The organism is Solimicrobium silvestre (assembly GCF_002976435.1).
Lineage (GTDB): Bacteria > Pseudomonadota > Gammaproteobacteria > Burkholderiales > Burkholderiaceae_D > Solimicrobium > Solimicrobium silvestre.
Genome location: NZ_PUGF01000016.1, coordinates 57,672 through 115,342, shown reverse-complemented (window position 1 = coordinate 115,342; position 57,671 = coordinate 57,672). Strand labels below are relative to the sequence as shown.

Genomic DNA, 57,671 nt, shown 5'->3' with positions numbered 1-57,671 from the left:
CCCTTGAAGAATTTAAAATGGGGAGTAAGAAAAGGAAATTCATTACTTTTTTTGAGGAGATGAGTTTACTGGTTCGAGCTAAATTTATATCTGAAGATTTTGCTCTGTATATGTTTGGATATTATGCAATGCAAGCCAAAGATAATAAACACTTTATGAACGATGACATGAGTGATGAGCGGGTTGACTTTGGAATATTTTTTGATTTTGCAGAATCATACCGAGCAAAAGAAAGTACATTAAATCCGTCTAAAATTTTAATTACACATCCTTCTTTGATCACAAAATTAAAAAACCGCCTCAATCCTTTTGGGAATTAAAAATGGCTGCAAAAATGAAGTTTTCCTTTAATTTGTTAGGAGCTCCAATTACTCTTGATGATGCCAAATTTGCACCAAAACAAGATTATCGCTGCGAAAAATGTACTGCAACCGTTTTGTACAACGCTGGATCAAATCCTGAACGCTTCGGAAGAAGCGTGAAGGTAGAGCATTATTTCAAACTTAAAAAAGGATTTACTCATGAGGATTTGTGCAAATTTAATATTCTCGGGCAAGTAAAAATTATTGCAAAGGAATCTGACAAGAACTTCATAAAACAGCTTAAAGATGGGCAGTATGAATTACGGCTTTTATTACCTTCTGAAGGCAATTCCTCTAACCAAGTAAACGCTGCGAGAAAAGAAAACGATCATGATAATGATACGAAAAATTCAGCGACAACATCATACGTGTCGAGTGGAAATTTAAACTCATATCTAAATACAGCCGCTGCGGTATTAAAACTTAGGGCATTTTGCGAAGAGCATTCTGAAGTTGAAAATCATCTAACATTGCGCTTCGATACAATTTCAGTTCATTGGAAAGATTTTTATTTTGAAATCGACCACTATAAACGCCTCTACCGCATTCTGAGCAAAGCAACAGTCATATATCCAATTGCGGTTTCAGGTAAGGTAAAAGAAATCAAAAAACTTGAATCTAAAACAAAACTTGGAACTTTTTTTTGGAAAATAGATTTAGATGTTCCATTTGAAAAACCAGATGAAAATGGTACTGTAAAAAAAACTCAGGTTTCAATTTCTACTTCAGAAAGCAGATTAATCGACCAAATTAAGGGAAACGAAGACATTGTTATATTTGGAAAATGGCGGGCTGAAAAAGTTAATTCTCAACCTAACCAGAATAAAGAGTCAAAGGTTAAAACTTGGGAAAACCTCCCACTTAAATTCAATCTAACTCACCAACGTCAGATCATAAAACTTTAATTTCTCAAATTACCGACTTAATTACCATTTACATGATTTGGTTTGAAAATAACTTTTTCGGTACTACCACTCACATCTGACATGACGAACGAAATTAATATTTCCCATATGTTGCCAAAGCTCCTTTACAAGTACCGCAAAGATGATGATCGATCTTGGGACGCGCTTAAAAATTGTAAAATCTATTTCTCAAATCGTAATGGCTTTAACGATCTTCTTGATTCGAGATTGGAATTGGTAACGCCGACAATTCCTGAACTTGAACTGTTAGATTTGCAAAATAGAATTACAGTATTTGGGCAGCGCTCCCAATTTCCGCAATTCGTTATCAAGAAAAAGGTGACTTTAGCAGGACAGAAAATTTTAGATACCTATCGACAGATGGTTGAAAATTTGTTGGATTCCTATCAATTTTATTGTTTATGCGCAATTGGTGACTCGATCGCAATGTGGTCTTACTACGCTGATGATCATAAAGGATTTTGCATTGAATTCAATACCACTGTCATTAGAGGAGACCAAGTTCAGTATAAGATCGGCCAGCCTAAAATTAAATTAATTGACCATCTCAAAAATCAAAATGATCAAGAGATCGGTAAAGCAGTTTGGGAGGGATTGAGAACGAAGGAGTTGAAGTGGGACCATGAAGAAGAATATCGACTTCAACCAAGCAATGAAATGAAAAAATTACACACTAAGGTTAATGCAGATACAAGTTTCGCTATCTATCAACCTGAATGGGTTGAGTCCATTATTTTTGGTTACAAAATGTCAGAAGAACGGAGACAGTTTTTCATTCAAAACTATCCACATAAAGTAAAGTTCAAACATTTCGTAAGAAATGGCATAACTCTAGCTGTTGAAGATCTTCCTCAAGTTTAACAATAGAACCTTGACTAAATTCCCACTCTAAATAACACACCTACATCAAAAGCTTTTTATGACCAAGGTGGGGCGGGAAATGTGTTGGCAGATAACTCGTTGATTATCGTGGAGAATGTGTAACCACAACATACCACCCCGGCGGAGAACCGCATGAACAGTGGTGATTTTTGATGTGGAGAGGATTGGGAAGCTTCTGCTCTACCATTGAGCTACACCCGCGAAACCGCAATTTTACGCGGGTTTCACGTATTTTGACAAACTTGAGCTATGGCCGCTGTGCCCGGAAATGGGATGGCCGCTATTTTCTTGCTGTGCTGGTATTAAACCATGAGAAAAACAAGAATTTAACAAACAAATGCCTCACAAAGGTATTTAAATAACAACTCAAACAAAGGGATTAGCTTTGTGTTTTCTTTGGTAAAACCCGCCGCCAACAGCAGGGGCTTTACTCTACATATCAACAAATCCAGCAAGATATGTTTCCTGCCAGATTATTTAATTGCGTTCGTTATCACGTTCATGGTCACGTTCATGCTCGTGATCGCGATCATGTCCATGGTCACGTTCATGATCGCGGTCGCGTTCACGTTCACGTTCTTCATATTCATGATCATGACCATGGCCGTGTTCACGTGCGTAGTGTGGCGCGTAGGAATTGTTATACCAGTCATTGGTAACGAAATAAACCTGACGATTACATGCATTGTATTCATGACAATATCTGCGCCAATCTCTGTGGTGTTCCTCAGGAACGCGCAAATACATAGGCGGGTAAGCTTCTTGAGTTGGCGCAGCCTGAACAATCACAGGCGCAGAATAAACGACCTGAGGTGGCGGCGCATTTCCAATTTCAATCTGGCCGTAAAAACCAGGTTGACCGATGTTAATCGACACCTGAGCGTGAGCCAGCAGTGGTGCGGCAATCAATGTCATTGATAGCAATAGTCTTTTCATCATAATTATTCTAAAAAAAGGGGGTTAATATTTTGTGGTTTCACAGATTGGGGTAACGATTTATCGGCCCATCATAGCGACCTTAATAAAATCATCATTTCCCGATTGATTTGCTCCACGAATTCATCGGAGACTTGGAGAGCTTCTGCTTTGAGCTACACCCGCGAAGCCCGCATTTTACGCGGGATTATAGGATGCTGGCAAACTTCAAGTGTGGATTGATTAAATCAAAACAATTTAAGAATTACATCAAAGTTTTTGCATTCGCACGTCGACTGCGCCAAATCATGTGCAGATATTGAGTGTACGAATAAAGCAGCAGGGCATCACGAGCAGTGATAGTTTATTGCTTTGCCAGGCAAGCGCAATTTTAATTTACCATTAAAAAAGCCCGATACATAATTTTACGCATCGGGCTTTTAGCGACGCAAATGTTTAAATTACTTTTTACGCATAGGCGGTAAATCAGTACAAACACCTTCAAATACTTCCGCTGCCATACCAATAGATTCACCCAAAGTTGGATGCGGGTGAATAGTTTTTCCAATGTCGACTGCATCTGCGCCCATTTCAATCGCCAGCGCAATTTCACCGATCATGTCGCCCGCGTGCGTGCCGACTATACCGCCGCCAACGATGCGATGAGTTTCCGCATCAAACAGTAATTTAGTGAAACCTTCATCACGTCCGTTAGCCACAGCCCGGCCCGAAGCCGCCCACGGAAACAAGCCTTTTTCCAGCTTGATGCCTTTGGCCTTAGCTTCGTCTTCGGTAATTCCCACCCACGCCACTTCGGGGTCGGTATATGCCACCGATGGAATTACTTTGGCATCAAAATACGCTTTGTGTCCGGCTGCGGCTTCGGCAGCCACGTGCGCTTCATGCACGGCTTTATGAGCCAGCATCGGCTGCCCGACCAAATCACCAATCGCAAAAATGTGCGGCACGTTGGTACGCATTTGTCCGTCTACATTAATGAAGCCGCGCTCGGTGACAGTAACGCCAGCCTTATCAGCTGCGATTTTTTTACCGTTCGGGCTGCGCCCAACCGCGACTAACACCATGTCATACAGTTGCGGTTCTGGTGCCGTAACACCAGCTTCGGCCGCTTCAAAACTGACTTTAATACCTTCCGGCAGAGCTTCTACTGCGACGGTTTTAGTTTTCAGCATGACCTTATCAAAGCGTTTTTCATTAAACTTTTGCCAGACCTTAACCATGTCACGGTCTGCGCCCTGCATCAATCCGTCCATCATTTCCACCACGTCAATCCGTGCGCCTAAAGTGGAATAAACGGTCGCCATTTCCAAACCAATAATACCGCCGCCGATCACCAACATGCGTTTTGGTACGCTACGCAGTTCTAATGCACCGGTTGAATCAACTATGCGTGGGTCTGGTTTAACAAACGGCAAATTCACTACCGACGAGCCGGCAGCAATAATCGCCTGTTTAAACTGAATCGTTTTTTGAGTGCCGTCGGCAGCAGTGATTTGGATATGGTACGGGCTAACGAATTGGCCGACGCCTTGCACCACGTTGACCTTACGCATTTTAGCCATGCCAGCTAAACCGCCGGTCATTTTATTGATGACTTTTTCTTTGTAGTCGCGCAGCTGATCGACGTCGATTTCCGGCTTCCCAAACGTAATACCGTGTTTGGAAATAGCCGCTATTTCATCAATTACCGCAGCAATATGCAACAAGGCTTTGGATGGAATGCAACCGACGTTTAAACACACGCCGCCCAAGGTGGAATAACGCTCGACCAACACCGTGTTCATACCTAAATCTGCCGAACGGAAAGCAGCCGAATAACCGCCAGGACCTGCGCCTAACACCATCATGTCGCATTCAATATCAACTGTGCCGCTGTAAGTACTTGCGATGGCGGGAGCTGTTGCAATTGCTGCGGCTGCAGGTGTAGCAACTGATGCGGTTGCAGCAACCGGTGCAACTGGAGCTGGAGCTGGAGTTGAGGCTGCAACACCGGCATCTGCAGTACCACTCACTTCCAATTCCAGCAGCAAAGAACCTTCCGCTATCTTGTCACCGATCTTAATATTCAACGCCTTCACCACACCCGCATGGCTAGAAGGGATTTCCATACTCGCTTTGTCTGACTCAACGGTGATTAAGGACTGATCCACTTTAACGGTGTCGCCCACCTTCACCAGCAATTCAATAATTTCGACTTCTTTAAAATCGCCAATATCAGGTACTTTTACTTGAATAGTTGTCATCTCTGGCTCCAGAATTAAAGTAAAGTCTTGCGCAGATCAGCCACGACTTCGGCTAAGTACGCGGTGAATCTGGCGGCCATGGCACCATCAATGACGCGATGATCGTAAGACAAGGAGAGTGGCAACATTAAGCGCGGTTCAAATTTGGCGCCGTCCCAAACTGGTTTGATACTCGACTTGGACAACCCCAAAATAGCGACTTCTGGCGCATTAATAATTGGCGTAAATGCCGTGCCGCCGATGCCACCCAACGATGAAATCGTAAAAGTAGCACCCTGCATATCGGCCGGCTTCAACTTACCGTCGCGCGCTTGTGCTGACAATTCACCCATTTCAACAGCAATTTGTGACAGGCTTTTTTGATCGGCATTTTTAATGACCGGAACCATTAAACCATTCGGCGTATCTGCAGCAAAACCGATGTTGTAATACTGCTTCAAAATCAGATTTTCGCCTTTGGCATCCAACGAAGAATTAAACGCGCTGAACTTTTTCAGGGCGGCGACGCTGGCTTTAATCACAAACGCCAACATCGTTAATTTAACGCCCGATTTCGCCATCGCGGTATTGCTGGATTTACGGAATTCTTCCAGGTCGGTAATGTCCGCTTCATCAAACTGCGTAACATGCGGAATCATGACCCAATTGCGATGCAAGTTAGGGCCGCTGAGTTTTTTGATGCGTGATAACGCAACTGTTTCGGTAGCACCGAATTTACTGAAATCCAAGGAAGGCCACGGCAGCAAATTCATACCAGTGCCGCTACCGGCAGCCGGTGCGCTGGCAGCAACCGGTGCTTGCATCACGCCTTTAACAAAATTTTGTACGTCTGAAGTAAGAATGCGCGACTTAGGGCCAGTACCAGCTACACGACTTAAATCCACACCTAATTCACGAGCAAATTTGCGGATGGAAGGTGACGCATGAGCTTTATTACCAGAACTCTGCGGCGCTGCTTCAGCGATGGGAGCTGGCGTTGGTGCTGGTGCTGGTGCCGGGGCTTGAGCTGCAACTGGCGCGGGAGCCGCAACTGCGGCTGGCGAAGAAGTAGGTACAGGAGTCGCTGCAGGTACGGCCGCAGTTTCGCTAACTTCCAGCATCAACACCAGCGAGTCTTTAGCAACTTTATCGCCCATTTTCACTTTGATTTCTTTAACCACGCCCGCATGGCTGGAAGGAATTTCCATGCTGGCTTTATCCGACTCAACAGTGAGTAAGGATTGATCCACTTTAATGGTGTCGCCCACTTTAACCATTAATTCAATGATTTCTACCTCTTTAAAGTCACCAATATCCGGGACTTTGATTTCAATTGTACTCATCGCTATAGCTCCATTTAGCTCTGTTATGCTCAGTTAAGCTCCGCCCGCTTTCCGGTTAGGGAAAGCGTGTGTTTGTCGTCGTAGATGGTTAGATATGTGTTGAATCTTACACAGTCACCGGATTTGGTTTTTCAGCATTAATACCGTATTTGCTAATCGCTTGCGAAACCACCGACGCAGAAATAACGCCTTCGTCCGCTAACGATTTCAACGCAGCAATCACAACAAAATAACGATTCACTTCAAAGAATTCACGCAATTTTGCACGACTATCGGAGCGGCCGAAACCATCGGTTCCCAGTACTTTATAACGACGTCCAGCTGGAATAAAGCCACGAATCTGTTCGGCAAAGGTACGCATATAATCGGTTGCGACCACGATCGGGCCTTCGGTGTTTTGCAGGCATTCAGTCACATACGCAACTTTAGGAGTATCGCTTGGATGCAACATATTCCAACGTTCCACATCTTGACCATCACGCGCCAACAAGGTGAAGGATGGTGCAGACCAAACGTCGGCTGAAATACCCCAATCCGCCTGCAACAATTCAGCGCCAAAAATCACTTCACGCAAGATTGTGCCGGAACCCATCAACTGCACACGATGTTTGCTCTGGGTCGGGTTTTTATTCAGCAAATACAAACCTTTGATAATGCCTTGTTCCTGACCTTCTTTAATACCAGGATGACTGTAGTTTTCATTCATCAGGGTGATGTAATAAAACACGTCTTCTTGATTAGTAATCATACGGCGCAGGCCGTCATGAATAATTACCGCAACTTCATGCGCAAAAGTCGGATCGTACGGTACGCAGTTAGGAATCGTAGATGCCAGCACGTGGCTGTGGCCATCTTCATGCTGCAAACCTTCACCGTTCAACGTGGTACGACCAGCTGTGCCACCGATTAAGAAACCGCGTGAGCGCATGTCGCCCGCAGCCCAAGCCAAATCACCGATGCGCTGCAAACCGAACATTGAGTAATAGGTATAAAACGGAATCATGACGCGGTTATTGGTCGAGTAAGAAGTTGCCGCAGCAATCCATGAACTCATACCACCGGCTTCGTTAATACCTTCTTGCAAAATCTGACCGGCTTTATCTTCGCGGTAGTACATGACCTGATCTTTATCAACCGGTTCATACAACTGACCAACTTGACTAAAAATACCAATTTGACGGAACAAACCTTCCATACCAAACGTGCGCGATTCATCGACCATAATCGGCACAATCCGCTGACCTAAACTAGCGTCACGCAACAAGGCCGTAAGAATCCGCACATAGGCGGCAGTGGTAGAAATTTCACGCCCTTCGGCAGTTGGTTCCAGCACCGCTTTAAAAGCGGAAAGCTCAGGTACGATTAACACTTCATCGGCTTTTTGACGACGTTGCGGCAAGTAACCGCCCAAGGCTTTACGGCGCGCTTGCAGATACTGCATTTCCGGCGTGTCGTCAGCTGGTTTATAGAACGGGATAGCTGCCAACTCTGAATCAGCGATAGGTAACTGGAAGCGGTCACGCATCGCCTTGATGGCTTCGTCATCGAGTTTTTTGGTGTTGTGCGCGGTATTGCGCGCCTCACCGGACTTACCGAAACCGTAGCCTTTAATACTTTTCACCAGCAATACAGTCGGCTGGCCTTTGTGTTCTTGCGCGACTTTAAATGCGGCGTAGATTTTGTGTGGATCGTGACCGCCGCGCGTCAGGCGCCAAATGTCATCGTCCGACATCTTACTGACCATCTCCAGCAACTTAGGATGTTTACCGAAGAAGTTAGCACGTACAAATGCGCCGTCTTTGGCTTTGTAGTTCTGATATTCACCATCCACGGTTTCCATCATCACGCGCTGCAAAATACCTTCTTTGTCTTTTGCCAGCAACTCATCCCAGCCTTCGCCCCAAATAACTTTGACGACATTCCAACCGGCACCACGGAAATCCGATTCCAGCTCTTGAATAATTTTACCGTTGCCGCGCACCGGGCCATCCAAGCGTTGCAGATTACAGTTGACCAGCATTACCAAATTATCTAATTTTTCACGGCCAGCCATGCCGATCGCGCCCATCGATTCCGGCTCATCCATTTCGCCATCGCCGCAGAATGCCCACACTTTACGGTTAGCTGTGTCAGCAATACTACGTGCGTGTAAATACTTTAAAAAACGTGCTTGATAGATCGCCATCAAAGGGCCGAGGCCCATCGAAACGGTAGGGAATTGCCAGAAATCCGGCATTAATTTTGGATGGGGATACGACGACAAACCATTGCCATCAACTTCACGACGGTAATGCAATAATTGTTCTTCAGTCAGACGGCCTTCAAGATAAGCGCGGGCATAAATGCCGGGCGATGAGTGACCTTGAATATAGAGTAAATCGCCACCGTGATCTTCGGTTGGCGCGTGCCAGAAATGGTTAAAGCCGATGCCAAGCATGTTGGCGAGTGAGGCAAAGCTGGATAAATGACCGCCTAAATCGCCGTCAACCCGATTCGCTTTAACGACCATTGCCATCGCGTTCCAGCGCATCATCGAGCGCAGTTTTTCTTCAATGATCAAATCCCCCGGGCAATGTTCGCCCATGTCGGCAGGAATAGTATTAACGTAAGCGGTGTTGCTGGAGAACGGGATATGCGCACCGCGACGGCGGGCTAAATCGACCATGCGTTCCATCAAATAATGAGCGCGTTCGGGACCTTCATTTTCAATCACGGATTCCAGAGCATCTAACCACTCTTGTGTTTCCATTTTATCGGGATCATTTACGGCTTGAGCCAGTACGTGATCTAACTGTGCGTGGTCTAACTGAGCTGACATGCTTTGGTCTCCTTAACACCCAGTCTGGAATCTACTTCGCAGGCTGGATTATTCGTCAAATACATCATTGTTGTGCCACACAATGAGCAATTAAATTGGCAAAATCGGTATGTAATAATTTTAGCAGCGCTAGTTTAGCAGGACTTTTTTACTTTTCAAATAGCGATAATTGATTTCACAATGTGAAATTATATTGCGTCGCAATATTTAAATGCTAAAATTTACTGCTTACCCATACGAAACATTGCAAAAATAATTTTTGCAATGCAGCAATATCTTAAGTATTACAACAATATTACTTAAAATAAAAATAAATGCGCGATATAAACCAAATTTTGGGCACTCAATTTCCGTCCAAATAGTTCATATTTCACTATTTATATACAGGGGCATATTCTTTGAAATATCGCCATACTAATAAACAAACACATGGATCAATTAATATACTACCTACAAATTACTTTACATGGCGTGAAAACCCATTGGATACGTTAAATATTAAAAAAAATAAAGGGGGTATGTAATTTCGCCTTAATTGCTCCATTTTTAAACCATTCCACGCCCATAAATCAAGACTTTCAATAGAGTAGCAGCAACATCAGCTTATAATTCGGCATTCCCCAATTTTTTGCACAAAAACTGCATTTCAATCAAATGCAGCATATGCGAACTATTGCAAACCATTACAAACTATTTTTAAGGCTATCATGACTGCGCAATTAATCGACGGCGTTCAACTTTCCAAACACATCCGTGCCGAAGTAACACAACGTGCCGCAGCGCTCACTAGCGCAGGCAAACAACCCGGCTTAGTAGTAATTCTGGTCGGCGAAAATCCGGCCTCACAAGTTTATGTACGTAATAAAGTTAAAGCCTGCGAAGATTGCGGCATTTATTCCGTGCTAGAAAAACATCCAGCTGAACTCAGTGAAGCGGCATTATTAGAACGGATTAGCGCACTCAATGCCGACCCAAAAATTAACGGCATCCTGGTGCAATTGCCTTTACCAGCTCATATCGATACACACAAAGTATTAGAAGCAATTGCGCTAGAAAAAGACGTGGATGGTTTCCACATCCACAATGCTGGTCTTTTAATGACCGGCCAACCGCTGTTTCGTCCTTGTACGCCGTATGGCGTCATGAAAATGCTGGAAGCGATTAGCTACCCGGTACGCGGCGCGCACGCAGTCATTGTCGGCGCATCAAACATTGTCGGCAAACCGCAAGCCATGTTGCTCTTGCAAGCCGGCGCTACCGTCACCATCTGCAACTCGAAAACCCGCGACCTTGGGTTGCATACCCGCATGGCCGATATTTTAGTGGTTGCAACCGGCAAACGTAATCTAGTTACCGCTGAGATGGTTAAACCCGGCGCTGTTGTGATTGACGTAGGCATGAATCGCGATGACGCCGGCAAACTGTGTGGCGATGTAGATTTTGCCGGAGCCAAAGAAGTCGCGGGTTATATTACCCCGGTGCCGGGCGGCGTCGGTCCGATGACGATTACGATGTTATTAGTGAATACCATCGAAGCGGCTGAACGAACTCTTTGAAAGTAATAATGACCAATCCGAACACCAATCCTTTAGTCGATTTTACCGACCTGCCGCGTTTTGATGCAATTACCGCCGACGATGTCGCACCCGCCATCACAGCGCTGTTGGAGCAATGCAAAGCGGTGGTCACCCAGATAGAAAATGACCCGGTAAGTGCAACGTGGGAAAACGTAGTTGAGCCGTTAGAAAACGCCACCGAAAAATTGAGCCGCGCTTGGGGCATCATCAGCCATTTACATGGCGTGTGCGATACGCCGGAGCTACGCGCCGCGTACAATGAAAACCAACCGCTCATCACCGAATTTTTTACTGCATTGGGACAAAATTTGGTGCTATTTAAAAAATATCAGGCCTTGCACGACGGCCCAGAATTTACGGCATATTCTGTGCCACGTAAAAAAATCATTCAAAACGCGATTCGTGATTTCAAACTTTCCGGCGCTGAATTAGCTGCTGACAAAAAACTGCGCTATGCAGAAATCCAAGAACAGGTTGCCGCACTTTCCACCAAGTTTTCCGAGAATATTTTAGACGCGACCAATCATTATTCGCTACACATAGATAACGCCGAGGCACTGGCCGGTTTACCTGAAGATGCGCTGTTGGCGGCACGTACCAAAGCCGAACAGGCGGAACAATCCGGCTATTTATTCGGATTGCAATTCCCGTCTTTTTACCCGGTTTTGCAATACGCGAATGACCGCGCCTTGCGCGCCACCATTTACCGCGCCAACACCACCAAAGCATCCGACTTGGGCGAAAACCCAGAATGGGATAATACCGAGCTGATGCAGCAAATTTTAGCGCTGCGCAATGAAGAAGCGCACCTGCTCGGTTATGCCAATTTTGCACAAGTGTCATTAGTTGCAAAAATGGCGGAAAGCACTGAACAAGTCAGCCAGTTTTTGCTAGATTTAGCTGCCCGTGCGCAACCGTTTGCGGTAAAAGATTTAGAAGAGTTACGCCACTTTGCCAAAGAAACCTTAGGCTTAGACGACTTGCAGGCACATGACATTGCCTACGCTTCAGAAAAATTACGCGAACAACGCTATGCGTTTTCCGAACAAGAAGTAAAACAATACTTCCCAGAACCGCAAGTAATTCAAGGCTTATTCAGCATTACAAATACGCTGTATGGTGTTGATATCAAACCCGACCAGGCCAGCACCTGGCACCCCGATGTCAAGTTCTTCCGCATTGAAAAAAACGGGCAACTTATTGGCCAATTCTATTTGGATTTATATGCCCGCGACGGCAAACAAGGCGGCGCATGGATGGATGACGCACGTGGTCGGCGCAGCACCGCAGACGGAATTCAAACCCCGGTAGCCTACCTAACCTGCAACTTCACCGCGCCGGCCGCCAATGCGCCCGCTTATTTCACCCACGATGAAGTCATCACCTTATTCCATGAATTCGGTCACGGCCTGCACCACATGCTGACCCAGGTTGATGAACTTGGCGTATCCGGTCTGTCCGGCGTGGAATGGGATGCAGTCGAGCTTCCTTCGCAATTTATGGAAAATTTTTGCTGGGAATGGGAAGTTTTACAACAAATGAGCGCCCATTCCGATACCGGACAACCATTACCACGCGCTTTGTATGACAAAATGCTGGCAGCGAAAAATTTCCAATCTGGACTACAAACCTTGCGCCAAGTTGAATTATCCCTGTTCGATATGCGCCTGCACGACGGCTACTTAGAACAACATCAACTGTCGGTACAAGCGTTATTAAACCAGATCAGAGCGCAAATTTCCGTCATGAAAACACCTGAATTTAACCGTTTTCAACACGCATTTAGCCATATTTTTGCAGGCGGCTATGCTGCCGGATATTTTAGCTACAAATGGGCCGAAGTTTTATCAGCAGACGCCTACGCTGCCTTCGAAGAAGCTGGTAACAATGCCGAGATAGGCATAAAATTTCAAAAAGAAATACTGGCAGTGGGCGGTTCACGTACAGCCTTGGAATCGTTTATAGCCTTCCGCGGCCGAGCACCTGAAATTGATGCATTGCTACGGCATAGTGGGATGAAGTCGTAGTTGCCCGATCTGAGCTATTTGCAGGCACGGTACTGATCGCAATTTGTATGTGTTGCAGTTGTAGTTGTTTTTGATTTACCTCCCATTCTGACGCTGCCGGTTAATTGGCTGAAAAATGGATCAGAAAGGTTCGCTGTTTGAGCGCAGCGAGTTTCGAACTTTTCCCATTTTTCAGCCAATTAACCGGGAATTCAGCGGCAGTGGGTCGCCTTTTTTGGCTTACACTTTTTTGGCGAAGCAAAAAAGGTAAGTAGCTGTCGGGCTACCCCCGACCCGCAGCCTTAAATTTGTCGTATCGGCTGATTAATTTAAAACGATCTAACATCAGTAAATATGAAAGCGAAAACTACAATGACATCCAAATTATTGTTATCCCTACTGTTGCTAACCCTCAGCCTCACAGCCCAAGCACAACTATACAAATGGGTAGGCCCCGACGGCAAAGTCAACTACAGCGATACCCCACCACCCAAATCCGTCACCAAAGTCGAAACCAAATCATTCTCAGACTCCGACTCCGGCGTAGCGTTACCATTTGAACTGGCGCAAGCAGCCAAAAATATGCCTGTCACATTGTACAGCGCAGATAAATGCATCCCCTGCGATGACAGTAGAAGCTATTTAAAACAAAGCGGCATTCCATTTTCTGAAAAAACCGTCAGTTCAAATGAAGATCTCGCCAAATTAAAACAGCTAAGTGGTGATTTTCAATTACCGTTGTTGACCATAGGCAGAAGCAAACTCAAAGGATTCAACATCGCCGTCTGGCACACCAACTTAACGCAAGCGGGCTACCCGGACTCAAACAAACTTCCGCCAGAATACCAATTCCCAACACCACAGCCACTCACATCGGTTGCAGTTACGCCTAAACAAACCGATACCAGCGTCAAACCTGGTCAACCCGAACCGCCAGCGCGTGACCCTAACGGCTTTCAATTTTAGAGTGTAAATTTTATCCATGACACGCATCGATTTTCATAGCAATGTCAGCAATCAGCTTGATTACGCTTGCCGCTTAGTTCGCAAGGCATTGGCAGCAAAATGCCATCTCGTGGTGCGGCATCAGAATAAAGAACAACTGGCTCAATTTAATCAATTACTTTGGGAATTTTCAGCCACCGATTTTTTACCACATGTCGCCATTCACGAAGGCCCTCATCCACTTACGCAGCACACACCCGTGCTGCTTAGTTTAGATGCCGAAAGTGACATCCCTGAATCCACACACATGCAAATCTTGCTGAATTTAAGCGACCAGGTACCGACAGATTTTGCGCGCTTTGAGCGCTTGATTGAAATCGTTCCACAAGCAGCGCAGGCAACTCAGGCTGGCCGCGAGCGCTACCGTTTTTATCAGCAGCAAGGCTACCAACTTAATCACATCCATGCCAAATGAACACCAAATGAATTCCGCCCCTCACCTTGACAACAGTAGCATCCCAATTCTCACCGAGGTCATTTCACTGAATGACGTACAAGAACCGTTTACTCAGGAACAGACCAACCTTGTACAAACAGTTAAAGCCGAGCTATCAGTGCAGGTTCAACACAATCAAAGCCCGGAACAGGATTGGGAACAATTAGAAAAAACCTTGCGTGAGAATGTGCTGCGCCAACTACTCACCCGCGTCGACTTTGTTTTGGAACATCGGGTTCGGGATGGTTTGGCTGATGTATTACAAACCGCGGTAGATGGTTTAGCACAAGAGATACGACAAGGTTTAAGCAAATCACTAGAAGAAGTTATTCATCGCACGATAAGCCAGGAAATCTCCAAAATACAATCTGCAAATTCTAAAAATTAATTGCATTATTTTTTGATTAGCACTCATATTTTTAGATTTCATGTGTTGAAAAGAATGAAATTCATTCATTTTTGAACACCTAAACAAGCGATTACTTTTACAATCTAGCCTATCAATTAGGGGAATTCATGAAGGTCATCGTATTAGGTGCCGGCATTATCGGCACAGCATCGGCGTGGTTTTTACATAAAGCAGGACATGAGGTTTGCGTTATCGACCGTCAACCCGGCGCTGCGCAAGAAACTAGTTTTGCCAATGGCTGCCAAATTTCCGTTTCACATTCCGAACCTTGGGCCAATCCTTCTGCCCTACTTAAAATTTTAAAATCGCTGGGGCAAGAAGACGCCCCTTTGCTGTATCGTTTTCGTGCTGATTGGTTGCAATGGAAATGGGCGCTGAGTTTTTTGCGCGAATGCGCGCCAGGCCGCGCTGCACAAAACATCCGTCCAATCGTTGCTCTTTGCGAATACAGCCGCCGAACTTTGCAAGACGTGCGTGTCGATACCGGCATTAACTATGATTGCTTAAATAAAGGTATTCTGCATTTTTATACCGATCAAAAAGAATTTGATGCGTCATTACCTGCAGCGCAACTGATGCGTGAATTAGGCTGCCCGCGTGAATCGATCAATGCAGCAGAAGTGCTGCGCATGGAACCGGCGCTCGCCAGTAGTAGCAAAAAAATAGTCGGTGGTGATTTCACTGCGAACGACGAATCAGGCGACGTCTTTAAATTCACCACCGGCTTGGCACAAAAAGCAGCAGAAGCTGGCGTTAATTTTCAATTCAACACGCAAATTACCCGCTTAATTACGGAAGGTACGGGCCAAGCCCGTAAAGTTATTGGCGTCGAAATTATTCATCCCGACGGGCATCATGCGGTGTTATATGCAGATGCCTTCGTGGTCGCAATGGGTAGTTTTTCAGTGCCGATTTTAGAGCCGTTAGGGATAAATTTGATGCTTTATCCGGGCAAAGGTTATTCAGCAACTTATGCCATCAAAAACCCCGATGCAGCTCCAACGATTTCGCTTATTGATGACGGCTTTAAATTAGTTACATCGCGCTTGGGCGACCGTCTGCGAGTAGCTGGCACTTGTGAGCTGAACGGCTACACACGGGATTTAAATGACACCCGTTGCGCAGCACTGACACGGCGCACCCGCGAATTATTTCCCGATGCCTGCGATTATGAAAATCCCATTTACTGGGCTGGCTTACGCCCGTTAACCCCATCCAACGTACCCTACATAGGCAAAACCAAGATCAGTAATTTATTCTTAAATACCGGCCACGGCACCTTGGGTTGGACGATGGGTTGTGGTTCAGGCCAGGCGATTGCGGATATCGTATCAGGACGTTTGCCTGATGTAGATTTTACGTTTACGGGATTTACAAATTAATCTGCACACACTTATTTAGCTTTACGCACCACAACTTCAGCCGCTTTTTCATCAAACCCAATCCGGGTTGAAAATTTTGCGCATTTCATCGGAAAACGGGAATGAAAGTGTTTCACATTCCCCGATCCAGAAATAACTTTACGCACGAACTGATAATACGCATCCATATCAATCACATGCACCACCACAAAATAATCATATTCGCCAGACACAAAATAGCATTGCATTACCTGGCCTTCTTTAGCCATACGCTGCTCAAAAGCGGTCATCGATTCTTCACTTTGATTCGATAATGACACTTCCAAAAATGCCAGCATTCCATAACCAAGCGCAAAAGGATCAACCATAGAAACGTCGGCACTAATCACCCCTGCCTGACGCATGTCGCGGATCCGGCGAAGGCAGGTTGGTTGTGAAATATGGACTTTTTCGGCGAGCACTCTGGTAGCAATTTGATTATCTTTTTGTAGCAAATTGAGGATTTTTCGGTCTACTTTATCAAGGACGTGTTGTTTAGACATGGTGAATAATTAAATTTATTTAAAAAAATTAATATTAAGTTCTTTTCAGAAATATCATTTTGATATACCTTCTTACAATTCAGAATCCTGAAATTTTTTCGCTATTGAGTTTTTATCTTCGGAGAAGAGTATGCAAATTAAATCAACAATGATTCCATTAGTAGCCGCCATTGCATTTGCTTTTGCTGGTTCAACATTCGCAGCAGATGACATGATCGTGAAAATTGGCCATGTAGGTCCAATCTCCGGTCCGAGCGCTCACTTAGGTAAAGATAACGAAAACGGCGCCAAAATGGCGATCGAAGAATTGAACGCCAAAGGTACCATGATCGGCGGCAAAAAAGTAAAATTTGAACTACTAACCGAAGATGACGGTGGCGATCCAAAACAAGGCACAGCAGCAGCGCAAAAATTAGTCGATGCCAAAGTAAACGGCGTTGTTGGTCACTTGAATTCGAGCACGTCAATTCCTGCTGCAAAAATTTACCATGACGCTGGTATTCCGCAAATTTCACCGTCGTCAACAGCAACCGCCTTCACATCTATGGGCTACAAATCCACTTTCCGGGTGGTCGCTAACGACGGACAGTTAGGCGGCACTTTAGGCCGTTATGCGGTGCAAACACTGAATGCTAAAACAATCGCGGTAATTGATGACCGCACTGCTTATGGCCAAGGTGTTGCAGATGAGTTTGTTAAGGGTGCAAAAAGCAAAAACCCGGTAATTAAACTCGCCCTACGCCAATTCACCAACGACAAAGCCACCGATTTTAATGCGATTTTGACGTCAATTAAAGCAGCCAAACCCGATGTCGTATTCTTTGGCGGCATGGATTCAGTTGCAGGCCCGATGTTGCGCCAAATGAAGGCGTTAGGCATCAAGGCTAAATTTATGGGTGGCGACGGCATCTGCACAACAAAATTACCTGAATTAGCCGGCGATGGCATCATTGATGATCAAGTTATCTGCGCTGAAGCTGGCGGTGTTGTCGATGCTCAGAAAAAAGCCAATGATGATTTCCGTGTCGCTTTCAAGAAGAGATTTGGTGCAGAGGTAATCATTTACGCCCCTTATGTTTATGATTCGGTGATGACATTAGCCGATGCAATGCAGCAAGCTAAATCTTCTGACCCAGCAGTTTATTTACCATTTTTGCAAAATATTCATCACAAAGGTATAACCGGCGACATCGTTTTTGATAAAAAAGGCGATATTAAAGACGGTACATTAACCATGTACACGTTCAAATCTGGTAAGCGTGAGCTGATGGGCGTAGTCAAATAATTTGCCCGTGTTACACATAAAAAAAGCACCTAGGTGCTTTTTTTTTCGACTATAACTTAAATTATTTGGCTTTAAGTATCCACTTAACCAAAATATGCGCTTCCGCTTCAGTTACTTGTGGATTCGGTGGCATTACCATCGCTCCCCAAGTACCGCTACCACCGTTCATTACCTTTTGAACCAATTTATCTTCGGCGTCTTTTTGTCCGTTATATTTTTTTGCAACGTCTTTATAGGAAGGTCCGACCAACTTAACCTCAACCGAGTGACAAGACATACAATTTTTTGATTTTGCTAAATCCAGATTTGCCATTGCCGCACTGGAAGCAAAAACAGTTAGCATTACACATAACAAGCGCTTCATATAACTCTCCGATAAATAATCCATGTAATTTATGACTTTTCAACTAAACTCATTCTCATCATTGAAAATAATCTTAATACATATTTATAAATTTATGTAATTATTACGCAATACAATAATTACCCCAAGGAAAGATAACTATGATTTTGATTTTGCTTACTGTAACACTTGCTGGGTTAAAATATTTTGAAGTAAGTTTTATGGCAAATATTTCGTGGTGGTGGATAACTGGTTTATTTTTCTTTACCTTTATTTGGTTCGAATTTATTGAACGCGTATTGGGTTTAGATAAGAAAAAAGCACACAAAAAGTTTGATGAAATTCATAAAACCCGTGCAAAAAAAATGTTTGATAAAAAATAACGCCAAATATAAAAAGCAAGGCTTCCCTTGCTTTTTACCACTTCCAATTACTACCTTAGCCTTAACTTTAGCCGGTTACAGCCCCTTTACTAGCACTACTAGTCAGCGCGGCATATTTAGCCAATACACCGCGTGTATAGCGTGGTGCTGGTGCCGTCCACGCTGCTCTGCGCTTGGCTATTTCAGCCTCTGGCACGTTTAGCTGAATTAACTGATCTAAAGCGTCAATGGTGATGGAATCGCCTTCATTTACCAAAGCAATTGTGCCGCCGACAAAAGCCTCTGGCGAAACATGTCCCACCACCATTCCCCAGGTACCGCCAGAAAACCGCCCATCCGTCACCAGCCCAACCGACTCACCTAAACCTTTGCCGATAATCGCGGAAGTAGGTGCCAACATTTCCGGCATTCCCGGCCCACCTTTCGGCCCTAAGTAACGCAATACAATGACATCACCAGGCACAATTTTGTCACCCAATATGGCTTCCATCGCGCTGCTTTCATCTTCAAATACACGTGCCGGGCCGGTAATAACCGGGTTTTTCAAGCCGGAAATTTTTGCCACACAACCTTCCGGCGATAAATTTCCTTTTAAAATTGCCAGATGCCCTTTTGCATAAAGCGCATTCTGGATGGTTCTGATCACCGGATGTTCGGCACTGGGCTGATCCGGTACACCAGCCAACTCTTCCGCCAACGTACGGCCAGTAATGGTCATGCAGTCGCCATGTATTAAGCCCGCATTCAGCAATAATTTCATCACTTGAGGGATACCTCCGGCTTTATGCAAATCGGTCGCCACATACTGCCCTGACGGCTTTAAGTCACAGATAACCGGCACTTGTAAGCGCACTCGTTCAAAGTCATCCAAAGTCCATTCAATTTCAGCAGCGTGTGCAATCGCCAGATAATGCAATACCGCGTTAGTAGAGCCGCCGATAGCCATAATCACCGCCACGGCATTTTCTATCGATTTTTTAGTAATGATGTCGCGCGGTTTTAAATCGCGCTTAACTGCTTCCATTAACACCCGCGCCGACTGTGCTGCCGAACCGGTTTTTTCATCATCCGGATTCGCCATCGTGGAAGAATATAACAGAGACATTCCCAACGCCTCAAAAGAAGAAGACATGGTATTTGCCGTGTACATACCGCCGCAGGAGCCAGAAGATGGGCAGGCGTTTTTTTCGATTCCATCAAAATCTTCTTGCGACATTCGCCCAGCGGTAAATTCACCGACAGCTTCAAAAGCCGAAACAATAGTTAAGTCACGCCCTTTCCAGTTACCGGGCTTGATGGTACCGCCATAAACGTAAATCGACGGTACATTAGTGCGTGCTAGCGCAATCATCCCACCCGGCATATTTTTGTCGCAACCGCCAATCACAACACAACCATCCATCCACTGCCCATTCACCGCAGTTTCAATACAGTCGGCAATCACCTCGCGTGAGATCAGCGAATACTTCATCCCTTCGGTCCCCATCGACATCCCGTCTGAGATAGTTGGGGTACCAAACACTTGAGGATTTGCGCCGACTTCCTTCAAGGTTTTAATGGCTATATCCGCCAATTTTTGCAGCCCTGAATTACACGGCGTAATAGTCGAATGACCGTTTGCCACCCCTACCATCGGCTTATCAAAATCCGACTTTTCATAGCCCATGGCGTAATACATAGAGCGGTTAGGGCTGCGCGAAACACCTTGAGTGATATTTTTGGATCGCCGATTGAAATTAGAATCTGTGCTCATGACTTGCTCCGTTAGGGACAACATAAAAAACCATAGAATGCCTTGCCGAAAAACCCCTGTCCAATATATGATTAACGTACTATCGATATGTTTAACATATGAATCGCAGATGAAAATTACCGATGAATCTTGAGTTACGCCAATTACGTTACTTTATCGCCGTTGCAGAAGAGTTACATGTAGGCCGTGCAGCGCAGCGCTTACATATGACGCAACCACCTCTTTCACAAGCCATACAAGGCTTGGAAGCGATGCTTGGTGCCGATCTGTTCATCCGGCAAAAACGCGGCATTACCTTGAGCGCCGCCGGACATGCCTTACTACCTGAAGCCCGCCGGCTGATTAAAGACAGCCTGGCTTTGCCGGAATTAGTACGTTGCGCTGCCCTTGGTGAAGTTGGGCACATCTCGCTCGCTTTTGTATCTACTGCCGATTACAACTTATTACCGCCGTTGCTACGTGATTTTAGAAGCCGTTATCCACAAGTACAAATTAGCTTACGCGAAGCGACCAGTGATGTACAACTGGAAGCACTACGGCTAGGGCAAATTGATCTGGGACTGATGATTCCACCGATCCCAGAAAAACTGGCTGACATGCTGAACTACCAGGCCATTTTGTCCGAACCATTAATTCTCGCTGCACCCAGTGATTCAACTTGGCTGAGTAATAAGCTGCAAGTTTCACTTCTAGAATGTCAGGGGCAACCGCTAATTATTTTCCCACGCGCTATCGCCCCAGCCTTTTACGACAGCATTTTAGGATGCTTTCAAAGCGTCGGAATAACTCCTGAAATTGGTCAGGAAGCAATCCAGATGCAGACCATTATCGGACTGGTTTCTGCTGGCATGGGAATCGCACTTGTGCCACAATCCGTTTCTAACTTAAAACGTCCAGGCGTGGTCTACCGCGAGCTGGAACAAATTACCCCATTAATTGAAACTGGCCTGGCGTGGCGTCGCGATAACCATTCGCCAGTTTTACATGCGTTTATAGAGCTAACACGAAAGAATAAATAATGCTGATTCACCCCATGCCCGATCCAATTGCACTCCAAATAGGCCCACTCGCCATCCATTGGTATGGGCTAATGTATATGCTGGCGTTTATTTTGTTTCTGGCGGTGGGCAGAATCCGTTTGAAACAAGCACATATTGCCGCAGCAGGATGGCGTTATGAACATCTGGAAGACATGCTGTTTTATGGCGTGCTCGGTGTTGTGGTCGGTGGACGTTTAGGCGAAGTACTGTTTTATCACCCTGAATATTATTCCGAGCATCTGCTGGAAATATTTGCAGTATGGAAGGGCGGAATGTCCTTTCATGGTGGCTTTTTAGGCGTACTTTTAGCACTGGCCATCTGGTCAAAAAAATCCGGCCGCAACGTATTGGATGTCTATGATTTAATCGCTCCTTTAGTGCCGCTCGGCTACGCTTGCGGCCGAATCGGTAATTTTATTAATGCTGAATTATGGGGCCGGGTAGCCGATCCAAGCTTACCGTGGGCAATGATTTGGCCTAATGTCGATCAACTGCCGCGCCACCCTTCACCGATATATCAAGCCTTGGTCGACGGCGTATTGGCATTTATTCTGCTTTGGATTTATGCCCGCAAACAGCGTCCACGCTTAGCGGTTGGTGCAATGTATGTGCTGCTATACGGCTGTGCGCGTTTCTTCACCGAATATTTCCGCGTACCAGATTGGACTGTTGATGTCGTCGGCGTTCAGATTTCAGCAGGGCAAGTACTTTCCGTACCGATGATTATTTTTGGTATCGGCGCACTTTATTTTTCCTATCATTTTGAAAAAAAACCTGTCACAGCATAAAAAACACCGAATTTCATTGATAAACCATGTCTAAAAACGCTAATTTATTTTCGCTTATTGAAGCAAATTTCCCCACAGATTTAAGCGCACCTTGCCTAAAAATGCCACAAGGTACGGGGTTTATCAATGAGTACAGCTGGGATGATCTTCAAAAAGCCAGCGCCAAAATTGCCAACTTACTGACCAGCCTGGAGCTCCCCAAAGGATCAAGAATTGCGGTGCAGGTAGAAAAATCACCTGAAGCCTTAATTTTATACTTGGCTACATTGCGTGCCGGTTTCATTTTTATTCCATTGAATACCGCCTATCAAACAGCAGAAATGCGCTATTTTATTCAAGATGCGCAACCTGCCGTCGTCGTATGTAGCCCTAAGAATTTCGGCTGGTTGGCACAACTGGCGTTTCAATTAGGTTGCAGCCATGTATTTACGTTAGACGACAAATTACCGAATCAGGGTAGTTTGTTGCAACGCGCCGCTCCGCTTTCCAGTCAATTCCAAACTGTGCAGTGTGAACCCGATCAGATAGCGTCGATTATTTACACTTCCGGCACTACTGGATTGAGTAAAGGCGCCATGCTCAGTCATCAAAATTTATCGGCAAATGCTCTTACCTTGCAAAAAACCTGGCACTGGCAAGCCAGTGATGTTCTGCTGCATAGCCTGCCTTTATTCCATGTTCATGGCCTGTTTATTTCTTCCAATGTAGCCTTAATCTCAGGCAGCACGATGATTTTCCTGCCCAAATTTGATGCGGCGCAAGTGCTTAAATTTCTTCCTGAGAGCACCGTGTTTATGGGTGTGCCGACCTACTATGTGCGCCTCTTGGAGCAAGCGGGTTTAACCGAACAATTGTGCAGCACCGTACGGGTGTTTATCTCTGGTTCAGCACCGTTACTTGCCGAGACATTCAATGCATTCCAGCAGCGCACCGCCAAGACGATTTTAGAACGTTATGGCATGAGCGAAACCAACATCATTAGCTCAAACCCTTATGACGGCGAACGCTTGAGCAATACAGTTGGGCAGGCTTTACCTGACGTGCGGATCCGCATCGTAAATAATGAGGGGCAAACTTGTGCCGAGGATGAAGTTGGTGACATTCAAGTCAAAGGCCCTAATGTTTTTAAAGGCTACTGGAATAGGCCTGAAAAAACGACGCAAGAATTTACCAAAGATGGATTTTTTAAAACCGGTGATTTAGGTAAGCTGGATAAAAATGCGTACCTGAGCATAATCGGGCGCAGTAAAGATTTAATTATTTCTGGCGGCTACAACATCTACCCGAAAGAAATTGAACTGGTACTGGACGCCTTGCCCGGCGTAGTAGAATCTGCCGTAATTGGCCTACCGCATGCCGATTTTGGTGAAGCAGTTTGCGCGGTATTGGTGTGCAATATGACTCTTGATAGCGCACAAATCATTGCTACGCTCAAAAACCAGATCGCCAATTTCAAAGTACCTAAAAAGATCTTTATGGTGAAGGAATTACCGCGCAATAATATGGGAAAAGTACAAAAAAATGTATTGCGCGATCAATATAAAGAGAGCTTTAGCTTACTCACTAGTTAATTTATTTAACATCCGCCAGCTTAAGTATCATTCGCCATTCTGCCGCACTAACCGGCGTAATGGAAAGTCGGTTGCCGCGTTTCAAGACCACCATCTCAGCCAGCTCCGGCTCGCTGCGTAATTGCGCTAAATTAATTAAGGGGGTTTTGCGTTTGGCCCGCACATCAACCAGCATCCAGCGTGGCTGTTCCGGCTTTGCTTTGGGATCAAAATAAGGGCTTTTAGGATCGAATTGCGATGGGTCTGGATAACTAGTGCTGGCAACTTCTGCCAAACCCGCTATGCCGGGTTCTGCGCAACTGGAATGATAAAACAAGACACCATCACCCACTTGCATCAGGTCGCGCATAAAATTGCGTGCCTGGTAATTACGCACGCCTACCCACGCCACTACTTGCTGCGCCAATGCGTCATCAATACTCACATCATCCGGCTCGGATTTCATTAACCAATAACGCATAGAGTTTGCTCCCATCAAATGGAAAAGCGGCTGCACTTATGTGCAGCCGCTTGAAATAAGTCCCCACCAGAGTCGCTTTGCCAGCATCCTGAACCAAAAGCGGTTCAAGTTGGCCACAGTCAGTTTAATTTCGGGTTCATCGGACAAAGCGACGCTCACACCAATCAAACAATTTCCGTAACCTATGCATATAAATGGTTCAAGGAATATATGGCAATAGCAAACACGGCAGGGAAACAAATATTACCTGAATCAGGCACGTATTAAAACAAAATTTTTTAATTATTCGTCAGCGTTTAATAGAAACAAACAATTTGCTTTTAATAGGATTTACGTAAAATTGTTCCAGCAAGATGCGCCTACGCTGACAGTACGAATAGTACGGCAAGGGGGGCGTAGCAGGGAATTCAAACAACACCGTTGTTTGCCTCCGTAGCGGCACTAGTTTGCTAGTGTGCGCCCTGCAAGGGCAACGCCGCAGGGGTGGTTTTACGTAAGTCCCCTTTTAGAATAAATTTTCTTGTGGGGTAAGCGCTTCATCCAAAACATCATTCATATCAAGAATTTGTTTTTTAACTTCTGCCATAGTGAGTTCAGAAAAAGGCCCCACAGGTCCCTTGGTCGCTAATAATTCGGCTGAAATAGTGAGTGCCGCCATCACCGCTATCCGGTCGGTACCTTTTAGCTTTGCGGCATCGCGAAGAGCGCACATTTTTTCATCCAAATAAACCGCCGCTTGCATTAACGCGGCTTGCCCGCCTTCATTACAAGAGAGCTTATAGGATTGTCCCATGATGGTGACGTCGATCTGACTCATTCTGACTCCTGCTCGGCTGATGGTAATTTTTCCAATAAAGCAGTTACACGCTCGTGGGCTTCTTGAATACGGCTCGACAAAGCTGCATTGGTTGCTGTCAATTCAGCAATTTTATGCCGCAAGTCGGTATTTTCGCCACGCATGGTCTGAGTTAATGTCGCCAATTGATCGACTTTTTTAGCCAGTTGTTGGAATTCTGAAATCATTTCGATGCGCTAGTTGTTGGGTTGATTGTCAAATTAATTGTGAACTTTATTTAGATTTAATAACTGCTTGAGTTGTTTCGTATTAACTAAAAATGGTATCACGTTCTTTGGTGATTTGAATTATTTAATAACATAAATTGATGGCAGAACATGATGATAAAAATGCGATATTGACCTCCGTTAATACAAAAAAAATAAGCACGCTCTTTTCCTTGTATTTCAGAAAACGGGCACCTAACATGCAGCTCACCAGATCCATTCACTGTTTTTCAGTTTGTGTTGCAGCGAGGAATTACGGGCTCTACAGCCTAGTTTGCACATACTGAAAAGCAATAAATAATGTTGTTGGCACCAATCTTAATGGTGCCATATTTTTTAGACTGAGCTTAAGGTGAATGCCGAAAAACCTTGAGTGGTAAACACTCTCCTAAATTGCAAGTGCGCAGGAGCGCATACACGAATTGGCTGAGGGAACCGCTTAAAACAGAGTAGGCCCAAATGTAGACTGTAGAGGAAGTAGCTATGTACACACTGAAAAGACCCGCAGATGTTGCAAAAGCCCTTGATATTGGAACTCTCAAAGACATGTGGAATGCCGCGATAGCGTATCAAAATCAAGGCGTTTATGATACCGATGCAATGTATAGCATCTATCAAGCCATGAATCCCAAGCTAACTATTCAGGATATTGGCAACGTATTTAGCGGTGTTTATGCCGACACCTATTGGAACACCACTTTTTTAGATGCCAGCTTATTGGCAAAGAGCCTGGTTCAGGCAATTGGGCTAGATCGTAGTTTAGCCACTACTTATGCGAATAACGCAATCGCACAATGGCGCGGTATTTTATCGAGAAAAAATATCAGCGATACAGGATCAATTCCTGTCGTTGGTAATTACACTGCTAGCCTGGATATTGTTTGCAATCAAAATACCCCGATTGATCCAATGGCATTGATTTCTAACTGGAATAACGAATATTGGCAGCAACCGTCAGTAGGCAAAAATTTCATTTATTCACGCTGCCAAAATATCGCTTTTAATGGTGCGATTACTAAACCGCAAGTTCAAATGTTTTATTCTTCTGGCGGCTTTAATCAACCACCGTCATCCTGGATTCAATGCTTTACAGTAAAAGATAACAACCCTATCGGCACTGTCATCACACAAGATGGCAAAACATCGCCACTTAACTGGGGTGATCGCGGATGTTCGGAAGCGTTTTATTTTAACCCTACATCACAAGATCATGTCTGCGTGATTTCAGCAACCGTATCGGAATTTTTTGCCTCCAACAACCCTAAGCAAATCCCACCAGGTAATTGGAATTCGGCTACCTGGATCACACACAATGGTGCTGCCGCCTGGCACAATGTCGATCCGCAAAGATCGGTAGAAGATACCCTGGCGTTTCACAACCAAGACGGCACCAATGAAAACTTCACGTTTTATGCACAATGCCGTAAAGTGCCAGTCGGTTCCAAAATCACATTAAGGTCAGAAGACCCTAATGCTAAATTTACTACAGGCACCGTCAACATTGATAATCCTTCGCAACTGGTGCAATTGCAAGTGAACTTGCCTGCGTACCACAAGGGGCAGCTTAAAGTTAAATTAGAAGGCCCTGATGGTCGCTGCCTGCCAGTGACCGCAGCAGTGGAAGTGAAAATGGCATGGAGATTGAGCCACAGCCATGATTACTATGCCGACGCAGTTGCCACTTTTGGCAACACAAATCAGCACAATGCCAATCGTGAAATCCAATTGGATATGGGTACGTTCACTATTTTAGGCTCAGGTAAATAAGCTCTGTCTTTAAGATTGATTTTTAAAACAAATCTCTAAGTTCTGTTTTTAAGTTCTAATTCGCGTGCGCGTAGTTGGCGCACGCGATTTTTGCGCTGAAAACATCAGCACTCTAAGCCAGCAACTCCACCAAGCTACCGTCCGCCAAAATTAATCCTGCACAGATTTTTTCTTGACGATAAATTTGACTTAGAAGAGCGCAATACTCTTCCAACTGCGCTTGATATGCCGCACGTTCCATTGTTAATAATTGCCGTTTAAAATCCAACACCCAAACGGCATCATCGAATACAACAACTCTATCCAAACGATGTACTTTATTGTCGCTGATGATTTCCATTTCATTACGCGCAAAACGGAACTGGGCTGGATTAAAGAAGCGTTCCAATTCGGATTTTTGCAAGATGGCCTGAGCTTGTTCACGGATAATTTGTGCCAAGCCCGCACTACACGCCAGCCATTGCGCAATCGTTGCCGTATCTGGGAAGACAATCGGCCAAGGCGCACCGGGGCCGGTTAAGCGCTCCATTAAGCTGTGTAAGGCAATGCCTTCCAATTGCGCCTCGCTACCTGCATCACTGTGTACATTATCAATAAATGGCAATGCCAAATCAGGTGCCACAAAGCTGGTCAATTCAAACTGGGTGGCTTGCGCACCCAACTCTGCACTAGCCGTTTGAATGGCCATGAATTCGTCAACTTCTTGCAGTCGCTCATACCAACTATTCGCCGCAATAGCGGTTTTAGCACCGGCTACGCCGCTAATAATCAAACATTGCTTGGCACGGGTCGCTGCCACATACAGCAAATTCCAATTTTCTTGCTCGGCAAGTTGCTGCTCCTGATTAAACAAAACATCACGCGCCGCGCCGCGCTGGTTCTTGCGTCCGAATGCCGAGAAATGTTTTTGCTGAGAGCCTTCATCCAGCGGCCATTCGCACAAAATACCTAATGAATCTTTAGCGCCTTCGCTGTGATTGGCATCCAGTATCACCACCACCTTGGCCTCTAAACCTTTGGCGCTATGAATAGTAAGAATACGCACCGCATCTGCGTTACTTTCCACATTGGATTCGTCCGGCGAGTCACCTTCATCACCCAATTGAACTTCACTTAACGCCGCTATAAATTTAGGCAGACTTGGGTAACGCCCCGCATCCATATTCAACGCCAATTCAGTAAACGCCGCTAAATTTCCAATTACCTGATTACGGCCTGCATAGGCCGCATGTTGCGCATAACGCTGTACCAACTCACCTTGATGCAAAATACGGTCTAACAAATCATGCACAGGTAAAAAATGTGCCGCATCCATCCAGTCTTGCAATAACTGTTTAGCGCGGTTCAGTATCAGGTTATCGCTATTGGTTGCCAAAAGCCGCTTCCACCATGTTGGCTCGGTGCGTTGTGCCAAAGCGATTAAATCATCATCCGAGGCGGAAATGATTGGCGACTTTAAAACATGTGCCAGCGCCTGATTATCGCTAGGCGTAATTAAAAATCTCAACAACGCGATCACATCCGCCACTTCCAACGCGTCTAACAAACCGCCGCGCCGACTCGATACAAAAGGAATTCCGACCTCACGCAACGCCGTTTCATAGGCAGACAAATGCGTGCGGCGGCGTACCAGTAACATCACTTCCGACCAGAGCAATGGCACACCTAGATCTGCCGCGTCATTCCGCGCAACCAGTAATGCTTGCGCGACCATACGCCCTTCTTCCAGGCGCCGACTATCTTCTGCTTCTTGAATTGGCGTGGTTAAGGGATTGCGCAGCCCGGCAATTTCACCGTTTTGCCCAGTATCATCTGTCACGATAACCAATGGCAAGCGCCAAACCTCACCGACGGTTTTTTCCAAGGTCGATTGCGCCGTAAATAAGGGATTTTGCGTCATGCACGCATTGAGCACGTCAACAATCATCGTTCCATTACGGCGTGTTTGATTGGTGCGCAACACATAAGCGCCTTGCGCTTGCAACATCGCACTGGCCGCTGCAAATACACGTGGATCAGCACGTCGAAAGCGATAAATCGATTGCTTAGGATCACCCACAATAAACACACTCGGGCGCTCGGAATCCGCACCATAAGCATCTAGCCAGGCCCGCACAATGCTCCATTGCAGCGGATTGGTATCCTGAAACTCATCCAGCAATATATGTTTATAACGTGAGTCCAGCCGGTTTTGCACGTAGGCCGCATGTTGTTCGGATTTTAAAAGTCGATACGCCTGCCATTCCAGATCAGAAAAATCAAACACCCGTTGTTCGGCTTTTAAGCTCTGATAAAAATCCAGATACGCCTCGCCAACCACAAACAAAGCCTGGTTAATTTGAATAACCAGCTTCTCTAAACTGCGCTGCTGACGAAGCCGTAATTGATCTGCTATTAAGCTGCACTCGTCATCAAACACAGCCGCACAATCTGCACCCAAATCTTTTTCAAGCGCCGCTTGCAGTGCTTTGGTTTTTAAATTGGAACGATTTTTATCATCCGCGCCAAAAAACTCATGGCACAGGGCAAAAAAGTTCTCCACGCTGGCACCATTGCTAATGGCAGTTTCAATCGCCACAGCGCGCTTTTGATTAGTTGCCGTGCCAAACCCTAACCAGCGCGCAATTTGGCTAATGCGCTCTAGCCACGCACTGTCACCCCACAAGGTTAGCCGTGCATCAACAGTAGCGTCCAAACCACATAATTCTTGCAACCATTCCAGTGGCGAGCCTTGTTCTGCATCTTCATTACAGGCCCACCATTCGGCACGTTTATCCAAAAATGCATCGAGTATTTTCTTGGCATTAAAATCGCCTAACTCTTCATACAATGAAATTAAAGCCTGTTTAATGTGCGCATTTTTTTCACTTTTTAATGAATTCATTAATTGGCGATACGCTTCATTACGTAATTCCGAGGTCGCTTCGGTCAAGGTGAAGCCGTGCGGAACGCCAGAATTTAACGGCGCAATTTGAATTAAACGCCCAAACCAGCTATGAAAAGTATCTAAGGCCAACGCCTGTCGGGAAGACAGCACATGCTCATACATACCACGGGCTTTGGGTATCAGTTCACCAAGTTGGGACTCACTAATACCGCGCTCAAGCAATAGCGCACTGACCTTGGCATCATCGGCCAAAGCCAGTTCCTGCAACAAATCCAGCAAACGTTGGCGCATTTCTTGCGCGGCTTTGCGGGTAAAAGTAATTGCTAATAATTCGGCAGGTTCTGCGCCTGCCAATAATAAGCGCAGCATTCGCGCTACTAACAACCACGTTTTACCGCTACCTGCACAAGCTTCCACCACTACCGAATTACGTGGATCGCAAGCCGCCGAAATAAACTGGCTAGCGCTGGAATTTTGGCTATTTACCTGATAGGCACTGATTATATTTTCTTCCATCACCAAGCTCCCTTACGGCACAAACCACGGACTTCGCAATATTGGCAAACCTGGCTAATTCCCTGTGCTGGCAGTGCTGCACCCTGACCTATCGCTGTCACATTTTGAATAATCGCTTGCTGTAATTCCTGCTGCCAAACTGCATAATTGGCGGCACTGGCATCGGCTAATTTTTCACCGGTCATTTCCAAAGCCACGTAATGTGCCGATGAAATAGTGACTTCATCGGTCGCTGCCAACAAACCATAAAACGGTAATTGCTGATCTTCGGCCTGTTTCAATTTTTTATTCAACGCGCCGATTGGTGTAGTTTTGTAATCCAGCACGGCATGCTCGCCCTGTTGGTTTACATCCATCCGGTCAATCTGGCCGCGCAAGGTGATTTGTCCGTCAGCCCATTCCAGGCTTCTTTCCAACCACACTTCACCGATTTCAAATTGCCAGCCTGATTCTGCATAACGCTGGCTCCAGGCCACGTAAGCTGGAATCACTTTTTCCCACCGTATGCTGTAACCCAAGGCAGCGGGGCTTTTTTGCAAAACATTGGTGAACATGGTCTGGGAAATTTCACGTAATAACGCTTCTTGTTTTGCCGCTGGATACAACTCCGGTTGCGCCTTCAAGCTGTCGTGGTAGGTTTTTAAAATCGCATGTAACCAGCCACCGTAATCACGTTTTTCCGGCATATCCGACAGCGTATCGATAGATGACAAGCCCAACATACGAGTGGCAAAAAATTGATACGGGCAGGCTAAAAAACTGTTGTAACCGCTGGCTGATAAATTAGCCGGTTGCAGGCTGGCGGCAGCTGGTTTGGGTTGTTGCGGAATAATAGTTGGCAATGATTGCGTGCTGAGTTGTACTTGCTGCGTTTCCAAACGCGTTAATCCTGCGCGCTGTAAGCATAAATTTAAACGCTCCAGCCACGGGCTGACGGGATTTTCTTCACCACGTTGCTGGCTTTGCCAAGACAGCACCACATCGGAGTTAGCCGACAACAATTCGGCAAAGTCGCGTAATTGCTGGCGCTGCCGTTGTTCATGGGTGATTAGACCGCATTCACGCCGTACTGCATTGGTAAAAAACAGCACTTCCTTCGGTTGCGACGGTAAATGCGCTGCATCGCAACCGGCCATTAATACAGCATCAAAGCTACGCAATCTCGCGCCGTTAAGCGGCAACATCAACACCCGCTGGTCGTGTTTAGCACCTTGCAATGCGGTGCTTTCTAACTGCAAATTAATAAACACGCGCCATTCTGCAAATGAAAAAGTATCGCTTAATTGCGAGCAATCTTCCCGCAGCTTTTCTAATAATTGGGCTACTTGCTGCCCTGCTGCATCTTGCTGCCAACTGGCGCTTATTCCAAATTCACGCAAGGTCTGCTGCGTTAGGGTTAGCCATTCAGTTAAGCTTTTATGCTGCGTGTAATTTCCTGCTGTGCTTTTTAAATTGTCGAGCAAGCCAGCGCATTCAGGCGTTTTTCCTAATGCATAGATAATCGAATCCCAACCACCGACTACATTGGCGCGCAACAAGGCCATTTCAATCGCCATCACCCAGCTGGTTTTCTCATCGAACGCGGCCATGCTTTCCGGCTCAAAATAAGGTGACTTCAGTAAATCCAATAACATCACGGTATCGGCTCTGGTCACCACGACATCAAACCAAGCGGCAAGTGCAGCAGCGGCGCGCGTGGTGGATAATTTCCAACCGGTTTCATCAGATACATGGACTTGTGCGCGTTCCAGCAAGGCGCGAATCCGACGCGCAACTACTCGGTCTTGTGCAATTAGGGCGATGCTGGTTTTACCTTGTTGTAGCCAATCTAAAATAGTCTGCGCGCCCAATTGAGCTTCTTGTTCCAGACTGTCGGCAGCTAGTGTGCGGATGTTATTGAGCGGTGCAGAAATAACTAGCGCATCCGCTGCGGGCGGCTCATCCTCTTTTTCCACTACTTCTTGCCAAGCAGTGCTAAATACATTCGCCAGCTTTGTAGCTCGCCAATCTAAACTAATCACTTGCACGGCCTGTTTTTTTGCATAGGCAGTTAAAAATTGTTGCTCTAATCCGTCTGGTACAACTGGATTCAACCACAGCAAAGGATCGGGTGCATGCTCTGCCAGGCGCAGCATTTTTTGAAAGCGCAAACTGATCGCATCTTGCCCATCTAATTGACTAGTCCAGATTTGCCATACCAATTGCGCTTCATCCGATAACACTTGTTGCACCGGCATAGGCAACGACGCCAAGGCTTGATGCCAGACCTGTTCTGCCTGTGCTAGGTTTTTATTCAACCCCGTTTCATTTACCACCAGCGGCAGCATGGCTTGCGTCAGTTCATCGGACAAAGTCAGCAGAGTTTGCGCTAACGGTAATAAATCAGTATTTTTACGCGCTGAAAATAATTTCTTGAGCCAGCCATGTTCGCGTAACTGCGCATACAAAGCCATTAAGCGTTCGCTCTCGGACACCGCGGCCTTTGCATCAGCAGCAGGAATTTGCAGCGCTAGCCAGGCCGATAACGTATTGATGCGCGGCGGAATAAAATTGCCATTCAATTGCTGCGCCATTGCGCGTATCAACAAACTGGCATGTTCGTACGCGGGCACAATCACGCGCAACGCAGAAAAATCCAGCTCGGAAGACCGTGACGCATCTGCAAAATTGCCATCGGGCTGCATGGCCGCAATAACTTGTTGTGCACAATCAGGCCAGAATTGTCGGGATGGGGGAAGTAACAGCGAACTTAGAGGCATAGTTGAAAGTTGCAACAGAAAAGGATTTGCCATTCTATGCGAGAAATCTATACAAACAGTCACTCATATTAAAAATCCAACAACACGCTGAACCTGAACAGCATACGATGTAATCGCCTACAACCGACTATGGCTACTCAGACTGACATCGCATTAAAATGACGCTTACGTCCTTAAAAATCAGCAAAAAAATCAAACCGAATTACATTTCAGCATACTCTGGCATATAAATTCATGATTCAAGCTATAGCGAAGTAAGTGCATTAAGCATTATATATACTGTCTAAAAGTGATTTTTACATCAATAGAATAACCATTGGATACGTTAAGTTTTTTCAAAAAACATGGGCAGTATATGAAAAAGCTCGATTCCATGCGAAAAATCATAAAAAACACCCTCAAATTCAGGCTACGCCGCTCATAGTGAACTTTTGATTAAACATCAACAACACACTACCTATTGATTGAATACGAACCCCAATCAACCTTTGCCTAAATAAAATTATCTAGCTATTCACACATTTCATAAAAATGGAGTATTATGCGTTTTCCCTACCTCAAAACACACCTCGTAGCGAAATGAACGTTCGTAGCAATAACTTCATTCCCTCACCCCAGATCACTATAAATAATCAGGGCAGTCACGCTACAGAGATGACAGGTAGATGTTACCGTTACACCACCCACTTTTTTTAATTCCCCTCTGTTGAGAAATCCATGAGCGAAAATATCAAACACATTACTGATGCATCTTTCGAAATTGATGTATTAAAATCCGACAAACCTGTATTGGTTGATTTCTGGGCAGAGTGGTGCGGCCCTTGTAAAATGATCGCGCCAATTCTGGAAGAAGTGGCTAAAGAATACGGCGGCAAAGTTATTATTGCCAAGATGGATGTCGACTCCAACCAAGAAACGCCGGCTAAATTCGGCGTGCGCGGTATTCCGACATTGATCTTATTTAAAAACGGCGTTGCAGCTGCTCAAAAAGTAGGCGCTTTAGCCAAAGGTCAATTGACCACATTTATTGACAGCAACATATAATTAGACTAGCTTAAAGTGCTCACTCAGTTTCAACATAACGCGGTAACGCCCTCAAGTTTTACTGCGTAATGAGCACTTTTAGCGAAACGAATTTAGAGCAAAAACCATTGCTTAATTTATTTATTTTTTCACACCACGTAGTTCACCTCCCCCCACCTTTATTCCCATCTCGGGACACTCAACATGCATTTATCTGAATTAAAGGCGTTACACGTCTCCGCCCTGCTAGAAATGGCAATTGGCCTCGACATTGACAACGCAGCACGTATGCGCAAACAAGAATTAATGTTTGCCATCCTTAAAAAACGCGCCAAGCAAGGCGAACAAATTTTTGGCGACGGCGCACTCGAAGTTTTACCCGACGGGTTCGGCTTTTTGCGCTCGCCGGATGCCAGTTACATGGCGTCCACCGACGACATTTATATCTCCCCTTCACAAATTCGCCGCTTCAATTTACATACCGGCGATTCGATTGAAGGTGAAGTTCGCACCCCTAAAGACGGCGAACGCTACTTTGCTTTAGTCAAAGTAGACAAAGTTAACGGCGAATCACCGGAAGCATCTAAACACCGCATCCTGTTTGAAAATTTAACGCCGTTACACCCGAATAAACCTCTTCTGCTGGAACGCGATATGCGCGGCGAAGAAAACACCACTGGCCGCATCATCGATTTGATCGCACCGATCGGTAAAGGTCAGCGCGGCTTGTTAGTCGCCTCACCAAAATCCGGTAAGTCAGTGATGTTGCAACACATTGCCCACGCCATTACCGCCAATCATCCCGACATTACGTTGATCGTTTTGCTGATCGACGAACGTCCAGAAGAAGTAACCGAAATGCAGCGCTCAGTACGCGGCGAAGTCGTTGCTTCAACCTTTGATGAACCAGCTACACGCCACGTGCAAGTTGCTGAAATGGTGCTGGAAAAAGCAAAACGCTTAGTCGAAATGAAAAAAGACGTCGTGATTTTGCTTGATTCGATCACCCGTTTAGCTCGCGCTTACAACACCGTTATCCCTGCTTCCGGCAAAGTATTAACCGGTGGTGTGGATGCCAATGCACTGCAACGTCCAAAACGCTTCTTCGGTGCAGCACGTAACGTAGAAGAAGGCGGTTCGCTGACCATTATTGCAACAGCCCTGATCGAAACCGGTAGCCGTATGGATGACGTGATCTTTGAAGAATTCAAAGGTACCGGCAATATGGAAGTGCATCTGGAACGCCGTTTGGCTGAAAAACGCACTTACCCGGCGATTAACCTGAATAAATCCGGCACACGTCGCGAAGAATTGCTGATTAAGCCTGATCAACTACAAAAAATCTGGGTATTGCGTAAATTGCTATACAGCATGGATGAGATCGAAGCGATGGAATTCATTTTGGATAAAATGAAGGGCACCAAGAACAACGCCGAGTTTTTTGAGATGATGCGTCGTTAATACGTTTGAGGTATAATGCGCCGCTGCACTACACACTGTAGCGGCATTTAATCCAGGTAAGTGACAATCAATCGGGTCAAGAAGCAGGGCGACCGACGAAGTGGTTATTGGCTGCCAAACTTTATTCAGAGGTTATTATGAGAGATGGTATTCACCCAAACTATCGCGAAGTTGTATTTCAAGATATGTCGATCGATTTCAAATTCATCACACGTTCAACAATCAACACACGTGACACGATTGAATTTGAAGGCAAAACTTATCCATTGGTAAAAATTGAGGTTTCAGCGGAATCGCACCCTTTTTACACTGGTAAACACAAAATTGTTGACACTGCTGGTCGTGTTGATAAATTCCGTAAAAAGTTCGGTACTGTTGGTTCAAAAACAGCCGCAACTGGTGATTAATTTTAATCGCTGCACGGAATGTATTATAAAAAAGCAGCTACGGCTGCTTTTTTTATTGCCAACGTAGCTACAAAAGCGTAAATTCATTGCTCTTGCACTTAAGCACCACGAATCACCTCGAATCGAACATTGATGAAGCCAGTCCGCCTACCTGCCTCAGCCACTTTAGCTCTCCCTCGTATAGGGTTATTTGCATTATGTCTGCTGTATATATTGCCCGGCTTAATCGGTCGCGATCCTTGGAAAATCGGCGGTGACGCCACTAGCTTCGGCATTATGTGGACCATGGCGCACGGTAGTTGGCAAGACTGGTTATGGCCGCACATCGTCGGCTTACCCATGCCGGAAGAAGGCCCACTTAGCTTCTGGATAGGTGCGTTGTGCATTAAATTATTTGGCTGGCTAATCGGAGACGATGCCGCCGCACGATTCTCCAGCGTCTTATTCTTCGCACTTGGCGCAGCATCGGTTTGGTACGCTACTTATGTACTAGGTCGCCGGCAAGAAGCGCAACCATTACAACTCGCTTTTGGTGGACAACCAGAACCGCAAGATTTTGGCCGTACCTTAGCCGATGGCGCACTATTAATTTATTTGGGTAGTTTAGGCTTGCTGATTCAAAGCCATTTAACTGGCCCAGTCGCGCTCCAAATATCACTGGTAGCATTTGTGTTGTACATTGCTATCCGCTTGTTTGATATTGACGCTGAACGACCTGCCTCAGCGGGTAAATACGCCCTCATTTTAGGAATCGCACTTGGGCTACTGATCCTTACGCGTGGCTGGTTAATTCCGCTAACGCTTTGGACAACCTGCTTATTGCTGGCCGGATTTCGCTACAAACGATTATTAACGTATCTCGCCTTAATCACTTTTCCCGCGGCGCTTGCTGTCACCTCAATCTGGTTGCTGAGCTGCAAATTTGCTCTTCCATTTAATAGCTCGCCGTACGCCGCATGGATGCAATGGAACAAGCAAGAATTTTTCCGCCCAAGCTACACCAGCCTGCACTATTTCATCAAATACAGCGCCTGGTTTACCTGGCCAGCGTGGCCGTTTGCCAGTTGGGCCGTGTACGCATGGCGCAAGCAAACCGCCGCATTACACATCGCATTGCCACTGAGTTTTTTACTCGCTTTAGTTGCATTGGCGTTTTGCAGCCCCTACGCAGAACAAAGCAGTTTAATTCCACTCATACCGCCGCTTGCAATACTGGCCGCGTTTGGTCTGCCCACCATGAAGCGCGGCGCAATTAATGCCGTAGATTGGTTTTCAGTTATCGTATTTAGCATGTTTGCGCTATTCATCTGGCTAAGCTGGATCGCCATGCAAACCGGATGGCCGGAACAACTCCACCACAACGTGTTTAAAACCGTGCCCGGCTTTACGGCACAATTGAATCCCCTCGCGTTCATCATCGCGCTGATCTCAACCGGCGCCTGGCTCAAGCTGGTTCACTGGCGCATTTCCCGCAGCCCTAAAGTGCTATGGCGCGCCGTTGTTTTATCCAGCAGCGGTGTCATTCTTTGTTGGTTGCTCAGCATGACGCTATGGATGCCATGGATAGATTATCGCGTCAGTTACCAGCCGTTAGCAAAAGAAATTGCCGCACATTTACCGCCACAATACAACTGCGTTGACACCAACATCAACCCAGCTCAACGTGCGTCCTTTGCCTACTTTGGCAACATCCATTTTGCCGACTTCAATCTGCAAAAATGCGATTATTTCCTGGCTCACCGCCACGCACCAAAACCCCTGAACTATCCAGATAGTGAAGCAATTTGGGAAGGACATCGCGCTGCAGATAAATCAGAACGATTTATGTTATTTAAAAATAATTAAGTCGAGAGGAAGAGAAATTCGGAGGGGAATGCTGGAGTCGTAATTCAGCAACATTATTGAATCGGTGAACCTTCAATAATACCCCTCAAATGCCAACAATCTCACATTTTCACTAAAAATTACTTGCGCCAAATTTCCGGCTGTATCATAATAGCGACATGCGTTGCCGAGATGGCTTAAAGGTTCAACGCGTAGGATTTAAAAGACGGAATGTCTGAAATTTATTGAGATTCAATCACAATAAATAAAATAAAAAGCTTGTAAAGTTTTTTATAGAATCCGAACTCAGCTAACTACCAATAGCTGTTTTAAGTTACAAATATGCCTCGGTGGCGGAATTGGTAGACGCGCTGGATTCAAAATCCAGTTCCGAAGGGAGTGCCGGTTCGATTCCGGCCCGAGGTACCAGATAAAGTAAAAAAGCACTGATTTTTAATCAGTGCTTTTTCATTTCCGAGCGGTAGTTTCTACAGCGCAGCCTACTTTGTGTATTCAATGATTGGCCTGGTTTCGCCTACAAACATTAAACCATCTTATTCCACTGCAATCAGCGCATCGTAAATATCAATCTAACCTTGTTTTGGACGGGCCGCACTATCTGAAACTAAGCGTGAGGGGGTTTTCTTTGTCAAACATCGAAAGCGCAATTGTAATATTACGTCTTTGACGTATAATAACAAAATGCATACAATTATCGAGACACCGACATTTCAGCGATTATGGCCGCATTATTGGACGGAAGAAGAGCGGGGAGAATTTGCCGTGTGGCTGGCACATAACCCGCAAGCTGGCGATGTGGTACAAGGTTCGGGAGGTGTACGAAAAGTACGCTGGAGTCGAGAGGGTAGCGGTAAATCTGGCGGGGTAAGGGTGATTTATTTTAATCGTTTGGCGCATGGAGAAATCGTTTTACTTTTTCTGTATGCTAAAAATGAGCTTGATTCAGTAGCAGGTGAAAAATTAAAGGGAATGAAAAATGCCATCGAAAAAGCCTATGAGCGATAAAGAATTAGTGGCCTGGGAAAGTTCGCGGGATATCGCCGCCGAGTTAGAGCAGTCAATCAATGAAATGCTGACTGGTCAAGGAAAAGCCATCGTTATCACGCCTGTAGCAGAGGTGCGCTTGCAAACGGGCTTATCACAAAGTCTGTTTGCAAAGCTGTTAGGCGTGTCCGTCCGCACGTTGCAGGAATGGGAGCAAGGTAGGCGTAAGCCGTCTGGGGCGGCACAAACGTTGATCACCATAGCTCAACTTCATCCTGAGATATTGGCAGAACTTGCAGCCACTTAGATCTACTACAAATAGTGATACTAACCATAACAACGATAAAATACCTATGCCAGCGTCTGGGATGCTCTAGCAAACAATACAGAGCAAGCAGCCAATCTGCGCACCCGATCAGAATTGATGCAACAAATAGAAACTATCGTTAACGACAAAACATGGCCGCAAACTGAGAGGCCGCCAAGCAATGCGATGTAACACAGCCCCGCATGAATGATTTATTGCGTGGTCGTGTGTCGCGGTTCTCATTGGATGCATTGGTCAACATAGCCACCGCCATAGTTATCCAGCCCACTATTACCACTCTAGACTAAACAGTCCTGTTTAGCCCCATCCAAACCCACTCAGAAATCGGCCAGCTTTGGTGGGTAAATTCCCTTCACCGATCAAGCTGGGTGCAAGAAGTAAAAAAGCACTGAATTTTAATTCAGTGCTTTTTCATTTCCGAGCTACTGTATTCACACAGTAGCCTATCTTTTTAATTCCATGATGAGTCTGGTAGCCTAGCTCGCTCGAGTGTAGTTAGGCCATTTGCATCCGTGCCCATTTGCTTTTCCCTCAAGTTACCGAATCAAATGATGATACCTAAGTCCTGATCATTTAAATGAATTCTGCTTCCGCTTCATTATCAAAAATGCTTGACGCTATACACCGCATTAACTGATACTTAAGGCTTCCCTGAGAAAAAAGGGAAACAGGTATGAGAGCCTGAAATTGCAATAGTCCGCACAAAACGGCGATGCCGTTTTTTTACGTGTGTATGCTGTCGCGCCTATTCACTGGGCGGCAGTAACAGGAGCCTCCGGGCTGCTGGTTTTGACTATTGCGCCAGTCTCTCAACCTGCTATTTGCCGCCCACCCGTTTAATAGCGGGTGGCGTTCAAACTGAACTGGAAGGAACGCACCATGACCAGCACCGATCAGATACACGCGCAACAAAGTCCCCCACTTATTACCCACCTCGCCGTCGACACGATAGACGCTTATACACAGGCACGTGACATAGTCAGCGATTTTTCGGCCATTTTTGAAGTGCTCGATCATCTTGCTCTGGAAGGCCTTTGCAGTGACCGTATTTCACGCATCTTATTCCGGGCAGGATATAGTCACGCGACTGAACAGCTCAAATTCCTGGATGAAAAAATCGTCGATGCTTATCAGACATTGGATGAATTGAAGGCGGACAGCAATCACGCTGCCAATACCAAATAGTAATGCCGATTAAAGCCTAGGTTCACTTAGTGTTGGTTTCCAAGAATTCGCAGTGCCTTGAACTTGCAGCTGCACTTTCGTGAACCTTGCTTTTTATTCTGACGTAGCTAGCTGGATGGATTGATGCATCAAACAGATTGAATAAATGAATGTTTTATCAGCGTGGGGTTGTAAAACTTCAATAAATTAAGTTCAAAGACCGCTACCATGTGAAGCGGCTCTTTTAAATGGCCTAGTAAAAATGGGGATCAAAATATGAACAGAGCCATCGAATTAATCGTACTTTCACATATGCTACAACCATAATAATTGAGTAATTTTATATGAATTACCGCAACTAAATAAATGAAAAATCCGATTTTGGTATAAAAACATAACACTTTAAGTTGCTGGAAAAACGGATATAACTGGGGAAAAATTTGGCCGATCTAATTAAAATTTCAAAAAATCATCATGAAAAAAATTCTCATGTGATATTTTTACACGGTCTCAACGGAGATCCGTATGAATCTTGGGGTGCTTCGCAAAATTCGAAAAAGAAATTCTGGCCAAAGTGGCTCGAAAAAGATATTACAGATTTGACGGTTTGGTCTATTGGATACCATGCAGCAATATCGCGCTGGCGTGGGGAGGCGATGCACTTTACTGAGCGAGCGACAAATATTCTTGAACTAATTCTTGCCGAACCCAATTTGAAGAACGGTGAAATTATTTTGATTGGCCACAGCATGGGTGGTTTGATCATTAAGCAGATGCTACGGACTGCCGAAAGTATGGGATTTCAACGGTTTGAAGCGGATAGTTTTGTAAAAAGAGTGCGTCGTATCGCGTTTATTGCGACACCTCATCTTGGTTCGGATCAAGCTACATGGGTTGATCGACTTCGAATTTTCATCCGGCCATCGGCAGCTACAGCCAGTTTGCTCTGCAATGCTCCAGCATTACGTGATTTAAATATCTGGTATCGGGAGTGGTCTGCTGAGTATACCGTTTCACATTTAATACTCATTGAGAGTCAAACAACCAAGATTTTGGGGATGATCGTAAAACCAGAAAGCGGCGATCCTGGATTATTAACACGCTCAATTCCGATCGACGCGAATCATATTACGATCTGTAAGCCATCCACACCAAAGTCAGAGGTATATACCCATATACTTCGCTTTATCAACACCCCTTCTAATACCAATCATCGAAGAACGACAATAGAAAATTCCATCGCACACCAAAGTGTAAAACTTGAAACGTTGATTACATCAACACAAAATATCGGGTCTTTAGTCGAAAATAATTTCTCAGGTTTAACGCACTCCTTGCTAGAACAGGGCGAAAAAACAGCCCGACTTTTAGGGGAAAAACTACAGCAAGCACAAAATAGCTCAAGCATATCGATAGCACGAAAATTCCCAAGTAAACTCATCGATGACGAAATCCAGAAAAATTTATTAAGTCTGCGAAGAGCCAGAAATTTTGGTGGATTTGATTCTCAAGACTACGCAAAGAGATTCGCGGAACAGGTAAGCACAGGGGAGTTTGAATGCGGATCAGACAGCATTAGAAGTATTGCCTTGTCATGGTGTTCTAGAATCCTATCAAGAGAAACTGATATTTCCCAATCTGAGAAATATTTACAGTTAGCGCAACAATTAGGTAATAGTGAGGAAGTCGCGATTGCAGATGCTTTCATCATCTCAGCACGTGGCGATTTGGGCAGCGCATTAAATAAGCTCGCCATAATTCCTTCATCGCACGCACGATCCGCTTCCCTATATGTAGCAATCCAGCACAAAAATGAAGCTGACGTTATTGATTGGCTAGCAAATGCTGGTCTGACGATTGCTGATTTAGATCCAGATGGAAAATCTCAACTTATCATACTGTTGTTTAATCTGAGACGATGGAAAATCGCATGTGAACATGTCGAATCGTTGGACAAAGACGATTATGAATTTACCCCGGTTCTTCTACATTTGGCTGCAATAACAAATTTAATTCAGGTTATTCCAGAAGAATTGCGTATTGTCGTTTTGCAGCAAATACCATTTGACGTAGACTCATTTCCTCTTGCCTCAGACGCACAGTCACTGAGATTGATAAAAAATGCTATTGATCTGTTTTCAAGATGTGAAACCGAAGCACGTAACCTCAATTGTATCGACGTAGCAAATATGTCAGCAGACTATGCGCTGTGGTTAAAATTACGTGACCCAAACGACGGGCAGGCTGCACTGATTGCATTACATACTAAGTTACGCGACCAAAGAGATTCCCTTCGATATGTTCCATTTGCATTGAAATTTGGAATTCAGTTAGATGTAGCTGAAGTGGAAAAACAAATTGATCGCTGTATGGCTCTCACAGGTGAGGAATCGTTTGATGGAGTAATGGCTCGATTCGCACTTGTATTCGCCCAAGAAAATAAGAAATCTGCGGCAGAATACTTTCATCAATATCGAGAGCACCTCAAAAAATTTGTAATACCTCAGTCATTCAATCAAGTCGAAATTAATTTACTTTCGGGATCTGGGCAATTTCAACTTGCAGAAAACCGGTTAGAAACGCTTTCTCAAGAAGGAATATCTGAAGAAGAACAAAATACTCTTAGAAGAATAATTTCGGTGGCAAAAGAAGATAATCCAACCGAGAGCAGAAGGATGCAATTTGAAAAATCCGGGCTGATCAGTGATCTTGTTAGCCTAGTATATTTTCTTAAGGAGCAACAAGATTGGAAAAATTTGTGCGATTACGGGGCTCGTTTATTTGCCAAAACACGCGCATTAATAAATGCTGAGGATCTTGCATTAGCACTTAGCGAAGAAAATCGTTACATTGAATTAGCGTCATTCCTTAGAGAGTATCCCGAATTTTTATCACAGTCAGAAAACCTCCAAACGTTATGGTCTTGGACGTTATATCGCGAAGGCTTATTAAATGAATCTGCCCAAGCACTTGCACTACTAAGAACTCAACGTGATCATCCAAATGATCGGAAATTACGAATAAATCTTGCTATTACATCAGGGGATTGGGAATCCTTAGCCCACTATGTAGAGGAAGAATGGACTCGCCGTAGCGAAAGAAATGCAAACGAGTTAATGGGTACCGCACAATTAGCGCATTATATCAACGCTCCTCGTGCAAAAGACCTAATGCTTGCTGCTGCGGCTAAAGGACAGGATAACGCTACAATCCTCATGGCTTCATATAATCTAGCCACTAGTGCAGGATGTGAAGACAATATAGAAGTTGGCCAATGGCTGCAAAAGGCAATTGATCTCTCAGGTGACAATGGCCCGGTACGTCGTATGTCACTGCAAGAATTACTTGAAAGAAAACCTGAATGGGATCAGCAGGTAAATAATGCTCTAGAAAAATTAACCAGCGGAGAAATTCCAATTTTTCTTGCTGCCCGTTTTCTCCAAAGATCGTTAATCGATATTTTTCTTGTACCTGCGCTGACAAATCTTTCCGCGCGTGACCCGAGAACACGCATAATTATTCCTGCTTACAGTGGTGCTCGACAGCCGGTACAACAATCGAATATTCAATGTATTGCAATAGATGCCCCATCCTTATTAACCATGGGCACAATGAAAGTGCTTAACACCGTCAGTGAGGCGTTTGACCACATAATTATTCCACATTCGACGATGGGCTGGCTATTTGAAGAAAAAAGAAATGTATCTTTTCATCAACCAAACAGAATAAAAAATGCACGTATTTTAAGAGGATTGCTTGCGAACGGAACGCTAAAACAATTTAAGAAATACCAAAAACCAACTGCGGACCTAATTACTGATATTGGAGAAGATTTAGCCTCATTTATTAGCGAGGCAATGGACAATGTACCTACAAGCGGGGCAAATAAATTCGTGATCCGCTCAAATCCAGTTTATCGTATTAACTCGCTGATGACGGAAGTGGCCGATCTTTCCACATATAGCTCCTGTCTTTGTAGTTGTCTTGCGGTAGTAAACAAATTAAAACAAAAGGGACTCTTGACAGTAGCCGAGGATACACATGCTCGATCCTATCTTAGTCTGCATGAGAATGATTGGCCGCAACAGCCAGAGCTATCGGACAATGCAAATATATATTTAGATGACTTGTCCATTACGTATCTTCAGCATATTGGTATTCTTGAAAAATTAGAGAATTCCGGTTTAAGTGTTTACATTTCAAATAGAGAAGTGGAAGAAATTGACGCACTTTTAAACTACGATCAGCTGACTTCAGAGGTTACAAGAATTATCGAGGACGTGCGCTCTTTTGTTGCTATTGGTATCAAGTCAGGCCGAGTAAAACTTGCACCTGTACCAGAAATTCACCACATCAATTACCACGCTGACCAGGAAAATGATGAGTTAAATTTTAGGCATCACCCATCAATGGAAATATTTACAGCTGCCAAAGATGTAGACGCATTAATTATTGATGACAGATATTTCAATCAGCATCAGAATATTTCTGACGGAACTTACATTACCCCAATTTTAACAACGTTAGACCTGGTTGATCTTCTTCATTCTCGCGGCAAGCTTGATCAAGCGCGTCATTTTGATATTCGAACAAAAGTCAGATTGGCTTGCTATTTTGCAATACCAATAACGACATCCGAACTACATCACCATTTGAGCCTTGCTGAAACCAAGAATGGCCATATCATTGAATCAGCAGAGCTAAAAGCAATTCGAGAGAATCTATTACGAATTTGCATGTCGTCTTTTTTAAAACTTCCAAAGGAAACAGCATGGCTTGATGGAATCATGCAAACTCTTATGTCCACGTTAAAAAAACAATGGAGTGAGGAAATCGACGAAGAAATCGCAGCTGCTAAGTCCGATTGGTTGCTTATTATTTTGGATGCCAGAGGCTGGGCCCATTGCCTTGAAATTGACAGTGATCTTCAAATTGCAGATCGAACATACTACTTACAAATTCTAGGGTTATTGGTCACAACAGAAATGTCGGGACCAACTAGAAAAAAGTATTTCAACTGGCTTGATAGTCGTATTCTGTTCAGGCTTCGCGATGAGCGTCCAGACGTTTATTCGTGTCTGATTGAGAGGGTTAAAAGCATCATTAATAACACAACACACGTGAATGAACTCAGTGAGGTGACTAATGGATAACCCTGTAAATCAAGAAGTAATTTTTGATCAAACTATACTAAAACTTTTTCCATCATCAATTGTAGATTCACTCATCTCAGATTCTGCCTTTCGTGATCAATACGCATTAAAAGCAGATCCAACATTTATTTTTGCAAAAAACGGCATTTCTGTTCGAAGATCTAGCCTATTCCCATGCATTAGAGAAATGCTTGAAGATAGCAACGCCCGACCAACCCTCAATGACATAAATGGTAATGAATTACAACTAGACCTCATCCAGGACGGAGATGAGCGTGTAATCATCATCACGGGAAATAATCAACGAATTATTTTGCCAGATTTTTCCCCACTATCCCCGATACAAAGCGATAGAGTAAGCCGTTTTAAGCGAATGTCTGAAGAAATTAATTTCTATGGAGTAGAAGCAGAAAAATGGCGTGTCATTCTTGAGTCGCGTGCTCTTGATGATAACGAATTAGACAAATTCATGAGCAATTTTTCAGCCATTCCAATCACCGTTGCAGCAACAATTACTTCTGCTATGAATGAGGCTGAAATTGATTTCTCTTCCCTTGTACCACACTCGGAAAAATATTTTGAACGTTTAGTTGGTGAATGCCGGCAGTCAACAAACATTATTGACTATGCCGCTGAAGGCCTAAGTGATCATATTAATCAACTTTTATCATGGAACGCCTGTGAAGGTTTTTTACTTGCCTTATTATTGTCCTCTCATTCTTCAAGTGCACTGCGAATATGCATTGATTCACTAACTGACGAAGATCTAGTCAAAGTATATGTTTGGTTAGTCAATAGTGGCGATAGAATTTCCCAGATTGGAGCAATTGAACTGGGTCTTACAATAGTGGATCAACGACCATGTATTGAGGCATACCTCAATAAACTTATCGCAGAAATTCACAATGATGATGCGAATGACCTAAATAGCCGCTTCAACCTTTTATCAAGCTTAATTGCAATGGTCGAAGGTGAACTTGCTCGCACAAAGATATTGAAAGGAAAACCACCCTTTTGGAGACGACTGGCCTCAATTGCACAAGCATCGCTAATTGAACGTACTCTTATCGGGAGACCTTTGAATATTGAAATGTTTGCCAAACATACCTGGGAATATAGGGGAATGCTTTTTTATTTACAAACAATGTCGGATCTCCGAATTGAGCCACGCTGGTACCCGCACCATTTAGCGCCAGATCAATTAAAAGCAGAGTGCATTGGTCGAATTATCGATGCAGCAAACAAAAACGAATCACGGTTGCAGCCTACATCGTTATATGGTCCCTTATTCAATACAACCGACGGTAGTTTACGGTCCTTATTGGAAGTGCCATTCCCATTTCTGCCTGGTCCATTAGAGGGTAGCATTACACCCCAAAATGATCCTCCCGAGGATATACTGCGAGCAATTAAAGATCGTCTACAAGATGAAGTTCTTGAACCAAAGTCGTTTGCAGCTCTTGTGAATTCCGCACTGTTATTCAAATTAACCTCCAGTCATGCTCAACTGGCGATTGCAGCCTTACGTGCTGTCAAGCACCAAATCAAACTGTCAGAAGATAAGGAGCAAATGCAACTGGTCTTGAACGGTCTAGCTACTGTTGCTGCGGTAACAAGGAGTCCAGATCTCGCTGAAGAATTAAAATTACTGGCTCGGGGATCGTTATTCGGACCATCACGCTTTATATCTCCAGTTGATACTCTCTGGATCGGTCTTACAGCTGCAGCTGCACATCAGGAATTAGCGGGCTGGTCCAAATTTGTTGGCGAATGGCTATTAGAGCTTGCTTGTCAATCACTCAAAACTGATGAGATATCACTTTTACTGCGATTAACAGAATGGTTATGTGATATCACGCCAGAACTTTGGTATACCTGTGGTAGAGCCCACGCTGCCTTATTAGTGGCGTTAATGTCTAATGCAAAACACCAGCAGTTTTGATATGTATAAAGGTGGCATGTTTAAGCTGCAAAAGAGTGGTCAGATTCATGCAAATACTCATCTTGCCCAATAAAACTTAAGTTTAGGTTCTTTCTCGCACTTTTATTACATGGGTCAATTCGCGCTCGCTGCAAAGCCAGTGACTGATTTTTTTAGGGTGGTCGGGAGGTCAGTGGTCAGCTATAGTGTTTGCTTAGTGCAATAAAAATAGAGGAGGAAAATTTTTTGACGGTATCTTACTTTTCCCATATGGCTACATCGTTGATTTATAAGTGCTATATCTATCGATGCGATTCCGACCCACCGACCAGATACAGTAAAAAAGCACTGATTTTTAATCAGTGCTTTTTTACTTTCCGAACGACTATTCCCGCAAAATTTTCTAGACTACGTATTTCAGCACTGAATCACAGGTTAACTAGTTCACCTGTGAGATTATCCGCATCAAAACAAATGCTGTTCTCACTTTTAGTTACGCTATTTACGGTTGAGAAAATAATCCAGAAACGCCAAAGCTTCGCTGGCTAGGCTGAATCATTAAATTGGAAGTTAGCGCTTAATTAATTGTTGATATTTATACCAACAACCAATTTTGCTGAGCCTGGCTCAAAGCACCCACATCACCGCGGCAGTATATTAATGCCAGTCGGAAGCGCGCCGTCTTGTTGTGCTGTTTAGCACGCGTGCGCAAATTTCATTTGGTACTCCAGCCGCTTGCATTATTTTCAGCCCTTCCAGAGGGCCTTCCAATAAGGCTACTGCCAGCCCACGATTCACAGCTATTTCAACTTCCGTATCTGAGCGCTCATCGCGTACATGAGCAAATACAGTGTCAGTATCTGTATCCATGTTAAGACCCAATCAGTTTGAAAATTAAATTTTAACGCTAATTATTTAATCAGTTAGTTTCGCATTGTAAATAAAAAAAGAAACATATTACCTATGTGCGATAAAAATAATTTGTGAAAAAATTATTATTAATTACTGTTTAATCAATTAAATAGCTACGTTCAGTACATTCAGATGACAGCTAGTTATCGCTATTTTCTAAGGATAGCAGAAGGTTCAAATTGCGTGATGTCAAATAAGAATCAAGTTCACTAATTGAGCGAATATTAAATTTTTTTGATCTAATATTAATTAGATCTGCAGATTCAATCAGACGATAGTTGTTCAATATTGTGATGAATTTTTGCTATTTTACTTAACGGTCCAAGCTGATGTTTTTCATGTTCATGAAAAAAGGAAGTATATGCGACGCCGCACGTTATTTAAACTGGCAGCGTTGCCTTTCTTGGCAACTTTGCCAGGACTTGCTCAGGAAAAAACCAGCCTGCAAATTTCAACTTTACTGGAACAAGATCCCGCGACCAGTATTGCTGAACAAGTAATGGCTGAGGCATATCGAAGATTAAACATTAAAATGAAACTTACCAGACTCCCCGGGGAGCGGTCATTGCAAAGTGCGAATGATGGTGAAGTGGATGGCGAGCTTTATCGCAAACTTTATATGGAAAAGGATTATCCTAATCTGCTGATTGTGCCGGTGGAATTATTAAAATATGAAATCGTGATTTTCACGCGTAGTACAAAATTTGTCGTCAATGGTTGGGAAAGTTTACGCCCTTACACGCTGGGTTTTGTGAAGAGTATTAAAATCATTGAGCAAAACACGGCAGGAATGAAAATAGAAGTAGCCGCCACGCTGCGCCAGGCATTTTTAAAAATGATGTTAGCGCGTTCTGATGTGGTCATCGCTAATCGATTATCGGGTTTAGCCGTACTGAAAGAGCTTAACTTACCAGAAATAACAATCCTCGAACCGCCACTCGCAACGTTCCCTGTGTTTCACTATTTAAATAAAAAACATGCCGCACTAATACCTCAGTTGACCAAGGTATTAGTGCAAATGCAGAAGGATAAAACTATTTTAAACCTTCAAAAAGCGGTCATGCTAGAGCACGGATTGCAGGAATACTAAGCTGCTGTGCTCCAAAATATTTGAGGGGGAATAGTTAAGATACGCCCCCCCTACTTTAAGCAAGCTCCCTTACTGTACAGGCGCAACCGGCAACGAAATATAGCTCGCCGAATTTTGCGCATGATAAATACGTTGAGTCGCCTTCACATAATCGCTTGGATTAGCGAAGAAGATGTTAGGTACGAAGGTTTGCGGATTGCGGTCATACAGTGGGAACCAGCTGGACTGGACTTGTACCATGATCCGATGGCCTGGCAAAAAAGTGTGATTGGCGCTTGGTAAAATGAATTTATAAGTCAGTGGTTTATTCGGCGTGATGGCCTTAGGGTTGGTAAAACTTTCGCGATAACGACCCCGGAAAATATCCATACCAACCGCAAGTTCATAACCGCCCATACTCGGCTGATCAGCTACGCTGTCGGGAAATACGTCGATCAATTTCACGACCCAATCGCTGTCGGTACCACTCGTGGACGCGACCAGGTTCACCATCGGCGTACCGCTGATTTTTACCGGCGCAGTCAGCGGTTCGGTGCTATAGCTCAGCACATCGGTACGATCAGTAAAAGCACGCTGATCGGTAACTAGCCACTGTTTCCAGGCATTGGAATCGGCAAAGCGCACCGGACGCGCTAAGTAAGGGACTGGCTTGGCTGGATCTGAAATATATTCATCAAAAGCCGCAGCGCCATGTGTTTCAGTCGGCGCCGTAAACGACAACGTACCGCCCGCCGTCAGATAGATAGGTTTAGACTTAAACTCACAATTGACTTCGCATGAAAGTGGCCAGGCCTTGAGACGATCCCAATGATTTTCACCCGTGTTGTAAATGAAAACCGGCGGTGTGTTGGCCTTCGGTGCGCCATCCTTCAGATACTGGTCAAAGAAAGGTCGCAGCACGTCACGCCTGAATTGCAGCGCGGTGTCTCCGTCAAATTTAAGCGGGCCTAAAGTAGAACCGTCGAAGTTGACGCCGCTATGCCGCCAAGGGCCCATGACGAGGAAGTTTTTATCGTTGGCGGTATCTTTAGGCTCGGTTGCAAAATAAGAGTGGATTGCGCCCCACATATCTTCCTGGTCCCATAGTCCTTGCAGCCACATGGTTGGCACAGTTAATGGCTGACGCGCCATGATCTTATCAAGCGCTTGCTCTTGCCAATATTGGTCGTAGCCCGGATGCTCAGAGAGTTTCAACCAGAACGGTAATTGATTTAAGCCAGCTGCTGTTGCGTATGCACCTGCTGATCCGGCGCGACGGAAATTTTCATAATCATCGCTGCCCTGGCGAGCGATAGATTTACCCTCACCTCTGGCCGTGGTTTGGCCGGCGATGTAATCAAAATTAGTTTGCCGGAACGCGCCATGATGAAACCAGTCATCACCCATCCAGCCATCTACCATTGGGCTTTCAGGCGCAGCGACTTTCAGTGCCGGATGAGGATGGATGAGAGCCATTACTACGGTAAAGCCTTCGTAGGATGAACCTATCATGCCGACTTTACCGTTCGATTCCGGAATATTTTTTACCAGGTAATCGATCGTGTCATAGGCATCAGTGGAATGGTCTACCGTGCTGGAATTCAACACGCCGCGTAGCGGTCGGGTCATTACGTAATCGCCTTCGGAGCCATGCTTGCCGCGTACATCTTGAAACACGCGAATATAGCCACCGGCCACAAACACATCATCACTTGGCGGCATGGCGGCCAACATGTTCGGGCTATCTTCACGCGCAGCTTTCTTGGCAGCATTGTAGGGCGTGCGAGTCAGCAAAATTGGCGCATTCTTGGCACCTTTCGGAACCACAATCACTGTGTACAGCTTGACGCCATCCCGCATCGGTATCATCACCACTCTTTTTTCGTAGTTGTAACCAAGCTTTGGTGCGACAAAAGACTGTGGGATATCTGGCGTCAAGAACGGTGTTGGCGCTGTATCTGCATAGGCTGCGTTGGCGAGAGTCATAAGGGCTAAGCTGATCGCTGAGCGCAACAGGAAATGAGTCATACACGATCCTTGATGAAGAGTTAAAAATACGCTGTAGCGAGAATTTAATGACAAGCAATAAATTCCTATATTGCAACTCTATCAGAAATGATTCAGTCATGCTGTTGTGAAATAGTCTGTCGTTTTGTGTCCCCTCCTTTATCAATAGTTCTATGCCGCTTAGTCCACATTTGCTATATTCCAATGCGGAAATATCCAATAGTCAACGTAAAGGAGGCCATAAAAAGTCTGGTAACACCCCGTTTTAACTGACGTCGATTAGTGATGACGCCAATATGTGGTTGGAGTTTAGAAAAATGAAGTGGATGGGGTACAACCCCGAAGTTTTGATCACTCAATAACGAAAAGAGACAACACATGTCACAGTTAATTATTCCATTAAATGTCGGAAACACCGGCTTCATGCTGCTCTGCTCAAGCCTGGTCATGCTAATGACGCCAGGGTTAGCCTTCTTCTACGGTGGATTGGTGGGCAACAAAAATGTTCTGTCCATCATGATGCAAAGCTTTATCTCCCTATGCTGGACCACCGTTTTGTGGTTTGCCTTCGGCTACTCGATGTGCTTCGGCCCAACTATCAACGGCATCATTGGCGACCCGACCTACTACGCGTTCTTACATGGAATTACCTTAGAAACCATGTTCAAAGGCAACGATGCAGGTATTCCGCTGATCGTACACGTCGCTTATCAAATGATGTTTGCCATCATCACGCCAGCTTTAATCACCGGCGCTTTTGCCAATCGCGTCACGTTCAAAGCCTATTTCCTGTTTTTAACTGGCTGGCTGGTGTTTGTGTATTTCCCGTTTGTGCATATGGTGTGGAGCCCAGATGGCCTGTTTGCCAAATGGGGTGTGCTTGATTATGCCGGCGGCATCGTGGTGCACAACACTGCCGGTTTTGCTGCCTTGGCGTCGGTTTTGTACGTCGGCCGCCGTCAGAAAGTGGAATTAAAACCGCACAATGTTCCGCTCATCGCGCTTGGCTCCGGACTGCTCTGGTTCGGCTGGTACGGCTTCAATGCTGGCTCTGAACTGCGGGTTGATTCGGTCACCGCGTCTGCCTTCCTCAATACCGATATCGCCGCTTCTTTTGCAGCTATTACCTGGTTGCTCATTGAGTGGTACAAACACAAAAAACCGAAGTTCGTCGGCTTGTTAACTGGCGGTATTGCTGGCTTGGCGACCATCACGCCCGCTGCCGGTTATGTGTCGCTGAGCTCGGCTGCACTGATTGGTATTTGTGCCGGTGCGATTTGCTTCTATGCGGTTGCACTTAAGAACCGCTTCGGCTGGGATGATGCGCTCGATGTGTGGGGCGTACATGGCATCGGCGGGATGGTTGGGACGATATTGCTGGGTGTATTTGCCGCCAAGGCGTGGAATGTGAATGGCGCTGACGGGTTATTACTCGGCAATACCTCGTTCTTCTTCATGCAGGTAGCGGCCGTTATTATCTCCGGCGTTTGGGCTTTTTCCTTCACCTATGGCATGTTGTGGCTAATTAACCTGTTCACGCCTGTGCGGGTCGATCCGGCTAGCGAAGACAATATGGATGATGCGTTTCATGGCGAAGAAGCTTATATTTCTTAGCTTGGTGGTGGGCACAAAACTGTGCCCACCTACTTATTTAATCAAAACAATTTCTTTTGCCAAAATACCGCTTGCCCCATACCAGCAACTAAATCATATCCTGCAAAGCCGTTCGCTTTGTAAGCCACTAATGCGACATGATTCCCTTCCAGCACTTCCATCGTCAACTTGCAACAGCCAAGCTCCTGCGCAATGCTTTCCACTTGTTGCAACATCAGTCTGAATAAGCCTTTGCCTCGATACGATTGATGCACGACCACGTCGTGAAGATTCAATAAAGGTTTGCAGGCAAAAGTAGAAAAGCCTTCAAAGCAGATAATAAGCCCGGCCGGAATTTCACCATCAAACGCCAGCACCACGCGCGCAGTTGGCCTTTTGTGTAACTCTGCGGCCAACGTATTTTTGACCTGATCCGACAGCGGCTCACCACCGCCCATGGCATCCATTGCGTAGTGGTTGAGTAACTCAACCAATGCTGCTGCATGTGCGGGAGTAGCTAGATTTGCTTCGATAATGTTAAACATGAACATGCACCATTTCTAGGTTGAATTAACGCGCCTGCCAGCAAGCAGCTATCCAGGCAGATTGATTGATTAAACTCTGTGCCACCGGAAGATAATGCGCATCCAACGTACTGGCTAACCAATACAACTGCCCACTACTTTTCGGTTCCCACATTCCGGTAAATCCGGCCACACCAGCGTCGCGTCGTTGCAGATCAAATTTAACCGTGGTGTGCACATACTCTTCATGCGTCTGTTCACCACGTGCATACGGCAACAGCCAATTCAAACCGGCGGCCAGCGACGCACCATTTTCTGCTTGCAAATTCAGCCAATCCTGACCTATCGTACGAGCCGCCATCGCGGCGCGTACTAACGGTTCCAGATCATAGACGGTGTAATGCAACGCGTCGCGTTCTTCAAAGTCGATGCTTAGTCCATTGGAATGCAGGTTTTGATTTATCTGTTTTAAAAACTGCCAACGCGCTGCGTCAATTAGGCGCGTATCGCCCAACGCCACAGCTGAAAGCGTCGCTAACTTAATGCGATGACTCTGCCAGTTATTGGTCCACTTACCTTTGCCCGGCTTGTCGTTATGCAGCATTTGATCGATATATCCGGTTGCCCAGCGATGCAATAAGGCGGCTACTTTATCGCGCGTAGTCGCAGGTAAATCTACCTCAGTAATGGCATACGCATCGATGATGGCATCAAAATCGGTTTCGTCGATGGGATTAAAGCTAGGTTGGTATATGCTGGCCCAAGCATCTAACAGTGTCGTTAAATGCGTTAAAACGGCAGGGTCATGATTGACACGCCAAATGAGCGCAAGCTCACGAATCAATGGTAAATCTTTTTTGGCTTCGATACTTTGATCCCAAATACCTTGATGCGGCAGCGTGCCTTCAGTATGCACGCGAGCGATGGCGCGTGATTGATCGGCGCTGCGTTTATCTGCGTCTTTTTGTAGGGATTTAATGGTAGTGTCGGGTACCGAATCAACGGTGCACCATGGCGTAGCTTGAGCCGCTATGGCTGCTTGAGCAGTAATAAAACTTAAAGCGATTACGATCAACGTTTTACGCATGATGAAATCCACATAGTGTTCGAAAAACGCCAGTTTTGGGTCAAATTAGCCCGCAGAAATAACATCAAATCCAATTTCAACATACCCTAGTAGTCACTACGGGCTTACTTATAAACCGCTTCCCAATTAGCGTTATTCCCGCGCAGGCGGGAATCCAGTGGCGCGTGAGTGCCTGCAACAATAATTAAGATTCAGGTACTTATTCCATCACCAAGGTATCAAAAAAAATTTACTTATTTAATGATTTTCCGTGTCATCCCCTAGACTCCCGCCTGCGCGGGAGTGACGATATTAAAAGATACGGCTAATTAATAAGTAGCGCATCTAAAAATTTATCGGCAAAAATTCTCACCTACGCAAAAATGACAGTTTAATTATTCACCTAAATAAGCCGCCTGCACTTTAGGGTCATTCAACAAGGCCTTGGCTTCGCCGCTAATCGTAATCAAACCGGAATCCATCACATAACCACGGTGTGCCGCCTGCAACGCTAATTTAGCGTTTTGTTCGACCAGCAAAATCGTGACGCCTTCTTTGGAGACATTACGTATCACTTCAAAAATCTTTTCCACCATAATCGGCGACAAGCCCATCGAAGGCTCATCCAACAGCAGCAATTTTGGATGACTCATTAAAGCCCGCGCCATCGCCAGCATTTGCTGTTCGCCACCAGATAAAGTACCGGCCAATTGCGCAGAACGTTCTTTTAAACGTGGAAACACGCTGAACCATTTTTCAATATCAGCTTCAATGCCCGCTTTATCTTCACGAATAAATGCGCCCATCATCAAATTTTCATGAATGGACATGCGGGTAAATACGCCGCGCCCTTCAGGCACCATAGCAAGACGTTGATGGATTAATTTAAACGGGGTAATACCAGTTAAACTCTTTCCTAAATACGCAATATCACCCTCAACTTTACCGGACGGTAAAGTGCCGGTAATCGCTTTCAAGGTGGTGGTTTTACCGGCGCCATTAGCTCCGATTAACGTCACTAATTCGCCTTGATTCACTTCAAGATCAATACCTTTGACGGCTTTAATCCCGCCGTATGCCACTTTCAGGCCGCTAATTTTTAATACGGAATCAGTCATTAGTGACCACCTCCCAAATATGCCTCAATCACGGCAGGGTTTTTCTGGATCTCGGACGGCAAGCCTTCGGCAATTGGTTTTCCGTAATCCAATACGGTTAAGCGATCGCACAAGCCCATCATTAATTTGACGTCGTGCTCAATCAATAAAATGGTTTTGCCTTCGGCTTTAATTTTGACCAGTAATTCACGCAGGGCTAATTTTTCGGTCGCATTCATCCCGGCCGCAGGCTCATCCAACGCCAACAATTGCGGATCGGTTGCCAAAGCACGGGCGATTTCCAGGCGACGTTGATCACCGTAGGATAAAAATTTAGAAGTACGCCCAGCGAATTGGCCGATGCCGACAAAGTCCAATAATTCCTGCGCGCGCTGTTTAATTTCACGCTCTTCGCGCCGCGCTGCCGCATGCTGAAACACTGCGCCGAATACGCCTTGATGGGTACGTACATGACGCCCGACCATGACGTTTTCCAAGGCTGTCATTTCACCAAATAAACGGATGTTTTGAAACGTACGGGCAATCCCTACTTTTGCCACTTCATGCGGCGCAGAAGGCGAATAGCGTTTGCCAGCAAGTTCAAACTTACCGGTATCGGGTTGATATAAACCGGTAATCACATTAAATAAGGTAGTTTTACCAGCGCCGTTCGGGCCTATCAGGCCGTAAATTTGACCTTTTTTAATTTGAATATTGACGTTGGATAAGGCTTGCAAACCACCAAAACTCTTATTCACACCTTCAATATTGAGCATAATTTGTTCACTCATGTTGTCTCCTTATGCCGCAACATTACTTGGATCGGTTGAATCATCAGGCAGATCAAGAACCCGATCTTCATGCTTGGGCGAAGGCCATAAACCAGCCGGGCGATACAGCATAATTACCACCATCGCCAAACCGTATAACAACTGACGCATTACTTCGGCTTCGACCAACACGGTTCCAAACAACGTCATCTGCAACGGCTCCACCACATGACGCAATACTTCCGGCAACGCAGCCAACAATGCGCCGCCCAAAATCACACCAGGCACATGACCGATACCGCCCAACACCACCATCGCCAACACGGCAATCGATTCATTTAAAGAGAATGATTCAGGCGACACAAAACCCTGGAATGCAGCAAACATCGCACCGGCCACACCAGCGAAGGAAGCGCCCATCGAAAATGCCAGCAATTTAATATTACGGGTATTAATTCCCATCGCTTTCGCCGCAATTTCATCTTCACGAATAGCTACCCAAGCGCGGCCTAAACGTGAATGTTGCAAACGCACGGTAATGAATACGATGGCAATGCATAAGAGTAAAAACAGGAAGTAGTAGGCATTAACCGAAGGCATGGAAAAATGACCGATAAACACCGTGGCTTTGGAGCCTTCTTCACCGGCCAAGGAAACACCGAAAATGCGGATAGGGTCAATCATGTTAATCCCTTGCGGACCATTGGTAATATTGACTGGCGCGTTCAGGTTATTCATAAAAATACGAATAATTTCACCGAAGCCCAACGTCACAATCGCCAGATAATCGCCACGCAATTTGAGTGTTGGTGCACCTAATAAAGCACCAAAAAATGCCGCGACCGCTGCGCCTAACGGCACAATCAACCAGACCGATAAATGGATACCGTTTTGCACAATCTCCGGGC

The 57,671-nt window shown here is 45.1% G+C and carries 46 protein-coding genes, 1 tRNA gene and 1 other RNA gene (2 of these 48 cut by a window edge); 28 read left to right on the top strand and 20 right to left on the bottom strand.

Going from position 1 to position 57,671, the window contains the following annotated elements; translation table 11 throughout:
• From S2091_RS16275 to S2091_RS16265, 3 genes are all read left to right on the top strand, one after another.
• Nucleotides 1–320 carry the 3' portion of a hypothetical protein gene (locus S2091_RS16275; RefSeq protein WP_133166928.1) on the top strand. It extends 211 nt beyond the left edge of the window, so only the last 320 of its 531 coding nucleotides appear in the window; its start codon lies off the left edge, out of view; it ends in the stop codon at nucleotides 318–320.
• 2 nt (nucleotides 321–322) lie between these two features.
• The gene (locus S2091_RS16270; RefSeq protein WP_105533000.1) at nucleotides 323–1,267 is read left to right on the top strand and encodes a hypothetical protein; all 945 of its coding nucleotides are present in this window, start codon (nucleotides 323–325) and stop codon (nucleotides 1,265–1,267) included.
• Between the two features lie 81 nt (nucleotides 1,268–1,348).
• A complete protein-coding gene (locus S2091_RS16265) occupies nucleotides 1,349–2,149 on the top strand; it encodes a DUF2971 domain-containing protein (protein WP_105532999.1) in 801 nt (266 codons plus the stop codon).
• 498 nt (nucleotides 2,150–2,647) lie between these two features.
• Here the strand turns inward: S2091_RS16265 and S2091_RS16260 are convergent, their stop codons facing one another.
• The 4 genes from S2091_RS16260 to aceE all read right to left on the bottom strand — a co-directional run bounded on the left by S2091_RS16260 (nucleotide 2,648) and on the right by aceE (nucleotide 9,489).
• A complete protein-coding gene (locus S2091_RS16260) occupies nucleotides 2,648–3,109 on the bottom strand; it encodes a hypothetical protein (RefSeq protein WP_243405461.1) in 462 nt (153 codons plus the stop codon).
• Between the two features lie 437 nt (nucleotides 3,110–3,546).
• A complete protein-coding gene (gene lpdA, locus S2091_RS16255) occupies nucleotides 3,547–5,349 on the bottom strand; it encodes a dihydrolipoyl dehydrogenase (RefSeq protein ID WP_105532998.1) in 1,803 nt (600 codons plus the stop codon).
• A 14-nt stretch (nucleotides 5,350–5,363) separates the two neighbouring features.
• Nucleotides 5,364–6,671, bottom strand: a complete 1,308-nt coding sequence (aceF, locus tag S2091_RS16250) for a dihydrolipoyllysine-residue acetyltransferase (RefSeq protein ID WP_105532997.1) — start codon at nucleotides 6,669–6,671, stop codon at nucleotides 5,364–5,366.
• Nucleotides 6,672–6,777: 106 nt separating this feature from the next.
• A complete protein-coding gene (aceE, locus tag S2091_RS16245) occupies nucleotides 6,778–9,489 on the bottom strand; it encodes a pyruvate dehydrogenase (acetyl-transferring), homodimeric type (RefSeq protein ID WP_105532996.1) in 2,712 nt (903 codons plus the stop codon).
• Nucleotides 9,490–10,196: 707 nt separating this feature from the next.
• On the opposite strand from aceE, the gene folD reads away from it, so the two are divergent.
• The 6 genes from folD to S2091_RS16215 all read left to right on the top strand — a co-directional run bounded on the left by folD (nucleotide 10,197) and on the right by S2091_RS16215 (nucleotide 16,304).
• A complete protein-coding gene (gene folD / locus S2091_RS16240) occupies nucleotides 10,197–11,045 on the top strand; it encodes a bifunctional methylenetetrahydrofolate dehydrogenase/methenyltetrahydrofolate cyclohydrolase FolD (protein ID WP_105532995.1) in 849 nt (282 codons plus the stop codon).
• 8 nt (nucleotides 11,046–11,053) lie between these two features.
• A complete protein-coding gene (locus S2091_RS16235) occupies nucleotides 11,054–13,093 on the top strand; it encodes a M3 family metallopeptidase (protein ID WP_105532994.1) in 2,040 nt (679 codons plus the stop codon).
• Between the two features lie 351 nt (nucleotides 13,094–13,444).
• Nucleotides 13,445–14,038: a glutaredoxin family protein gene (locus S2091_RS16230; RefSeq protein ID WP_105533014.1), complete on the top strand. Its 594-nt coding sequence runs from the start codon at nucleotides 13,445–13,447 to the stop codon at nucleotides 14,036–14,038.
• Nucleotides 14,039–14,054: 16 nt separating this feature from the next.
• The gene (locus S2091_RS16225) at nucleotides 14,055–14,492 is read left to right on the top strand and encodes a DNA polymerase III subunit chi (RefSeq protein ID WP_105532993.1); all 438 of its coding nucleotides are present in this window, start codon (nucleotides 14,055–14,057) and stop codon (nucleotides 14,490–14,492) included.
• 7 nt (nucleotides 14,493–14,499) lie between these two features.
• On the top strand, nucleotides 14,500–14,901 hold the full coding sequence (locus S2091_RS16220; RefSeq protein WP_105532992.1) for a hypothetical protein: 402 nt from the start codon (nucleotides 14,500–14,502) through the stop codon (nucleotides 14,899–14,901).
• 128 nt (nucleotides 14,902–15,029) lie between these two features.
• Nucleotides 15,030–16,304: a D-amino acid dehydrogenase gene (locus S2091_RS16215; RefSeq protein WP_105532991.1), complete on the top strand. Its 1,275-nt coding sequence runs from the start codon at nucleotides 15,030–15,032 to the stop codon at nucleotides 16,302–16,304.
• Between the two features lie 11 nt (nucleotides 16,305–16,315).
• Here the strand turns inward: S2091_RS16215 and S2091_RS16210 are convergent, their stop codons facing one another.
• A complete protein-coding gene (locus S2091_RS16210; protein ID WP_105532990.1) occupies nucleotides 16,316–16,825 on the bottom strand; it encodes an Lrp/AsnC family transcriptional regulator in 510 nt (169 codons plus the stop codon).
• 130 nt (nucleotides 16,826–16,955) lie between these two features.
• On the opposite strand from S2091_RS16210, the gene S2091_RS16205 reads away from it, so the two are divergent.
• Nucleotides 16,956–18,110, top strand: a complete 1,155-nt coding sequence (locus S2091_RS16205; RefSeq protein ID WP_105532989.1) for a branched-chain amino acid ABC transporter substrate-binding protein — start codon at nucleotides 16,956–16,958, stop codon at nucleotides 18,108–18,110.
• A gap of 61 nt (nucleotides 18,111–18,171) precedes the next feature.
• Here the strand turns inward: S2091_RS16205 and S2091_RS16200 are convergent, their stop codons facing one another.
• The gene (locus tag S2091_RS16200; RefSeq protein ID WP_105532988.1) at nucleotides 18,172–18,474 is read right to left on the bottom strand and encodes a c-type cytochrome; all 303 of its coding nucleotides are present in this window, start codon (nucleotides 18,472–18,474) and stop codon (nucleotides 18,172–18,174) included.
• A 140-nt stretch (nucleotides 18,475–18,614) separates the two neighbouring features.
• Between S2091_RS16200 and S2091_RS16195 the strand changes: the two genes are divergently transcribed.
• Nucleotides 18,615–18,836, top strand: a complete 222-nt coding sequence (locus S2091_RS16195) for a TIGR04438 family Trp-rich protein (RefSeq protein WP_105532987.1) — start codon at nucleotides 18,615–18,617, stop codon at nucleotides 18,834–18,836.
• A 67-nt stretch (nucleotides 18,837–18,903) separates the two neighbouring features.
• On the opposite strand, the gene ilvD is transcribed toward S2091_RS16195, so the two are convergent.
• The gene (ilvD, locus tag S2091_RS16190; protein WP_105532986.1) at nucleotides 18,904–20,589 is read right to left on the bottom strand and encodes a dihydroxy-acid dehydratase; all 1,686 of its coding nucleotides are present in this window, start codon (nucleotides 20,587–20,589) and stop codon (nucleotides 18,904–18,906) included.
• Between the two features lie 122 nt (nucleotides 20,590–20,711).
• Between ilvD and S2091_RS16185 the strand changes: the two genes are divergently transcribed.
• The 3 genes from S2091_RS16185 to S2091_RS16175 are packed head-to-tail and all read left to right on the top strand — an operon-like array spanning nucleotide 20,712 to nucleotide 23,988.
• A complete protein-coding gene (locus tag S2091_RS16185) occupies nucleotides 20,712–21,608 on the top strand; it encodes a LysR family transcriptional regulator (protein ID WP_105532985.1) in 897 nt (298 codons plus the stop codon).
• Entirely contained in the window at nucleotides 21,608–22,417 is an 810-nt protein-coding gene (gene lgt, locus S2091_RS16180) for a prolipoprotein diacylglyceryl transferase (protein WP_105532984.1), read from the top strand. Before S2091_RS16185 ends, lgt begins: the two co-directional genes overlap by 1 nt.
• 26 nt (nucleotides 22,418–22,443) lie before the next feature.
• Nucleotides 22,444–23,988, top strand: a complete 1,545-nt coding sequence (locus S2091_RS16175; protein ID WP_105532983.1) for a malonate--CoA ligase — start codon at nucleotides 22,444–22,446, stop codon at nucleotides 23,986–23,988.
• A 1-nt stretch (nucleotide 23,989) separates the two neighbouring features.
• Here the strand turns inward: S2091_RS16175 and S2091_RS16170 are convergent, their stop codons facing one another.
• The 4 genes from S2091_RS16170 to S2091_RS16155 all read right to left on the bottom strand — a co-directional run bounded on the left by S2091_RS16170 (nucleotide 23,990) and on the right by S2091_RS16155 (nucleotide 25,471).
• Complete coding sequence (locus S2091_RS16170; protein ID WP_105532982.1) at nucleotides 23,990–24,448, bottom strand: EVE domain-containing protein; 459 nt, start codon at nucleotides 24,446–24,448, stop codon at nucleotides 23,990–23,992.
• A gap of 56 nt (nucleotides 24,449–24,504) precedes the next feature.
• Nucleotides 24,505–24,686, bottom strand: a non-coding RNA gene (gene ssrS, locus S2091_RS16165) — 6S RNA.
• Nucleotides 24,687–24,953: 267 nt separating this feature from the next.
• The gene (locus tag S2091_RS16160; protein WP_105532981.1) at nucleotides 24,954–25,265 is read right to left on the bottom strand and encodes a cell division protein ZapA; all 312 of its coding nucleotides are present in this window, start codon (nucleotides 25,263–25,265) and stop codon (nucleotides 24,954–24,956) included.
• Nucleotides 25,262–25,471, bottom strand: a complete 210-nt coding sequence (locus S2091_RS16155; protein ID WP_105532980.1) for a DUF904 domain-containing protein — start codon at nucleotides 25,469–25,471, stop codon at nucleotides 25,262–25,264. Before S2091_RS16155 ends, S2091_RS16160 begins: the two co-directional genes overlap by 4 nt.
• 522 nt (nucleotides 25,472–25,993) lie before the next feature.
• Between S2091_RS16155 and S2091_RS16150 the strand changes: the two genes are divergently transcribed.
• Nucleotides 25,994–27,277: a hypothetical protein gene (locus S2091_RS16150; RefSeq protein ID WP_105532979.1), complete on the top strand. Its 1,284-nt coding sequence runs from the start codon at nucleotides 25,994–25,996 to the stop codon at nucleotides 27,275–27,277.
• A 112-nt stretch (nucleotides 27,278–27,389) separates the two neighbouring features.
• Here the strand turns inward: S2091_RS16150 and S2091_RS16145 are convergent, their stop codons facing one another.
• Both S2091_RS16145 and S2091_RS16140 read right to left on the bottom strand, forming a co-directional pair.
• Entirely contained in the window at nucleotides 27,390–30,680 is a 3,291-nt protein-coding gene (locus S2091_RS16145) for a UvrD-helicase domain-containing protein (protein ID WP_105532978.1), read from the bottom strand.
• On the bottom strand, nucleotides 30,680–33,472 hold the full coding sequence (locus S2091_RS16140; RefSeq protein ID WP_243405460.1) for a PD-(D/E)XK nuclease family protein: 2,793 nt from the start codon (nucleotides 33,470–33,472) through the stop codon (nucleotides 30,680–30,682). Before S2091_RS16140 ends, S2091_RS16145 begins: the two co-directional genes overlap by 1 nt.
• Before the next feature lie 684 nt (nucleotides 33,473–34,156).
• On the opposite strand from S2091_RS16140, the gene trxA reads away from it, so the two are divergent.
• The 11 genes from trxA to S2091_RS16085 all read left to right on the top strand — a co-directional run bounded on the left by trxA (nucleotide 34,157) and on the right by S2091_RS16085 (nucleotide 47,746).
• Nucleotides 34,157–34,483: a thioredoxin TrxA gene (gene trxA / locus S2091_RS16135; protein WP_105532977.1), complete on the top strand. Its 327-nt coding sequence runs from the start codon at nucleotides 34,157–34,159 to the stop codon at nucleotides 34,481–34,483.
• 183 nt (nucleotides 34,484–34,666) lie between these two features.
• On the top strand, nucleotides 34,667–35,923 hold the full coding sequence (rho, locus tag S2091_RS16130) for a transcription termination factor Rho (protein WP_105532976.1): 1,257 nt from the start codon (nucleotides 34,667–34,669) through the stop codon (nucleotides 35,921–35,923).
• A gap of 137 nt (nucleotides 35,924–36,060) precedes the next feature.
• Nucleotides 36,061–36,330, top strand: a complete 270-nt coding sequence (locus S2091_RS16125; RefSeq protein WP_105532975.1) for a type B 50S ribosomal protein L31 — start codon at nucleotides 36,061–36,063, stop codon at nucleotides 36,328–36,330.
• A gap of 132 nt (nucleotides 36,331–36,462) precedes the next feature.
• On the top strand, nucleotides 36,463–38,175 hold the full coding sequence (locus S2091_RS16120) for an ArnT family glycosyltransferase (RefSeq protein WP_105532974.1): 1,713 nt from the start codon (nucleotides 36,463–36,465) through the stop codon (nucleotides 38,173–38,175).
• Nucleotides 38,176–38,498: 323 nt separating this feature from the next.
• Nucleotides 38,499–38,583, top strand: a tRNA-Leu gene (locus tag S2091_RS16115).
• Nucleotides 38,584–38,856: 273 nt separating this feature from the next.
• Nucleotides 38,857–39,180 carry a type II toxin-antitoxin system RelE/ParE family toxin gene (locus S2091_RS16110; RefSeq protein WP_105532973.1) on the top strand — a complete coding sequence of 108 codons (324 nt, stop codon included), beginning with the start codon at nucleotides 38,857–38,859 and terminating at the stop codon, nucleotides 39,178–39,180.
• Nucleotides 39,170–39,466: a helix-turn-helix domain-containing protein gene (locus S2091_RS16105; RefSeq protein ID WP_243405459.1), complete on the top strand. Its 297-nt coding sequence runs from the start codon at nucleotides 39,170–39,172 to the stop codon at nucleotides 39,464–39,466. The genes S2091_RS16110 and S2091_RS16105 overlap by 11 nt, the downstream gene beginning before the upstream one ends.
• A gap of 203 nt (nucleotides 39,467–39,669) precedes the next feature.
• Nucleotides 39,670–39,774 (top strand): hypothetical protein, encoded by a 105-nt coding sequence (locus tag S2091_RS24725; protein ID WP_341477005.1) that lies wholly within the window; start codon nucleotides 39,670–39,672, stop codon nucleotides 39,772–39,774.
• Between the two features lie 592 nt (nucleotides 39,775–40,366).
• The gene (locus S2091_RS16095; RefSeq protein WP_105532971.1) at nucleotides 40,367–40,672 is read left to right on the top strand and encodes a hypothetical protein; all 306 of its coding nucleotides are present in this window, start codon (nucleotides 40,367–40,369) and stop codon (nucleotides 40,670–40,672) included.
• Between the two features lie 419 nt (nucleotides 40,673–41,091).
• Nucleotides 41,092–45,804, top strand: coding sequence for an esterase/lipase family protein (locus S2091_RS16090; RefSeq protein ID WP_165795005.1), 4,713 nt, complete (start codon nucleotides 41,092–41,094; stop codon nucleotides 45,802–45,804).
• Nucleotides 45,797–47,746 (top strand): hypothetical protein, encoded by a 1,950-nt coding sequence (locus tag S2091_RS16085; RefSeq protein ID WP_105532969.1) that lies wholly within the window; start codon nucleotides 45,797–45,799, stop codon nucleotides 47,744–47,746. The genes S2091_RS16090 and S2091_RS16085 overlap by 8 nt, the downstream gene beginning before the upstream one ends.
• 636 nt (nucleotides 47,747–48,382) lie before the next feature.
• Here the strand turns inward: S2091_RS16085 and S2091_RS16080 are convergent.
• Entirely contained in the window at nucleotides 48,383–48,595 is a 213-nt protein-coding gene (locus S2091_RS16080; protein ID WP_105532968.1) for a hypothetical protein, read from the bottom strand.
• 343 nt (nucleotides 48,596–48,938) lie between these two features.
• Between S2091_RS16080 and S2091_RS16075 the strand changes: the two genes are divergently transcribed.
• A complete protein-coding gene (locus S2091_RS16075) occupies nucleotides 48,939–49,727 on the top strand; it encodes a substrate-binding periplasmic protein (protein ID WP_243405458.1) in 789 nt (262 codons plus the stop codon).
• Between the two features lie 69 nt (nucleotides 49,728–49,796).
• On the opposite strand, the gene S2091_RS16070 is transcribed toward S2091_RS16075, so the two are convergent.
• The gene (locus S2091_RS16070) at nucleotides 49,797–51,734 is read right to left on the bottom strand and encodes a CocE/NonD family hydrolase (protein ID WP_105532966.1); all 1,938 of its coding nucleotides are present in this window, start codon (nucleotides 51,732–51,734) and stop codon (nucleotides 49,797–49,799) included.
• A 357-nt stretch (nucleotides 51,735–52,091) separates the two neighbouring features.
• Here S2091_RS16070 and S2091_RS16065 point away from each other — a divergent pair, with 357 nt between their 5' ends.
• The gene (locus S2091_RS16065; protein WP_207769725.1) at nucleotides 52,092–53,327 is read left to right on the top strand and encodes an ammonium transporter; all 1,236 of its coding nucleotides are present in this window, start codon (nucleotides 52,092–52,094) and stop codon (nucleotides 53,325–53,327) included.
• 41 nt (nucleotides 53,328–53,368) lie between these two features.
• Here the strand turns inward: S2091_RS16065 and S2091_RS16060 are convergent, their stop codons facing one another.
• The 5 genes from S2091_RS16060 to S2091_RS16040 all read right to left on the bottom strand — a co-directional run.
• Nucleotides 53,369–53,851, bottom strand: a complete 483-nt coding sequence (locus tag S2091_RS16060; RefSeq protein WP_105533011.1) for a GNAT family N-acetyltransferase — start codon at nucleotides 53,849–53,851, stop codon at nucleotides 53,369–53,371.
• Between the two features lie 25 nt (nucleotides 53,852–53,876).
• Complete coding sequence (locus S2091_RS16055) at nucleotides 53,877–54,917, bottom strand: alginate lyase family protein (RefSeq protein WP_105532965.1); 1,041 nt, start codon at nucleotides 54,915–54,917, stop codon at nucleotides 53,877–53,879.
• Between the two features lie 374 nt (nucleotides 54,918–55,291).
• Entirely contained in the window at nucleotides 55,292–56,014 is a 723-nt protein-coding gene (locus tag S2091_RS16050) for an ABC transporter ATP-binding protein (protein ID WP_105532964.1), read from the bottom strand.
• Nucleotides 56,014–56,784 carry an ABC transporter ATP-binding protein gene (locus S2091_RS16045; protein ID WP_105532963.1) on the bottom strand — a complete coding sequence of 257 codons (771 nt, stop codon included), beginning with the start codon at nucleotides 56,782–56,784 and terminating at the stop codon, nucleotides 56,014–56,016. Before S2091_RS16045 ends, S2091_RS16050 begins: the two co-directional genes overlap by 1 nt.
• Before the next feature lie 9 nt (nucleotides 56,785–56,793).
• A protein-coding gene (locus S2091_RS16040; protein WP_105532962.1) for an ABC transporter permease subunit crosses the window boundary here: on the bottom strand, nucleotides 56,794–57,671 show its 3' portion. It continues 334 nt past the right edge of the window; 878 of the gene's 1,212 nt are visible here — the last part of the coding sequence; its start codon lies off the right edge, out of view; the stop codon is at nucleotides 56,794–56,796.

Coding starts and splice junctions, on each gene's coding strand:
- S2091_RS16270 (WP_105533000.1), top strand. CDS start 323: ATGGCTGCAAAAATGAAGTTTTCCTTTAATTTGTTAGGAGCTCCAATT.
- S2091_RS16265 (WP_105532999.1), top strand. CDS start 1,349: ATGACGAACGAAATTAATATTTCCCATATGTTGCCAAAGCTCCTTTAC.
- S2091_RS16260 (WP_243405461.1), bottom strand. CDS start 3,109: ATGATGAAAAGACTATTGCTATCAATGACATTGATTGCCGCACCACTG.
- lpdA (WP_105532998.1), bottom strand. CDS start 5,349: ATGACAACTATTCAAGTAAAAGTACCTGATATTGGCGATTTTAAAGAA.
- aceF (WP_105532997.1), bottom strand. CDS start 6,671: ATGAGTACAATTGAAATCAAAGTCCCGGATATTGGTGACTTTAAAGAG.
- aceE (WP_105532996.1), bottom strand. CDS start 9,489: ATGTCAGCTCAGTTAGACCACGCACAGTTAGATCACGTACTGGCTCAA.
- folD (WP_105532995.1), top strand. CDS start 10,197: ATGACTGCGCAATTAATCGACGGCGTTCAACTTTCCAAACACATCCGT.
- S2091_RS16235 (WP_105532994.1), top strand. CDS start 11,054: ATGACCAATCCGAACACCAATCCTTTAGTCGATTTTACCGACCTGCCG.
- S2091_RS16230 (WP_105533014.1), top strand. CDS start 13,445: ATGACATCCAAATTATTGTTATCCCTACTGTTGCTAACCCTCAGCCTC.
- S2091_RS16225 (WP_105532993.1), top strand. CDS start 14,055: ATGACACGCATCGATTTTCATAGCAATGTCAGCAATCAGCTTGATTAC.
- S2091_RS16220 (WP_105532992.1), top strand. CDS start 14,500: ATGAATTCCGCCCCTCACCTTGACAACAGTAGCATCCCAATTCTCACC.
- S2091_RS16215 (WP_105532991.1), top strand. CDS start 15,030: ATGAAGGTCATCGTATTAGGTGCCGGCATTATCGGCACAGCATCGGCG.
- S2091_RS16210 (WP_105532990.1), bottom strand. CDS start 16,825: ATGTCTAAACAACACGTCCTTGATAAAGTAGACCGAAAAATCCTCAAT.
- S2091_RS16205 (WP_105532989.1), top strand. CDS start 16,956: ATGCAAATTAAATCAACAATGATTCCATTAGTAGCCGCCATTGCATTT.
- S2091_RS16200 (WP_105532988.1), bottom strand. CDS start 18,474: ATGAAGCGCTTGTTATGTGTAATGCTAACTGTTTTTGCTTCCAGTGCG.
- S2091_RS16195 (WP_105532987.1), top strand. CDS start 18,615: ATGATTTTGATTTTGCTTACTGTAACACTTGCTGGGTTAAAATATTTT.
- ilvD (WP_105532986.1), bottom strand. CDS start 20,589: ATGAGCACAGATTCTAATTTCAATCGGCGATCCAAAAATATCACTCAA.
- S2091_RS16185 (WP_105532985.1), top strand. CDS start 20,712: ATGAATCTTGAGTTACGCCAATTACGTTACTTTATCGCCGTTGCAGAA.
- lgt (WP_105532984.1), top strand. CDS start 21,608: ATGCTGATTCACCCCATGCCCGATCCAATTGCACTCCAAATAGGCCCA.
- S2091_RS16175 (WP_105532983.1), top strand. CDS start 22,444: ATGTCTAAAAACGCTAATTTATTTTCGCTTATTGAAGCAAATTTCCCC.
- S2091_RS16170 (WP_105532982.1), bottom strand. CDS start 24,448: ATGCGTTATTGGTTAATGAAATCCGAGCCGGATGATGTGAGTATTGAT.
- S2091_RS16160 (WP_105532981.1), bottom strand. CDS start 25,265: ATGAGTCAGATCGACGTCACCATCATGGGACAATCCTATAAGCTCTCT.
- S2091_RS16155 (WP_105532980.1), bottom strand. CDS start 25,471: ATGATTTCAGAATTCCAACAACTGGCTAAAAAAGTCGATCAATTGGCG.
- S2091_RS16150 (WP_105532979.1), top strand. CDS start 25,994: ATGTACACACTGAAAAGACCCGCAGATGTTGCAAAAGCCCTTGATATT.
- S2091_RS16145 (WP_105532978.1), bottom strand. CDS start 30,680: ATGGAAGAAAATATAATCAGTGCCTATCAGGTAAATAGCCAAAATTCC.
- S2091_RS16140 (WP_243405460.1), bottom strand. CDS start 33,472: ATGGCAAATCCTTTTCTGTTGCAACTTTCAACTATGCCTCTAAGTTCG.
- trxA (WP_105532977.1), top strand. CDS start 34,157: ATGAGCGAAAATATCAAACACATTACTGATGCATCTTTCGAAATTGAT.
- rho (WP_105532976.1), top strand. CDS start 34,667: ATGCATTTATCTGAATTAAAGGCGTTACACGTCTCCGCCCTGCTAGAA.
- S2091_RS16125 (WP_105532975.1), top strand. CDS start 36,061: ATGAGAGATGGTATTCACCCAAACTATCGCGAAGTTGTATTTCAAGAT.
- S2091_RS16120 (WP_105532974.1), top strand. CDS start 36,463: ATGAAGCCAGTCCGCCTACCTGCCTCAGCCACTTTAGCTCTCCCTCGT.
- S2091_RS16110 (WP_105532973.1), top strand. CDS start 38,857: ATGCATACAATTATCGAGACACCGACATTTCAGCGATTATGGCCGCAT.
- S2091_RS16105 (WP_243405459.1), top strand. CDS start 39,170: ATGAGCGATAAAGAATTAGTGGCCTGGGAAAGTTCGCGGGATATCGCC.
- S2091_RS24725 (WP_341477005.1), top strand. CDS start 39,670: ATGAATGATTTATTGCGTGGTCGTGTGTCGCGGTTCTCATTGGATGCA.
- S2091_RS16095 (WP_105532971.1), top strand. CDS start 40,367: ATGACCAGCACCGATCAGATACACGCGCAACAAAGTCCCCCACTTATT.
- S2091_RS16085 (WP_105532969.1), top strand. CDS start 45,797: ATGGATAACCCTGTAAATCAAGAAGTAATTTTTGATCAAACTATACTA.
- S2091_RS16080 (WP_105532968.1), bottom strand. CDS start 48,595: ATGGATACAGATACTGACACTGTATTTGCTCATGTACGCGATGAGCGC.
- S2091_RS16070 (WP_105532966.1), bottom strand. CDS start 51,734: ATGACTCATTTCCTGTTGCGCTCAGCGATCAGCTTAGCCCTTATGACT.
- S2091_RS16065 (WP_207769725.1), top strand. CDS start 52,092: ATGTCACAGTTAATTATTCCATTAAATGTCGGAAACACCGGCTTCATG.
- S2091_RS16060 (WP_105533011.1), bottom strand. CDS start 53,851: ATGTTTAACATTATCGAAGCAAATCTAGCTACTCCCGCACATGCAGCA.
- S2091_RS16055 (WP_105532965.1), bottom strand. CDS start 54,917: ATGCGTAAAACGTTGATCGTAATCGCTTTAAGTTTTATTACTGCTCAA.
- S2091_RS16050 (WP_105532964.1), bottom strand. CDS start 56,014: ATGACTGATTCCGTATTAAAAATTAGCGGCCTGAAAGTGGCATACGGC.
- S2091_RS16045 (WP_105532963.1), bottom strand. CDS start 56,784: ATGAGTGAACAAATTATGCTCAATATTGAAGGTGTGAATAAGAGTTTT.